At 69.7% G+C, this 57465-nt stretch carries 52 protein-coding genes (2 of these 52 only partly in view); 18 read left to right on the forward strand and 34 right to left on the reverse strand.

The genetic code is table 11. From position 1 onward, the window contains the following. Positions 1-2299, reverse strand: the 5' portion of a protein-coding gene (gene ppc / locus NAM01S_RS32850; protein WP_067793108.1) for a phosphoenolpyruvate carboxylase. 476 nt of this gene lie to the left of the window's left edge; only the first 2299 of its 2775 coding nucleotides appear in the window; it begins with the start codon at positions 2297-2299; its stop codon lies off the left edge, out of view. A 139-nt stretch (positions 2300-2438) separates the two neighbouring features. Between ppc and NAM01S_RS32855 the strand changes: the two genes are divergently transcribed. Then, positions 2439-2939, forward strand: coding sequence for a nitroreductase/quinone reductase family protein (locus tag NAM01S_RS32855; protein ID WP_169810944.1), 501 nt, complete (start codon positions 2439-2441; stop codon positions 2937-2939). Positions 2940-2979: 40 nt separating this feature from the next. Here NAM01S_RS32855 and NAM01S_RS32860 read toward each other — a convergent pair whose 3' ends face one another. The 9 genes from NAM01S_RS32860 to NAM01S_RS32900 all read right to left on the reverse strand — a co-directional run bounded on the left by NAM01S_RS32860 (position 2980) and on the right by NAM01S_RS32900 (position 10699). Continuing rightward, positions 2980-3537, reverse strand: coding sequence for a sugar O-acetyltransferase (locus NAM01S_RS32860; RefSeq protein WP_067793117.1), 558 nt, complete (start codon positions 3535-3537; stop codon positions 2980-2982). A gap of 32 nt (positions 3538-3569) precedes the next feature. Beyond that, the gene (locus tag NAM01S_RS32865) at positions 3570-4145 is read right to left on the reverse strand and encodes a GTP-binding protein (protein ID WP_084483525.1); all 576 of its coding nucleotides are present in this window, start codon (positions 4143-4145) and stop codon (positions 3570-3572) included. Between the two features lie 28 nt (positions 4146-4173). Then, on the reverse strand, positions 4174-4509 hold the full coding sequence (locus NAM01S_RS32870; RefSeq protein WP_067793118.1) for a DUF742 domain-containing protein: 336 nt from the start codon (positions 4507-4509) through the stop codon (positions 4174-4176). Next, positions 4506-4937, reverse strand: coding sequence for a roadblock/LC7 domain-containing protein (locus tag NAM01S_RS32875; protein WP_084483511.1), 432 nt, complete (start codon positions 4935-4937; stop codon positions 4506-4508). Before NAM01S_RS32875 ends, NAM01S_RS32870 begins: the two co-directional genes overlap by 4 nt. Beyond that, a complete protein-coding gene (locus NAM01S_RS32880; protein ID WP_253799210.1) occupies positions 4934-7456 on the reverse strand; it encodes a sensor histidine kinase in 2523 nt (840 codons plus the stop codon). Before NAM01S_RS32880 ends, NAM01S_RS32875 begins: the two co-directional genes overlap by 4 nt. A 491-nt stretch (positions 7457-7947) precedes the next feature. After that, positions 7948-8976: a hypothetical protein gene (locus NAM01S_RS32885; RefSeq protein WP_067793120.1), complete on the reverse strand. Its 1029-nt coding sequence runs from the start codon at positions 8974-8976 to the stop codon at positions 7948-7950. A 51-nt stretch (positions 8977-9027) separates the two neighbouring features. Continuing rightward, positions 9028-9534: a PspA/IM30 family protein gene (locus NAM01S_RS36015; protein ID WP_174554889.1), complete on the reverse strand. Its 507-nt coding sequence runs from the start codon at positions 9532-9534 to the stop codon at positions 9028-9030. A 40-nt stretch (positions 9535-9574) separates the two neighbouring features. Then, positions 9575-10342 (reverse strand): alpha/beta hydrolase, encoded by a 768-nt coding sequence (locus NAM01S_RS32895; RefSeq protein WP_067793122.1) that lies wholly within the window; start codon positions 10340-10342, stop codon positions 9575-9577. Positions 10343-10408: 66 nt separating this feature from the next. After that, positions 10409-10699: a DUF427 domain-containing protein gene (locus NAM01S_RS32900; protein WP_067793124.1), complete on the reverse strand. Its 291-nt coding sequence runs from the start codon at positions 10697-10699 to the stop codon at positions 10409-10411. Positions 10700-10909: 210 nt separating this feature from the next. Between NAM01S_RS32900 and NAM01S_RS32905 the strand changes: the two genes are divergently transcribed. After that, entirely contained in the window at positions 10910-11677 is a 768-nt protein-coding gene (locus NAM01S_RS32905; RefSeq protein ID WP_067793126.1) for an SDR family oxidoreductase, read from the forward strand. A gap of 141 nt (positions 11678-11818) precedes the next feature. Here the strand turns inward: NAM01S_RS32905 and pheT are convergent, their stop codons facing one another. The 7 genes from pheT to infC form a co-directional block, all read right to left on the reverse strand. Continuing rightward, positions 11819-14323 carry a phenylalanine--tRNA ligase subunit beta gene (gene pheT / locus NAM01S_RS32910; protein ID WP_067793128.1) on the reverse strand — a complete coding sequence of 835 codons (2505 nt, stop codon included), beginning with the start codon at positions 14321-14323 and terminating at the stop codon, positions 11819-11821. Positions 14324-14372: 49 nt separating this feature from the next. Further along, on the reverse strand, positions 14373-15449 hold the full coding sequence (pheS, locus tag NAM01S_RS32915) for a phenylalanine--tRNA ligase subunit alpha (protein ID WP_067793129.1): 1077 nt from the start codon (positions 15447-15449) through the stop codon (positions 14373-14375). Between the two features lie 267 nt (positions 15450-15716). Further along, complete coding sequence (locus NAM01S_RS32920) at positions 15717-16244, reverse strand: hypothetical protein (protein WP_067793131.1); 528 nt, start codon at positions 16242-16244, stop codon at positions 15717-15719. A gap of 26 nt (positions 16245-16270) precedes the next feature. Further along, a complete protein-coding gene (locus tag NAM01S_RS32925; protein WP_067793133.1) occupies positions 16271-17095 on the reverse strand; it encodes a TrmH family RNA methyltransferase in 825 nt (274 codons plus the stop codon). Between the two features lie 14 nt (positions 17096-17109). After that, positions 17110-17490, reverse strand: a complete 381-nt coding sequence (rplT, locus tag NAM01S_RS32930) for a 50S ribosomal protein L20 (protein ID WP_039797323.1) — start codon at positions 17488-17490, stop codon at positions 17110-17112. 98 nt (positions 17491-17588) lie between these two features. Beyond that, entirely contained in the window at positions 17589-17783 is a 195-nt protein-coding gene (rpmI, locus tag NAM01S_RS32935; protein ID WP_040706116.1) for a 50S ribosomal protein L35, read from the reverse strand. Between the two features lie 73 nt (positions 17784-17856). Then, positions 17857-18510 (reverse strand): translation initiation factor IF-3, encoded by a 654-nt coding sequence (gene infC / locus NAM01S_RS32940; protein ID WP_084483526.1) that lies wholly within the window; start codon positions 18508-18510, stop codon positions 17857-17859. A 326-nt stretch (positions 18511-18836) separates the two neighbouring features. On the opposite strand from infC, the gene NAM01S_RS32945 reads away from it, so the two are divergent. From NAM01S_RS32945 to NAM01S_RS32955, 3 genes are all read left to right on the forward strand, one after another. Next, positions 18837-19373, forward strand: a complete 537-nt coding sequence (locus NAM01S_RS32945) for a DinB family protein (RefSeq protein ID WP_169810945.1) — start codon at positions 18837-18839, stop codon at positions 19371-19373. Beyond that, positions 19370-19708 carry a DUF1844 domain-containing protein gene (locus NAM01S_RS32950; protein ID WP_067793136.1) on the forward strand — a complete coding sequence of 113 codons (339 nt, stop codon included), beginning with the start codon at positions 19370-19372 and terminating at the stop codon, positions 19706-19708. The genes NAM01S_RS32945 and NAM01S_RS32950 overlap by 4 nt, the downstream gene beginning before the upstream one ends. Before the next feature lie 70 nt (positions 19709-19778). Next, complete coding sequence (locus NAM01S_RS32955) at positions 19779-20498, forward strand: alpha/beta fold hydrolase (protein ID WP_067793141.1); 720 nt, start codon at positions 19779-19781, stop codon at positions 20496-20498. 649 nt (positions 20499-21147) lie between these two features. Here the strand turns inward: NAM01S_RS32955 and uvrA are convergent. Next, complete coding sequence (uvrA, locus tag NAM01S_RS32960; protein ID WP_067793143.1) at positions 21148-24198, reverse strand: excinuclease ABC subunit UvrA; 3051 nt, start codon at positions 24196-24198, stop codon at positions 21148-21150. 118 nt (positions 24199-24316) lie between these two features. Continuing rightward, positions 24317-26401, reverse strand: a complete 2085-nt coding sequence (locus NAM01S_RS32965) for an amylo-alpha-1,6-glucosidase (RefSeq protein WP_067793145.1) — start codon at positions 26399-26401, stop codon at positions 24317-24319. Positions 26402-26631: 230 nt separating this feature from the next. Here NAM01S_RS32965 and NAM01S_RS32970 point away from each other — a divergent pair, with 230 nt between their 5' ends. Next, complete coding sequence (locus NAM01S_RS32970) at positions 26632-27264, forward strand: response regulator (protein ID WP_067793147.1); 633 nt, start codon at positions 26632-26634, stop codon at positions 27262-27264. 53 nt (positions 27265-27317) lie between these two features. On the opposite strand, the gene NAM01S_RS32975 is transcribed toward NAM01S_RS32970, so the two are convergent. After that, a complete protein-coding gene (locus NAM01S_RS32975) occupies positions 27318-28109 on the reverse strand; it encodes a sigma 54 modulation/S30EA ribosomal C-terminal domain-containing protein (protein ID WP_067793149.1) in 792 nt (263 codons plus the stop codon). A gap of 138 nt (positions 28110-28247) precedes the next feature. Between NAM01S_RS32975 and NAM01S_RS32980 the strand changes: the two genes are divergently transcribed. Further along, entirely contained in the window at positions 28248-29987 is a 1740-nt protein-coding gene (locus NAM01S_RS32980; protein ID WP_067793151.1) for a sensor histidine kinase, read from the forward strand. A 104-nt stretch (positions 29988-30091) separates the two neighbouring features. Here the strand turns inward: NAM01S_RS32980 and NAM01S_RS32985 are convergent, their stop codons facing one another. Beyond that, positions 30092-31240, reverse strand: a complete 1149-nt coding sequence (locus tag NAM01S_RS32985; RefSeq protein ID WP_067793152.1) for a beta-ketoacyl synthase N-terminal-like domain-containing protein — start codon at positions 31238-31240, stop codon at positions 30092-30094. Positions 31241-31502: 262 nt separating this feature from the next. Here NAM01S_RS32985 and NAM01S_RS32990 point away from each other — a divergent pair, with 262 nt between their 5' ends. From NAM01S_RS32990 to NAM01S_RS33000, 3 genes are all read left to right on the forward strand, one after another. Further along, positions 31503-32843, forward strand: a complete 1341-nt coding sequence (locus NAM01S_RS32990) for a diguanylate cyclase domain-containing protein (RefSeq protein ID WP_067793155.1) — start codon at positions 31503-31505, stop codon at positions 32841-32843. A gap of 10 nt (positions 32844-32853) precedes the next feature. Continuing rightward, a complete protein-coding gene (locus NAM01S_RS32995) occupies positions 32854-33201 on the forward strand; it encodes an antibiotic biosynthesis monooxygenase family protein (RefSeq protein ID WP_067793156.1) in 348 nt (115 codons plus the stop codon). A 78-nt stretch (positions 33202-33279) separates the two neighbouring features. Continuing rightward, on the forward strand, positions 33280-35574 hold the full coding sequence (locus NAM01S_RS33000) for a HelD family protein (RefSeq protein ID WP_067793158.1): 2295 nt from the start codon (positions 33280-33282) through the stop codon (positions 35572-35574). Between the two features lie 199 nt (positions 35575-35773). Here NAM01S_RS33000 and NAM01S_RS33005 read toward each other — a convergent pair whose 3' ends face one another. Further along, positions 35774-36226 carry a universal stress protein gene (locus NAM01S_RS33005; protein ID WP_067793162.1) on the reverse strand — a complete coding sequence of 151 codons (453 nt, stop codon included), beginning with the start codon at positions 36224-36226 and terminating at the stop codon, positions 35774-35776. A 504-nt stretch (positions 36227-36730) separates the two neighbouring features. After that, complete coding sequence (locus NAM01S_RS33010; RefSeq protein WP_067793164.1) at positions 36731-37585, reverse strand: helix-turn-helix domain-containing protein; 855 nt, start codon at positions 37583-37585, stop codon at positions 36731-36733. Between the two features lie 70 nt (positions 37586-37655). Here NAM01S_RS33010 and NAM01S_RS33015 point away from each other — a divergent pair, with 70 nt between their 5' ends. Continuing rightward, positions 37656-38126: a VOC family protein gene (locus NAM01S_RS33015; protein ID WP_067793165.1), complete on the forward strand. Its 471-nt coding sequence runs from the start codon at positions 37656-37658 to the stop codon at positions 38124-38126. Between the two features lie 24 nt (positions 38127-38150). Here NAM01S_RS33015 and uvrB read toward each other — a convergent pair whose 3' ends face one another. Continuing rightward, positions 38151-40316 carry an excinuclease ABC subunit UvrB gene (uvrB, locus tag NAM01S_RS33020; RefSeq protein WP_067793171.1) on the reverse strand — a complete coding sequence of 722 codons (2166 nt, stop codon included), beginning with the start codon at positions 40314-40316 and terminating at the stop codon, positions 38151-38153. Between the two features lie 317 nt (positions 40317-40633). On the opposite strand from uvrB, the gene NAM01S_RS33025 reads away from it, so the two are divergent. Next, positions 40634-41158, forward strand: a complete 525-nt coding sequence (locus NAM01S_RS33025; RefSeq protein WP_067793173.1) for a ribonuclease FAU-1 family protein — start codon at positions 40634-40636, stop codon at positions 41156-41158. Between the two features lie 403 nt (positions 41159-41561). On the opposite strand, the gene coaE is transcribed toward NAM01S_RS33025, so the two are convergent. Continuing rightward, entirely contained in the window at positions 41562-42752 is a 1191-nt protein-coding gene (coaE, locus tag NAM01S_RS33030) for a dephospho-CoA kinase (RefSeq protein ID WP_067793175.1), read from the reverse strand. A gap of 305 nt (positions 42753-43057) precedes the next feature. Here coaE and NAM01S_RS35575 point away from each other — a divergent pair, with 305 nt between their 5' ends. After that, a complete protein-coding gene (locus NAM01S_RS35575; protein ID WP_143861601.1) occupies positions 43058-43270 on the forward strand; it encodes a hypothetical protein in 213 nt (70 codons plus the stop codon). A 61-nt stretch (positions 43271-43331) separates the two neighbouring features. On the opposite strand, the gene NAM01S_RS33035 is transcribed toward NAM01S_RS35575, so the two are convergent. From NAM01S_RS33035 to NAM01S_RS33045, 3 genes are all read right to left on the reverse strand, one after another. Next, positions 43332-43775, reverse strand: coding sequence for a MarR family winged helix-turn-helix transcriptional regulator (locus tag NAM01S_RS33035; protein ID WP_067793176.1), 444 nt, complete (start codon positions 43773-43775; stop codon positions 43332-43334). 49 nt (positions 43776-43824) lie between these two features. Then, positions 43825-44820 carry a zinc-binding dehydrogenase gene (locus NAM01S_RS33040; protein WP_067793178.1) on the reverse strand — a complete coding sequence of 332 codons (996 nt, stop codon included), beginning with the start codon at positions 44818-44820 and terminating at the stop codon, positions 43825-43827. Between the two features lie 376 nt (positions 44821-45196). Beyond that, a complete protein-coding gene (locus NAM01S_RS33045) occupies positions 45197-46609 on the reverse strand; it encodes an SPFH domain-containing protein (protein ID WP_067793179.1) in 1413 nt (470 codons plus the stop codon). Between the two features lie 214 nt (positions 46610-46823). Between NAM01S_RS33045 and NAM01S_RS33050 the strand changes: the two genes are divergently transcribed. Beyond that, positions 46824-49079 (forward strand): MMPL family transporter, encoded by a 2256-nt coding sequence (locus tag NAM01S_RS33050; protein ID WP_067793191.1) that lies wholly within the window; start codon positions 46824-46826, stop codon positions 49077-49079. Here NAM01S_RS33050 and NAM01S_RS33055 read toward each other — a convergent pair. Together NAM01S_RS33055 and NAM01S_RS33060 are read right to left on the reverse strand one after the other, a co-directional pair. After that, positions 49048-49680, reverse strand: a complete 633-nt coding sequence (locus tag NAM01S_RS33055; RefSeq protein WP_067793193.1) for a TetR/AcrR family transcriptional regulator — start codon at positions 49678-49680, stop codon at positions 49048-49050. The two genes, NAM01S_RS33050 and NAM01S_RS33055, sit on opposite strands and share 32 nt — an antisense overlap. After that, entirely contained in the window at positions 49677-50375 is a 699-nt protein-coding gene (locus tag NAM01S_RS33060) for a TetR/AcrR family transcriptional regulator (protein WP_067793195.1), read from the reverse strand. The genes NAM01S_RS33055 and NAM01S_RS33060 overlap by 4 nt, the downstream gene beginning before the upstream one ends. An 89-nt stretch (positions 50376-50464) precedes the next feature. On the opposite strand from NAM01S_RS33060, the gene NAM01S_RS33065 reads away from it, so the two are divergent. Further along, positions 50465-51145 (forward strand): NAD(P)-dependent oxidoreductase, encoded by a 681-nt coding sequence (locus NAM01S_RS33065; RefSeq protein WP_067793342.1) that lies wholly within the window; start codon positions 50465-50467, stop codon positions 51143-51145. A 73-nt stretch (positions 51146-51218) separates the two neighbouring features. Here the strand turns inward: NAM01S_RS33065 and rpsA are convergent, their stop codons facing one another. Continuing rightward, entirely contained in the window at positions 51219-52685 is a 1467-nt protein-coding gene (rpsA, locus tag NAM01S_RS33070; RefSeq protein ID WP_067793196.1) for a 30S ribosomal protein S1, read from the reverse strand. A gap of 313 nt (positions 52686-52998) precedes the next feature. Here rpsA and NAM01S_RS33075 point away from each other — a divergent pair, with 313 nt between their 5' ends. Beyond that, positions 52999-53853 (forward strand): class I SAM-dependent methyltransferase, encoded by an 855-nt coding sequence (locus NAM01S_RS33075; protein WP_067793197.1) that lies wholly within the window; start codon positions 52999-53001, stop codon positions 53851-53853. Between the two features lie 35 nt (positions 53854-53888). Then, complete coding sequence (locus NAM01S_RS33080; RefSeq protein ID WP_067793198.1) at positions 53889-54935, forward strand: helix-turn-helix transcriptional regulator; 1047 nt, start codon at positions 53889-53891, stop codon at positions 54933-54935. Positions 54936-54939: 4 nt separating this feature from the next. Here the strand turns inward: NAM01S_RS33080 and NAM01S_RS35905 are convergent, their stop codons facing one another. After that, on the reverse strand, positions 54940-55524 hold the full coding sequence (locus NAM01S_RS35905) for a TetR family transcriptional regulator (protein ID WP_067793200.1): 585 nt from the start codon (positions 55522-55524) through the stop codon (positions 54940-54942). A gap of 43 nt (positions 55525-55567) precedes the next feature. On the opposite strand from NAM01S_RS35905, the gene NAM01S_RS33090 reads away from it, so the two are divergent. Continuing rightward, complete coding sequence (locus NAM01S_RS33090; RefSeq protein ID WP_067793202.1) at positions 55568-56464, forward strand: SDR family NAD(P)-dependent oxidoreductase; 897 nt, start codon at positions 55568-55570, stop codon at positions 56462-56464. Positions 56465-56536: 72 nt separating this feature from the next. On the opposite strand, the gene NAM01S_RS35585 is transcribed toward NAM01S_RS33090, so the two are convergent. Both NAM01S_RS35585 and NAM01S_RS33095 read right to left on the reverse strand, forming a co-directional pair. Further along, the gene (locus NAM01S_RS35585; RefSeq protein ID WP_143861600.1) at positions 56537-56713 is read right to left on the reverse strand and encodes a type II toxin-antitoxin system antitoxin; all 177 of its coding nucleotides are present in this window, start codon (positions 56711-56713) and stop codon (positions 56537-56539) included. A 9-nt stretch (positions 56714-56722) separates the two neighbouring features. Continuing rightward, positions 56723-57465, reverse strand: partial view of an SPFH domain-containing protein gene (locus tag NAM01S_RS33095; protein ID WP_067793204.1) — the 3' portion only. 142 nt of this gene lie beyond the right edge of the window; only the last 743 of its 885 coding nucleotides appear in the window; its start codon lies beyond the right edge, outside the window; its stop codon occupies positions 56723-56725.

The following is a 57465-nucleotide window of genomic DNA, read 5'->3' on the forward strand; positions in this document are numbered from 1 at the left end:
CCTGGCTCCAGGACATCACCCAGGGGATGGCGCGCAGATCGGCCACCGAGCTGGTGGGTTTGCGGGAGGCGGGCCTGCTGCCGATGTTCAGATCGCCGACTTCCGCAACCGGCGTCGATTGGCGGAAGTACTCGACGAATCCGGGCGTCTCGTGCACCAGCCGCGAGTAGGCGGCGCGCGCCCTCGCCGCGAGATCGTCCATGAGCTCGTAGGACGGCTCGGCGTCGGCGCCGAGTCCTTCCATGTCCAACAGCGTCGACTCCAGGGTGCCCGCGATGAGCGATTCCAGATTGCGATGCGCCGCACCGGGTTCGGCGTACTTGGCGGCGATCACCTCGCCCTGCTCGGTGAGCCGCAGCGAACCGTGCACCGCGCCAGCGGGCTGGGCGAGGATGGCGTCGTAGCTGCGGCCACCGCCGCGGCCGACGGTGCCGCCGCGACCGTGGAAGAGCCGCAACCGAATTCCCGCCTTGCGGGCGACGTCCACCAGGTCCAGCTCCGCGCGGTACAGCGCCCAGTTCGCGGCAAGGTACCCGCCGTCCTTGTTGGAATCGGAGTAGCCGAGCATGACCTCCTGCCGCATTCCCTTGGCGGCCACCAGTTCTCGGTACACCGGCACCTCGAGCGCCGCGGCGAGCGTGTCCGCGCCCGCCCGCAGATCCTCGATGGTCTCGAACAGCGGGACGATGTTCGCCGAGCAGTGCGGCGGGCCGTCCGGCTCGCCGGGATCGAGCAGGCCGCCCTCCTTCAGCAGCAGCGCCGCCTCCAGCATGTCGCTGACCGAGGTGCACATGCTGATGATGTAGTTCGGCACGGCCTCCGCGCCGAAGGTGTCGACGACGTCCTTGGCTGCCCGCATGATGGCGACCTCACCGGTGGCCAGATCGCTCAACCTGGCGTACGGACCGAGCAGCGGCCTGCGGGTGCGCAGCTCGGCGGCGAGCAGGTCGACCCGCTCGCGCTCCGGCAAGCTCCGGTAGTCGGCGTGCACGCCCGCCCAGGCGAGCAGTTCGGCGACGACCTGCTCGTGCACCTCCGAGTTCTGCCGCATGTCCAGGCCCTGGAGATGGAAGCCGAAGGTCTCGACGGCGTGGCGCAGCGCGGCGAGCCGGTCGTCGGCGAGCAGGCCGTCGCCGGTGGCCCGCATCGAGGCGTCGATGGCGTCCAAGTCGTCGAGCAGGGCGCGCGGTGTGGGATACGGCGCGGCGTCGGTGTCGGTGATCCCGTCGGCGGGCGGCGCACCGAGCGCGGCGGTCGCGGTGGCCGTCAGGCGGGCCCGAATGGCATGCAGCGCACGGCGATACGGTTCGTCGGCGTGCGCGGTCGGATCCGGATAGCCCGCCTCCGCGAGCGCGGCCACCTCCGGGGTCACCCGCACCAGACGCGCGGACTGCGCCAGCGTCTTCTCCAGCTCGACCAGGTCGCGCAGGTAGCGGCCGAACGCCACCGCCGAGGCCTGGGTGGCCGCGTGCCGCACGACATCCGCGGTGACGTAGGGGTTGCCGTCCCGGTCACCGCCGATCCAGGAGCCGGGCCGCAGGATCGGGCGGGTCAGCAGGTCGGCGCCGGGCCAGCGGGAGCGCAGCGCGGCGCGCACCTCGGCGTTGATCGCGGGGATGACGTCGAGCAGGGTCAGCTCGTAGTAGCGCAGACCGACGGCGATCTCGTCCTGAATCCGCAAGCGCGCCAACCGGATCAGGGCCGTGCGCCACAGCGAGAGCACCTGGCGGCGGATGCGCAGCTCCAGGTCGGCGCGCTCCGGTTCGGTCTCGGCGTAGCGCTGGCGGCGGCGCATCAGCTCGGTGATCTTGGTCTGCCCGTCGAACACGGTGCGGCGGCGGGTCTCGGTGGGGTGCGCGGTGATCACCGGCGAGACCAGCGCGTCGGTGAGCAGGTCGGCGACCTCCGCGCCGTTCAGCGCGGCGGCGTCGAGCTTGCGGTAGGTGGCGGCCAACGAGGAGTCCTGCGGCGGTTCCCCCGCGGCGGTGTGCACCGCGCGGCGGCGGTCGCGCTGAATGTCCTCGGCCAGGTTGGCCAGCAGCACGAAATAGGTGAAGGCGCGGATCAGCGGCAGCGCCACCGCGATGTCGACGCCGCGCAGCATCTCCGCGACGGCGCTGCGCCCGACCTCCTCGCGCCGCACCCGGAACGCCTCGATGCGGACCCGCTCGATCAGGTCGAAGACCTCGGGGCCCTCGTGATCACGGATGGTGTCGCCGAGCACGCCACCCAGAAACCGGATGTCGTCGCGCAGCGGCCGGGTCGCGTCCTGTTCGGTCTCGATCCGCGGTTCGGTCATGAGATCGACCCTACTGCCGGTTCCCACCGAACGACGCGACGGACGTGTCAGGATCACACTCCCCCGCGCCGGTGTCGAGACGCCCCGGAATCGCGCCGGTAACGTGGACGGCACAACGGCTCCGAACCCGAGGATTCCGATGGCCGAACGATCCGACAGCGGTCCCGCCGAGCTCAGCCGAACCGGCCGGTTCGCCCACTTCGGTTCCACCAGGTTGACCGCGATCAGCAAGTGGCAGGGCCGGCTGCACAGTCGGCTGTACGCCCGGTTCGGCGGCACCCGGTTCGGCAAGTGGCTCGGTCGGCCCGTGTTCCAGCTGACCGTGCCGGGCCGCAAGACCGGCCTGCCGCGTTCGGTCGTGCTGATGTATATCCCGGACGGCGACGACCTGCTGGTCAGCGGCTCGTTCGGCGGCCACCCGAAGCCGCCCAACTGGTGGGGCAATCTGGTCGCCGCGGGCGGCGGACAGGCGCAGGTCGGTCACGAGACGTGGCCGGTGACCGCGCGGGTGGTGACCGACGACGACGAATACGCGGCGCGCTGGCGGGTCCTTGTCGCCCACTACCCCGACCTCGCGACGTATCAAGCGCTCAGCTCGCGACGTCTGCCGATCGCGGTGCTCAGCCGCGCCGCGGAGTGATCGGCAACTCCACGCATCGGTCGCCGGGTCCGTGGACCGGCTATAGAGTGCGGATCACTCGCGCCGGGTTGCCCGCGGCGAAGACGGCATCGGGGAGGTCGCGGGTGACGACGCTGCCCGCGCCGACCACCGTGTTCGCGCCGACCGTCACTCCGGGGCAGACGATGACGCCGCCGCCGAACCACACGTTGTCGCCGATGGCGATCGGGGCCGCCGACTCCCAGCGCTGCCGTCGCGCCTCGTGGTCGGTCATCGGATGCAGGGCGGTGAGCAGCTGACAGCGGGGGCCGATGGAGACGTCGTCGCCGATGGTGATGGCCGCGCAGTCGAGCAGGATGGCGTCGTAGTTGAGGAAGCTGTTAGCGCCGATCTCGATGAGATAGCCGTAGTCGCACTGGAACCGGGGCATGATCCAGGACCCCTCCCCCAGCTTGCCCAGCAACTCGCGCAGCACCTGCTCGCGCCGCGCGGTCTCGTCGGGGGCGGTCCTGTTGAACTCGTCGCACAGCGACTGCGCACGCTGCCGCTCCGCGACCAGCTCGGGATCGCTGTCCTTGTACAACTCCCCGCGCAGCATCCGCTGCTTGTGCTCGCCCATTCGCCCCACGCTAGCCGAGCGGCGCGGCCGGGTCAGCCAACCTCCCGCGCCGTCCGGTGCGGCGCCGAAAGACGGTGCAGCAGCACCTGTTCCAGCAGACCGACGAGCACCTGCTTGACCGACTCGCGCCGTCGCGCGTCACATTCCAGGACGGGGATCCACGCGTCGAGTCCCAGCGCCTCGCGCACCTCGTCGAGCTCGAAGCACGCGCCGCGCTCGAAGCGGTTCACCACCACGACGAACGGGGTGTCGTGCTCCTCGAAGTAGTCCAGCACCGGGAAACAGTCCTCGATCCGGTCGGTGTCCACGACGAGGACCGCGCCGAGCGCGCCGTCCACCAGGTCGTCCCAGAGGAAGACGAAACGGTCCTGGCCCGGCGTGCCGAACAGGTAGAGGATGAGCGAACTGTCCAGCGTGATGCGCCCGAAGTCGAGCGCGACGGTGGTCTGCGTCTTGTCCGCGCGGTGGCCGGGATCGTCGACGCCGACCGCCATCTCGGTCATGGCGGCTTCGGTGACCAACGGCTCGATCTCGGAGATGGCGCCGATGAAGGTGGTCTTGCCGACGCCGAAACCGCCGCTGACGACGATCTTCACCGACGAAGGCAGCGCCGGTTCCACGAGCGGAACCGCCGCGTCAGAGTGCCCGTACAAGATCCCTGATCCTCTCGATGGCTGCGGTGGAGAGTTCCTGGGCGTCGCGGACCGTCACGTGGCCCGCGGCCACGAGATCGCTGACGATCACCTTCGCGACGCCAACCGGCACCCGCAGCGCGGTGCCGACCTCGGCGATGGAATGCGGCCGCTGACACAGCCGCACCACGGTGCGCTGCTCGAAGCGCAGCGGGGCCGAGAGCGCGGCGGGCGGCGCCTGCACCAGGGTTTCGATGCGCAAACCGTCCAGCAACGGGGTGGTGCGCCCCGCGGTGAGGACGAACGGACGCACGAAGGCGTCGGCGGCCGAATCCCTCATCTGCGCAACGTCTCTCTGAGTTCCGAGATCAGAGCCGGATCGAGCAGGGTGCCCGCGCGTTCGGCGAGCACCGCCATCTCGTAGCCCACCAGCCCGACGTCGCAGCCGCCCTCGGCGATCACTCCGAGGCAGCTGCCGTCGCCGAGCGCGGAGACCAGCAGGAAGCCGCGCTTCATCTCGATCATGATCAGCTTCAGGCCGTCGAACTCGTAACTGCGCGAGGCGCTTCTCGCCAGACTCGCCAGACCCGACACCATGGCGGCGAGCCGGTCTCCGCCTGCGCGGTCCAAGCCGTCCGACATCGCGATGAGCAGGCCGTCGGAGGAGACGGCGACGGTGTCGCGGACGCCATCGGTGTCGCGAACGAAGTTGGCGAGCAGCCAGTTGAAGGTGTGCGGGTCGGCGGTCTGCGGCAGGTGTGTGGTCACGGGCTCCCCTTCAGGATCGTCGTTGCTACTGCGGTGGTCTCGGCCGGATCGGCGGTGCGCGTGCGTGTTTCGACGCGCGGAGCGGGATCGCTGCCGCGCTGGTGGCCGGTGCGGAAGGCCGCGAGCATGCCGCGCACCTCGTCCGGTGAACGTTCGACGGCGGGGGCGGCGGGTGGGCGCTGGACGGATCGGCGCTGAGCGGCGCTCTCCGCCGCGGGGCGAGTTCGCTTGGTGCGCTTGACCAGTCCGTTGCGCGTGCGTTGCACCGTTGGTTGCTCGTCGCCCGAAGGAGCGCGGAACCAAGGGGATTCGCCCTGGTCGGCAGGTAGTCGAGTGTCACTAACGCCCACGGCTCGGTGCCGGGGACCGATAGTGGCGGAAAGCGCGTGCGCAGAGGGAGATTCGCGCCGAACCACTCCGGTACCGACGCCGGGCCGTCCCTCGGCCATCGAGGAGCCGACGGCCCGCGTCGACCGCTCGGCCATACCATGTCGGGCGCCGTTCACCTCGGAGGAATCCGGTGTCGCGCGACCGTCTCCGACGCCGTTTGCCTCGATGGACGCCGGGTGCGGCGCTGGCGCCAGCGGACCGGTGCGTTCTCCTGCCGCGCCGACCCGTGACAGCGGTTCTCCAGCCGCTTTCCCGCCGCCGCCCGAACCGGCCGGCCCGGACGACGAATTGTCTTGTCCCCCGAGAAGTTCCGTCGGCAGCAACAGCCGCGCCACGATGCCGCACACGGGCGCGACCGTCAGTTCGACGTCGATGCCCAGCCGCTTGGCGAGCCTGCCCACCACGTAGTGACCGAGGTAGCGGGTCGGGGCGACCATGAAATCGCGATCGCCGCGCAGACGAGCGTTGGCCTCGGCCAGCTGGTCCGGTGGCAGGCCGACGCCGTGGTCGACCACCGCGAGCAGGTACCCGCCGGGCAGCTTCCTGCCGTGGATCTCGACTTCCAGATCCGGTGGGGAGAAGGCGAGTCCGTTCTCGATCAATTCGGCGAGCATGTGCGCGAGCTCGCTGACCACCGCGCCCGCGACGGTCACCTCATCGATGCGGCGCAGCACGACCCTGCGGTAGTCGTCGACTTCGGACAGGCCAGCGCGTATCACGTCGGTGAGCGCGATCGGTTCGGCCCAGCGCCGCGGACTGCCCTCGCCGACCAGCACCAGCAGGCTCTCGGCGTTGCGGCGCATGCGGGTGGCGAGATGGTCCAGTTCGAACAGATTCGACAGCGCCTTCGGATCGAGTTCCTCGCGTTCGAACTCGCTGATCAGACCGAGCTGGCGCCGGACGAGATTCTGATTGCGGCGGGCCAGATTCGCCATGGACTCGGTGCTGTTGCGGCGCAGCAGCGCCTGTTCCGAGGACAGGTCGTAGGCGGTGGCCTGCACGCGATCCAAAGCGGTTGCGACAGCCGCGATCTCGACCGCGGCGCCGGGCGGCGTCCGCACCGGCCGCGGTCGATCCGGCTGCGTGTCGCCACCGGCGTGCCACGCGGCGATCACCTCGGGCAGCCGCCGCCCCGCGACGTCGTCGGCCTCGGCGGCCAGCACGGCGAGCGGCCGCACGATGGCGCGCACGCCTGCCACCACCAAGGCGATCTCGACCGCGATCGCGAGCAGCGCGGCGATCAGGAACCCCGCGAGGGTCAGCGCCGCGGTCCGGCGCAGCTCGGCCGCGCGCTGTCGCACCGCGTCGCCGACGGCCTGCTGCACGGCGCGCTGGTCATCGATGACGGCCGTCATCTGCGTCCACCACATGCTCGGATCCACCCGGCGCGGCAGCGGCCCGCCGCTGGAATCGATGGCCACGCGCTCGGATTCGGCCGCGTTGGTCGCGTCGGCTCCGCGCAGTACGGTGTCGAGCAGCTCCCGCTGCGCGGCGGTGGCGTCGCGCGCGAACGCGGCGAGCGCAGCCGTCTTGGCGGCCCGGATGTCGAGGAAGTGCACGTACTCGCCGGGCTCGAAGCCGTCGGCGGCGAACACCCCGTTGAGGAAGCCGCGCTCGCGCGCCGTCTGCTCCTTCGCCTCGCCGAGCGCGTACAGCGCGAGCAGACCGTGCCGCACCTCGGCGTCGCGAGCCTGGTCCAGACCAAGCCGAGGACGGTTCAGCGCGTCGATGGAATCGGTGTAGAACTGGAACGCGGCCGCCCGGCCGATCCGGCCCGCGTCGACTTGGGCGCGGACCGCGGGCAATCCGGCGAGCTGACCGACCGCGACCCGGATCTCATCGGAACCCGATGCGCCACGGGACAATTCGGCGTCGAGCGCGCGTAGCGCCCGGTCGGTCGCCGCGCGCTGGTCGGCGACGGCCTGGTGCAGCCGGATGTCGCCGCCGAGCAGTCCGTTGCTCAGACCGCGCTCCCGCTGCGCCTCGTGCAACAGGTCCTGGACGACCAGCGCCAGCGAGACCGCGTCCACGGTGTTCCCGCTGCGCTGGAACGCCTGAACCTCCCTGGCGAGGGTGATGCCGAGCAGCGTGAGCACCAAAGTCAGCGAGACGAACAGGATTCTGGCCAATCGGCCCCGAATGGTGCGCGGCCGAACTATCCTTCCGACACCGGCGGGTTCCGACGCGGCGGCCGAAACCATTGCCGCGCCGCCTGTTTGCGGCCTCGAACGCACACGTACCACCCCGCTCCTCGCGAACTGCGACCGCGACGGTTCGGGGACGAACGCGCGGAATCAGGAGCAAGCTGTCACAGCACAGCGGGGGGTGTCAACGCGAAAATCCGACAAAACGGACACCGGTCACCATTCTAAACACGCTGGTAATCCAGTATTTTCGCGGTTTCGATCCGCTCACACCCCGCCGCCCGCGACGGTGACCGCGGCACAGGTGAAGTGCACCACATCAGCACCTTCGCAAAGCCATCCCGGTGGCGTCGAATACCGAGCCATCGGCTTCGAATACCCGCGACGGCACCTTCGAAACCGCGCGAGGAATCATCGGAAACCGCACCGACGCTGTCGAAAGCCGCTTCAGTGGCTCACAACACGTCGCCGAGTCCTCAGCCGATCGCGTCGGCGAGGATGCCGAGCACGGCGTCCGAGGTGTAGAACGGCTCGAGCCGCTCGCGAATCAGCTTGGCCAGCACACCGTTTCGCTTCGCGCCCTCGATCACCGCAGGACCGTAGCGCAGGATCTCGGTGGCGATGTCGTCGCCGGAAAGGCCCAGCTCCGGCAGCATGGCCGCGAGCGTGTAGTCGCCGTACTTGGCGTAGAACACCTCGACACACTCCTCGACGAGCAGGCCGAAGTACTCCTTCTCGCGGGTGGTCACGGCGATCTCGTAGCAGAGCAGCACGAGTTCGTTGAGATCCTTCTGGGTCAGGTACTCGCGCAGGCCGCTGACCGGCTCGTCGGCGTGCAGATCCCAGAACTCCATGGCGGCCGAGTGCACGGGTGCGTCGCGCAGCATCTCGCGGATCGCGTTGTTGGTGCGCTTGAGCGCGAACATCGCGCCCTTGCCCGCGAGATCGCCGACGAAGGTGCCGTCGGCGGCCTTCTTGGCGCGGTTGGCGGCCGACTGACCCAGCGACATGAGCGAGGAGACGCCGGGGATCTTCTCGGCGCGTTCCCGGTTGGCCTGCATGAAGTCGTTGATCAGCTTGTCGACGAACTTCGAGGCCACGGTGGCGACCAGCGGGCTCTCGGTGAGCCGGTCCAGGATGCGCTCCTGGGCCTGGTGCATGCCGAAGATCTTCTCCAGCAACGCCTCCACCGGCTCCCGCTCGACCACCTCGCCGAGGGTGTAGTCGTGGTTGGCCGCGATGTTGTCGTAGATCGAGTCCGCGAACACCCCGACCATGTCGGCAAGGACGGGACTGCCGCCGATCAGGTCGACGATTGTCGCGACCGTCTGCTTCGCCTGGTCGATCTCCACGACTTCGCGGAACAGGAGCGTGTCGGCGACGCCGAGCACCGCTTCGACATCGCGGGCGACCACCTCGGCGAAACGGTCGCCGGTCACCTCGGCGAGCAGCCACTCCACCTGGGCATCCAGCAGCCGTTCGGCGATCTCACGCGGCTCGCTCATCGAAATTCCACCCATTCGTTCTCGGTCCGGCACAGGTCGGACCAGCGCGGGTCAGCCCGCGTCGTTGCCGCGCAGCGATTTCCGTATCTGGTCCAGACGTTCCCGCGCGGCCTTCTCGCGCGCGGCGAATCGTTCGTCGGCGCTGCGGCCCGCCGGGGTCTGCCGGTCGAGCTCACCCATCCCCTGCGCAGTGCCGAAGCGCTGCTCGACCTTATCGCGAACCGACTCGAAAGTAGGCACCCCGGATGGCGAATATCCGCCGGTCTCGGGCGGTGCGGTGATACCGGTCGGTTGAACCGGTACCGCCGGTACCGGGAAACCGCCTCCGACCTGCCCGGATGCCGACGCGTCCGCGACGCTGTCATAAACCGAAGCGCCGGACGTGGCGGGACTCACATCGGACCCGGTGCTCGTATCACCCGCCCCGATCAGCTCGTCAAGGGCCGCGCGGACGGCCCAGAACGTCGAGCGCCCCTCCACCGCGGCGCGCAACGTCGCCGCCAGTTCCGCGTCCGGCAGGGCGGCGAGTCGGGCGAGGATTTCTCTCGTATCGCTCATAACGCCAGGCTACGCACCGGAACAGACCGCTCGCCCCGTGCTATTCGGCGAGCACCTCCATCGCCCAGGCCCGCAGGGTGGCGGGCCATTCGGCGCCGAGCAGCGCGATGAGGTCGTTGTGCCCGCCGCCCGGCACCACCACGAGCCGTTTCGGTTCCGGCGCCGCGGCATACAACCGCTCGGCATTGCGCAGCGGTAGCAGTTCGTCTTGGTCGCCGTGCATGATCAGCACCGGCGCGGTGAGTCCGGCGATCCTCCGCAGGTTCGGGTAGGCGTCGGGGATCAGCGGGCGCGGCAGGAACGGGTAGATCGACCCGGCCGCGTCACGGATGCCGGTGAAGGTCGACATCAGCACCAACCCGGCGGGCGGATGCGCCACGGCCAGCTCGAGCAGCACACCGCCGCCCAGCGACTTGCCCAGGTACAGCACCCGATTCGGGTCCACCTCCGGCCGGGCGAGCAGCGCGGCGCGCGCCGCACGCGCGTCGAGGTAGGTGCCGTGCTCGCTGGGTCGTCCGGTGCTGCGGCCGTAGCCGCGGTAGTCGAAGGCGAGCACGTCGAAGCCCGCGGCGACCAGCAGCGCGAAGATCGCGACCCGGTCGCCGATATTGCCCGCGTTGCCGTGCGCGAAGAGGACGTGCCCGATCGAGCGCGGCGCGGGCAACCACCAGGCGTGCAGCGTCTCACCGTCGTCGGTCCGCGGGGACAGGTCGATGTAGTCCAGGCCGACCGCGGCGGGCGTCTGCCAGACCTGCCGCTCCGGCAGGTAGGTCAGCGCGTTGAGGATCCGAGCCGCGGGATGTCGCATGCAGACGTTCTTACCCCGCCCGGCCCGGGTGAGTCTGCCCGACCCGCCCCGACTCGGCGGCCGGGTTCAGTCGACGACCACGTCGACGCCGCGCCAGAACGCCACCCGGTCGCGCACCATCTCGGCGTCCGGCTTGGGTGTCGGGTAGTACCAGGCGGCGTCGGGGTTGCGCTCGCCGTCGACGGTCACCGTGTAGTAGGACGCGGTGCCCTTCCACGGGCAGATCGTGTGGTGTTCGCTGGGCTCGAAGTACTCGCGGCGCACGGCGTCCGCGGGAAAGTAGTGATTGCCCTCCACCACCACGGTGTCGTCGCTCTCGGCGAGCACCGTCTCGCGCCATACCGCTCGTACGGTCATCGGACCTCCCGGTCGTCGGAGGAAAGCTGCCAACCGCCACGCTACTCCCGAACACCCCGCCGCCTGCCGCCGCGAGCGCCGATCCCGGAGCGACCGTTTCGCAACGCCCGTGTCGTGTTGCCCGTGTCACACGGCTGCTCCGTCACAAGGGCACGATCTCCGGCGTCTTGTGTTCGTTCAGCACACAGCACCCACGAGTGAGGACGAACCATGAACGAGCCCAACGGAAATCGAACGATCGCCTTGGTCACCGGGGCCAACAAGGGGATCGGCCGTGCGGCCGCCGAGGCACTCGCGGCGCAGGGCGCGATAGTCCTGATCGGTGCGAGAGACCGGCGACGCGGCGAAGAGGCCGCCGCGGCGCTGCGCGTGGCAGGTGGCAGTGTGCACGCGATCGCCTTGGACGTCACCGACTCGAGCACCGTCCAGGCCGCCGCGACGTACGTCGAGGAACGCTTCGGGCAGCTCGACGTGCTGATCAACAACGCGGGAATCACCGGCTCCGGGCAGGTGTCCCCGGAAGACGCCCACGACCAACTCCCCAGCACGGTCGATCTGGACATGGTCCGGTCGGTGTTCGAGACCAACGTCTTCGGGGTGATCGCGGTGACCAATGCCATGCTGCCGCTGTTGCGGCGCTCGCGAGCACCGCGCGTCGTCAACGTCAGCAGTCACGCCGCGTCCCTGGCCCTCACGAGCGATCCGGACGGCCCCTTCGCGTCTCTCCTGCCGTCGGCGGCGTACACGCCGTCCAAGGCGGCGCTCAACGCGCTGACCGTGCAATACGCCAACGAGTTGCGCAAGGACGGCATCCTCGTCAACGCTGTCGCCCCTGGTTACGTCGACACCGATAGCAACAACCACACCGGGTTCCTGACGCCCGCGGAGGGCGCGGCGGTCTTGGTGCGCCTGGCTACGCTCGGCGCCGACGGGCCGACCGGTGGCTTCTTCGGTGCGGACGGCCCGGTGCCCTGGTGACGACCGGCCCTGGTCACACAACGGCGTCCTTACCCGATCCGGGCAGGACGCCGTTGCGCGTCTGTCGTCGATCCACCTGATGAGCGCAGGCGGGCGAAGTCCGCCTCGGCCCGCGTGGCCGGAGCGAATGCGGCGGTACGGCTAACCGCGCAGGACCGCGCCCACCGCCTCGGCGGCCGAGGCGACCGCGGCGTCGCGGGCGGCGCTCGCCTCGTCCTCGGTCAGCGTGCGATCGGCGGCGCGGAAACGCAGGGCGTAGGTGAGGGACTTGCGACCCTCGCCCGCCTGCGCGCCCTCGTACACGTCGAACAGGGCGATGTCCTCGAGCAACTCGCCGCCGCCGGTGCGCAGCGCGGCCTCGACCGAGCCGGCGGGCACCGACTTCTCGACGCTCACCGACACGTCCTGCAGCACCGCCGGGAACGGCGACACCACCGGAACCGGACGGGACTCGCGCAGCGGCAGCGCGTCCAGGTTCAGCTCGAGCGCGCAGGTGCGCGGCGGCAGGCCGGAACGTTCCAGCACGGCCGGGTGCAGTTCACCGGCGTGGCCGACGACCTGGCCGTCCACCACCAGCTCGGCGCAGCGGCCGGGATGCCAGGGCAGGTGCGCGCCCGCGCGACGCTCGATGGTCACGCCCGCCGCGTCCGCGATGGCATCGGCCAAGGCGAACGCGTCGGCGGCCTCGGCTTGCCGTCCTGGACCCCACGGCCCGCGCGGCTCGCGGCGGCCGGTCAGCACGGCGCCGACGTGCACCGGCTGGGCGGGCAGCGAGTCGATCAGCTCGGCGATCTGCTCGTCGGTCGGACGACGGTCCACCGCGAGCGCCTCGACGGCCCTGGTGTTCGGACCGGGCAGCACCACCTGGGCGATGCCGTAGATCGTCAGGTCGCGGGCGCCGCGGGAGATGTTGCGGGCGGCCACCTCGAACAGACCGGGCAGCAACGTGGTGGCCAGTTCGGCGCGCTCCACGTCGAGCGGGTTGAGCACCCGGGTGGTGGTGCGGCGCGGATCGTCGGCGTCCAAGCCCCAGGTGTCGAACACGCCGGCGGGCAGGAACATCGGCGGCGGCACCTCGACGCCACCGGCGAAGGCCAGCGCCCGGCTGACCGCGCGGCGACGGCGCTGCGCGGCGGTGAGTCCGCGCCCGGCCGGGGCGGTCGGCAGCACCGAGGGGATCTGCTCAAGCCCCTCGAGCCGGAGTACCTCCTCCACCAGGTCGGCGGGCTGGGCCAGGTCGGGCCGCCAGCTCGGCGGAGTGACCACGAGCTGACCGTGTCCGGTCTCCTCGTTCACCGCCACCTCGACGGTGCAGCCGATCTGGGCGAGTCGGCGCGCGGACGTGCCGGTCGGGTACGTGACACCCGCGACGCGGTCGGCCAGGTCGATGTCGATGCGGATCGGCTCCGCGGGCGGCGTCGGCACCCGCACGTCGGTGAGCACGGGCTCGATGGTGCCGCCCGCGATCTCGGCGAGCAGGGTGGCGGCCCGGTCCAGCGCGACGACGTTGATCTCGGGATCGACCACGCGCTCGTAGCGCTTGCCCGCCTCGGACACCAGTTTGTGCCTGCGCGCGGTGCGGTAGACGAGCAGCGGGTTCCAGGTGGCCGCCTCGAGCACCACGTCGGTGGTCTGCGAACCGACCTCGGTGCTCGCGCCGCCCATCACGCCCGCCAGCGAGACCACACCGGAATCGTCGGCGATCACCACGTCCTCGGCGTCGAGCACCCGCTCCACCTCGTCGAGGGTGCGCAGCGACTCGCCCTTGTGCGCGGTGCGGACCACCAGGCCGCCGGTGAGCTTGTCGGCGTCGAAGGCGTGCAGCGGCTGGCCGAGCTCGAGCATGACGTAGTTGGTCACGTCGACCGCAGGGGAGATCGGGCGCACGCCCGACAGCAGCAGCCGCCGCTGCAGCCACCACGGGCTGACCGCGTTCGGGTCGATGCCGGTGACCCGGCGCACCGCGAAGCGGGTGCACTTGGAGGAGGGCTCCAGCTTCACCGACCAGGCGTCGGCCTCGTCGTCGGGCAGCGTCCGCACCGCCGGGTCGGCGTACTCGAGATCGAAGCCGCAGGCCAGCTCGCGCGCCAAGCCGCGCACCGAGAAGCAGTAGCCGCGGTCGGGCGTGATGTTCAGCTCGATGACGGTGTCGTTCAGGCCTAGCAGCTCGTTGGCGTCCGTGCCCGGCTCGGCGGTGCCCGGCTCCAGCACCAGGATGCCGGAGTGGTCCTTGCCGATGCCGAGCTCGGCGACCGAGCAGATCATGCCGTTGGAGACGTGGCCGTAGGTCTTGCGCGAGGAGATCTTGAAGCCGCCGGGCAGCTCGCCGCCGGGCAGCACCACGACGACGAGATCGCCGACGGCGAAATTCCGTGCGCCGCAGACGATTTCCTGCAGCTCGGGGTTGCCGACGTCGACCTTGCAGAAGCGGATCGGCTTCTTGAACTCGGTCAGCTCGGTGATCTCGGCGACGCGGCCGACCACCAGCGGCTTGTCGATGTCACCGGTCACCCGCTGGAGCTTGTCGACCTCTTCGACTTCCAGACCCACGCGGACGAACCCGGCATCCAGTTCCTCCGGCGTCACCGACCACTCGGGCGTGGTGCGCTGGATGATCTCGGTCAGCCAGGACTGCGCTACTCGCACTTGAGGTTTCGCTCTCTCGATCGAAGGGAGTTCGGGAATCGGGCCGGTGCTACGACCGGATGCCGAAGGGCAGGGTGAACCGCACGTCGCCCTCGACGATGTCGCGCATGTCCGGGATGCCGTTGCGGAACTGCAGGGTGCGCTCCAGGCCCATGCCGAACGCGAACCCGCTGTACACCTCGGGATCGATGCCGCTGGCGATCAGCACCTTCGGGTTCACCATGCCGCAGCCGCCCCACTCGACCCAGCCCGCGCCGCCCTTCTTGTCCGGGAACCAGACGTCCACCTCGGCGGACGGCTCGGTGAACGGGAAGTAGTTCGGGCGCATGCGGGTGCGCGTCTCCGGGCCGAAGAGGGCACGGGCGAACGCGTCCAGTGTGCCGCGCAGGTGCGCCATGGTCAGGCCCTTGTCCACCGCGAGGCCTTCGACCTGGGAGAACACCGGCGTGTGGGTGGCGTCCAGCTCGTCGGTGCGGAAGGTGCGGCCCGGGCACACCACGTAGATCGGCAGGTCGCGCTCGAGCATCGAACGCACCTGCACCGGGGAGGTGTGGGTGCGCAGCACCTGGCGCGAACCCTCCGGCGCGATGTGGAAGGTGTCCTGCATGGTGCGAGCCGGGTGGTCGGGCAGGAAGTTGAGCGCGTCGAAGTTGAAGTGCTCGGTCTCCACCTCGGGACCCTCGGCGACCTCCCAGCCCATCGCGACGAACACGTCGGCGATCTGCTCGGAGATGACGGTGATCGGGTGGCGCGCGCCGTCCGGGAGACGGCGGGCGGGCAGCGTGACGTCGATGGTCTCGGCAACCAGCACGGCCGCGTCGCGCTCGGCGAGCAGCACCGCGCGGCGCGACTCGAACGCCTCGGAAACCCGCGCCCGCGCCACGTTCACCCGCTTGCCCGCGTCGGCCTTCTCCGACTTGGGCAGCCCGCCGAGCGCGCGCTGCGCAAGGGCGAGCGGCGCTTTGCCGCCGAGATGCTCGGTCTTGGCCACCGCGAGAGCGTCCAGATCGGCGGCCGCCGCGAACGCCTTCTCGGCCTCGGCCGCCGCCGCGGCCAGCGCCTCCTCGGTCAGCGCGGTGACTTGCCCCTCGGCGTTCTGCTCGACTCCCGTGTTGTCGTCGGCCACGATCGTTCGTCTCTCCCCTGGGGATCGGTTCGCGGGTCCGGCTTATTGCCTACCCACATTGCTGCTGGTGGAATCCTATTGGATCGGCTGTGTCCGAATCACGCGGATTACCCGCTACCGGCGCGGCGAGTGTGCTAGAGCCACCGATCGGGTCCATGGAACCGGGCATCCGCGCAGGTATGCGCCTCGCCCGGCGCGAGCGGTCGCGTCGGCGGCGTGATCGCCCGTCGGCTCGCCAGAACCCGCTCGGACCTTCCATCCGGCCGGTCACCAGAGCGGTTCGTACACCGCCTCGCCGTCCAGATCGGGGGCGACGGGCAGGAAGTCCGGGACCGTCCGCGCGGCGCTGGCCCGCATCTTGGCGACCGCCTCCTCCACGCCGGGCGCGGCGATGCCGAGCCGGTCGAGCAGTTCCGCGCGCACCTCGAGGAACTCGGGCCGATCTACGGCGAACTCCTCCTCCAGCTCGGCCACCGGACGGCCCGCGCCGAGATCGCGCCAGTACGGGTAGGTCGCGATCAACGTGACCGCCTCCACCAGATCGGCGGCGAGCAGGACCGCGCCGCCCTCGGAATCGGCGTACAGCACCGGGCGCTCCGTCCCCGGCGCGCCGCACAGGAAGAACGTGCCGCCCGCACCGTCACCGGCGATCGGCGTGAGCGGCGTTCCGTTCGGCAGCCGCAGGTCCTCGACGGGCTCGCGGCGCGTGACGTCGAAGTCACTCGGCCAGGCCAGCAGCCCGGCCAGTTCGGGATCGCCCTCGATCCGGCGCAGCAGTTCGTCCCCGGCGCTCATGATCGAACCCTAGAACGCCCCCGCCCCTACCGGTAGCGGACTCGCGAATTCGCGTACAGGCAGATGGCGGCGGCGGTCGCGAGGTTGAGGCTCTCGGCGCGGCCGCGGATAGGGATGCGGATGCGGTGGTCGGCGCGGGCGGCGACGGCGGGGTCGAGGCCGTGCGCCTCGTTGCCGAACAGCCAGGCGACGCGGCCGGTGAACAGGTCGTCGGCGTCGTCGAGATCGATCTCGCCGTCGGCGGCGGTGGCCAGAATCGTGATCCCGGCGGCGGCCAGCGCGTCAAGCGTTTCGGCGACGTCGCGGTGCCGGGCGATCGGGACGTGGAACAGACTGCCCGCGCTGGCGCGCACGCACTTGCCGTTGTGCGGGTCGACGGTGTCGCCTGCCAGCACGACCGCGTCGGCGCCGACCGAATCCACCACCCGGATGAGCGTGCCCGCGTTGCCAGGCTCGGCGATCTCGACCGGCACCGCGAGCATGCGCGGCTCGCCGGTGAGCACCTCGTCGAGCCCGACGTCGACCAGCTCGCACACGGCGACCAGGCCGGGCGCGGTCACGGTCTGCCCCAGATGCTCGGCCGCGCGCTCGCTCACCAGCGTGGCCCGCACTCCGTCGGCGACCGCGCCCGCGATCAGCGCGTGGTCGCGTTCCGCGGCCGACGGCGAATAGAACAGCTCACGCACCCGGCCGGTCGCCAGTGCCGCGGTGACCGAGTTCGCGCCCTCGGCGAGGAAAAGCCCGGTCTTGCGACGCTGCGGCGCGCGGTGCAGCTTGACAGCGGAAACGACCCGCGGGTTGCGCTCGGAGAGCGCGTCCGCGGGTCGTTCCGAAAGGTGTCCCTTGGTCAACAGGGTCGGCCGGATCAGGCGGCCGGGGCGTTGACGTCCTGCGGGAGGGCGGCCTTGGCGACAGCGACCAGACCGGCGAAGGCCTCGGCGTCGGAGACGGCGAGCTCGGCCAGGATCTTGCGGTCCACCTCGACACCGGCGGCCTTCAGGCCCTGGATGAACCGGTTGTAGGTGATGTCGTTGATGCGCGCCGCTGCGTTGATGCGGGCGATCCACAGCTTGCGGAAGTCACCCTTGCGCGCCCGGCGGTCCCGGTAGGCGTAGGTGAGCGAGTGCAGCTGCTGTTCCTTGGCCTTGCGGTAAAGCCGCGAGCGCTGGCCCCGGTAGCCCTTGGAGGCCTCGAGGATGGAACGGCGCTTCTTCTGAGCGTTGACGGCCCTCTTGACGCGTGCCACTGGTCAGTCCTTGATCGAATAGGGGGCGCGTGCGGCGCCCGGGAGGTTGGTCAGGGGTGGCGTCCGGAATCTCCGGTCGCGGTGCTGCCTGAAGGGGATCAGATACCCAGCAGCTTCTTCACGCGACGGACGTCGGCAGCCGCGACGACCTCCGTGCCGTCCAGACGACGAGTCCGGCGGGTGGGCTTGTGCTCGAACAGGTGGCGACGGTTCGCCTGCTGGCGCAGCAGCTTGCCTTTACCGGACACCTTGAATCGCTTCGAGGCGCCGCTGTGGCTCTTCATCTTCGGCATGGATTCCTCTATCTGGTCGTCCCGGCGGTCGTCGCCGACCGCCGGTGTCTGTTCGTATAACTGCGGGCGTGGCCTACTCGGCCTGCTCCGCGGCCGGGGTCTCACCGGCGGGTGCGGCGCTCGCGGCAGGCCGTCCGGCCGATTCCTGCTGCGCCTTCACGCGGGTCTTCGCTCCCTTGTGGGGTGCGAGGACCATGGTCATGTTCCGGCCGTCCTGCTTGGCCGAGGTCTCCACGAAACCCAGGTCCGCGACGTCGGAGGCCAGCCGCTGCAGCAGCCGGAACCCGAGCTCGGGCCGGGACTGCTCGCGACCCCGGAACATGATCGTCACCTTGACCTTGGACCCGGCTTCGAGGAAGCGAACGACATTGCGCTTCTTGGTCTCGTAGTCGTGGTCGTCGATCTTGGGCCGGAGCTTCTGCTCCTTGATCACGGTCTGCTGCTGGTTCTTCCGAGACTCGCGCGCCTTCTGCGCCGTCTCGTACTTGAACTTGCCGTAGTCCATGATCTTGCAAACCGGCGGACGGGCATCCGGAGCCACCTCGACCAGGTCGAGATCGGCCTCGAGGGCGACGCGTAGCGCATCTTCAACACGCACGATCCCAACCTGCTCGCCGCCAGGTCCGATGAGTCGAACCTCGGGAACTCGGATGCGATCGTTGATGCGGGTCTCAGTGCTGATGGGGCCTCCTAGGTCAAGCGGTGTCGTCTGACGACCGCAGGCAATAACTGCAACCCCTTGTTCAACACAAAGGCCCCGGTGCGGTATTTCACCGCGACGGGGCCCGAGTCGACCGATCGCCGATGACAGGCATCGACTCTTGCGCGCGAGAAGGCTCGCCACGCAAGAAACCCACCACGTCGGGCGGGTGACCGGACCGTTTGACCAGTACGATCGCTCGTCGGCAACGGTGGGAGTCGGGCTCCACTTATCAGCCCCGGATCGTGCGGCATCACGCAACACCGTTCGGGGCGGTCGTCAGCGGAAAGTCTAGCATTGCCGTCCGCTATCGCCGAATCGGCTCGAAAACGCGTTGCGCGCCCGGCGGCGCGGTGCCACGCTCCCTCGGTGCCCGCATCCTCTCACGACATCCTGCGCTGGCAGTTCGACCTGACCTGGTCGTTGGCGCGCTACCACTTCGACGCGCTGACACCCGAGGACTTCCACTGGGAACCAGGCCCGCTGATCTGGACCGTGCACCGCGGCGCGGACGGCAACTGGCGACCGGACTGGGCCGAGGTCGAGCCCGACCCGATCCCGGTGCCGACGTCGCCTGGCTCACCTGGCACATCGATTGGTGGTGGAGCACGGCGCTCGCGCACGTCGAGGGCCGGACCCCAACGCCGCGCGAGGAAGTGTTCTGGGCCGGTGACGCGGCGCTGACCAGGCTGGACGACCTGCGCGCCGGGTGGGCGACGGCGCTGGAGGCCGCCGATCCGGACGCGCCCGCCGCGTACCCGTGGCCCGCCGACGCCGGGCTCACCGTGACGCATCTGGCCGCTTGGGTGAACGCCGAACTGATGAAGAACGCCGCGGAGATCGGCCAGCTCCGGCTGCTGCGGGCGGCCTCGCTAGCCTGTGGGGTATGACTGACGAGCTCGACTCCATCCGCGAACTGGCCGACATCCCCGCCGTCGAGGTGATCAGCCGCGCCGCCGTGATGCTGATGAGTTCGGCCGCGGAAAAGCTCGGGCTCGCCGACCCGGACCCGGACCACAGCCCGCACCGCGATCTCGACGAGGCGCGCCGGGTCATCACGGCGCTCGCCGGCCTGGTCACCGCCTCGGTCGAATACCTCGGGCCGCACGCCGGACCGATCCGCGAGGGCCTGCAATCGCTCCAGCGGGCCTTCCGCGAGGCCTCCGCCCACCCGGACGAGCCGGGCAAGGGACCGGGCGAGAAGTACACCGGCCCCGTCTACTGAGCCGGGTTTTCCCGCTCCCGTCCGCCGCGACCGCTCACACGGTCGGCGGTTCATGCGGCATGCTGGCAGTATGTCGACACCGATCTTGCTCGTTCCCGGATTCTGGCTCGGCGCGTGGGCGTGGGACGAGGTGGCCGAGGACCTGCGCGGGCGCGGTTTCGACGTGCGGGCGCTGACGCTGCCCGGACTCGATCCCGACGACGAGGACCGGCTCGCGGCCACCATCGAGGAGCAGGCGGGAGCCATCCTCGCGGCCATCGACCCCGCGGAATCCGCTGTGCTGGTATCGCATTCGGGCGCCGCCGCGCCGGGCTATCTGGCCACCGATGTCGCGCCGGAGCGTTTCCAGCACGCGGTGTACGTCGACTGCGCGCCGGTGCCGGACGGGTTCGTGCTCAACGATTCGCTCGGCGCGGCGCGCGAGTACCCGCTGCCGAGCTGGGAGCAGTTGGCGGAAGAGGGTGACAGCCTCGTCGGGCTGGACAAGGCGCAACTGGCCCGCTTCCGTGAGCGCGCGGTGTCGGAACCGGCGAGTATCGCGGGCGCGCCACTGCGGCTGAGCGATTCGCCCGCGCGCCTCGCGGTGCCGACGACGGTGGTGTGCACCAGCATCACCGCGGAGCTGGTGCGGCAGCTGAGCACGAGCGGCGAGGCGCCGGTGTTCAGCGAGATCGCCCGGTTCGACGCGACGCTGATCGACCTGCCGACCGGGCACTGGCCGATGTGGTCGAAGCCGATGGAACTGGCGCAGATCATCGCCGAGGCCGCGTCGGAGTCGGCGAAGAACTGAGGGCGGCACGGCCGAGACGGGGCTGGCCGACACGACCGGCCCCGCCCGGCGCGCTCACTGCCCCGGGGTGACCGAGATCGACGATCCGGTGGCGATCATATTGGCGAGGGCCTGGAAAAGGCTGGTCAGACCGGCGCTTCCGCTGTCCATGGGATTTCCTTTCGCTGTGCGGCGCGCTCAGGCGCCCGGGTTGTAGTTGATGGACGATCCACTGCTCAGAAACGTGAGGATCTGCGCGACGAGCGCGGCGATGTCGACGCCTTCCATGGGCGTGTTCCTTTCTCTCCCACCGCTTTTCGGGCGCGCGAACGCCACCGAGCGGTGCACTCACCGTTACTGTCCCGGACGCGCCCGGACACGGTGAGCCGATCTTACACACGCCTGTTTCACTTTTTCCCGCGTTTCGGGAGCCCAATGCGCAGGGCACTTCCCCGGATCGATCCGCGCGCCACACACTCCGTCGACTTCCCTCTCGACTCGATGCTGGACGCCCGGGGATGGAGCCTTCGACTGCGGCCGGACAGAACCGCCCGCCGTCGCCCTGCGCACCGAAACGACGAGTGACCGCGTCCTCGGGACACGGCCACTCGATCTGTTGCTGGTCGGCGGAGCTCTGCGAATCGGCTCTCCAATCAGCTCGGCTCTCGCATCAACGCAGCGCAGCGGCCTTCCTGGCCAGCCGCTTCGCCGCCGCTGTCTCCGAGGGCGCCTTCTTGGCCGCCGCCTTCTCGGCCGGAGCCTTCTTCGCAGGCTTGGCCGCCGTCGGCTCCGCCGGAACCGCCTTGGCCGCAGCCTTCTTCGCGATCTTCTTCGCCGGTGCCCGCTTCACCGGAGCCGTCGCGGCGGGCTGGGCGAGCACCTCCTTCAGGAACTGGCCCGTGTAGCTGTTCGGCACGGCCGCGACGTCTTCGGGGACGCCCTCGGCCACCACGGTGCCGCCGCCGGAGCCGCCCTCGGGACCCATGTCGACCACCCAGTCGGAGGTCTTGATGACGTCCAGGTTGTGCTCGATGACGATGACGGTGTTGCCCTTGTCGACAAGACCGTTGATGACGGCGAGCAGCTTGCGGATGTCCTCGAAGTGCAGACCGGTGGTCGGCTCGTCGAGGATGTAGACCGTGCGGCCGGTGGAACGCTTCTGCAACTCCGCCGCCAGCTTCACGCGCTGCGCCTCGCCGCCGGACAGCGTCGGCGCGCTCTGGCCGAGCCGCACGTAGCCGAGGCCGACGTCGACCAGGGTCTTGAGGTAGCGGTGGATCGAGGTGACCGGCTCGAAGAACTCGGCGGCCTCCTCGATGGACATGTCGAGCACCTCGGCGATGGTCTTGCCCTTGTAGTGCACCTCGAGGGTTTCCCGGTTGTAGCGCGCGCCGTGGCAGACCTCGCACGGCACGTACACGTCCGGCAGGAAGTTCATCTCGATCTTCAGCGTGCCGTCGCCCGAGCACGCCTCGCAGCGGCCGCCCTTGACGTTGAACGAGAACCGGCCCGGCTGGTAACCGCGCACCTTGGCCTCGGTGGTCGCCGCGAACAGCGTCCTGATCTTGTCGAACACGCCGGTGTAGGTGGCCGGGTTCGACCGCGGTGTCCGGCCGATCGGCGACTGATCGACCTGCACCAGCTTGTCCAGGTGATCCAGGCCGTTGACCCTGGTGTGCCTGCCCGGCACCTGGCGGGCGCCGTTGAGCTTGTTCGCCAGCACGGTGGCCAGGATGTCGTTGACCAGCGTCGACTTGCCCGAGCCCGAGACGCCGGTCACCGCGGTGAGCACGCCGAGCGGGAAGGAGACGTCGATGCCCTTCAGGTTGTGCTCGGTGGCGCCGACCACGGTGAGCTTGCGCTTCTTGTCCACCGGGCGGCGCACCATCGGCACCTCGATGCGCTCGCGGCCCGAAAGGTACGCGCCGGTCAGCGAATTCGGGTCGGTGAGCAGCTCCTGGTACGGGCCGCTGTGCACCACCCGGCCGCCGTGCTCGCCCGCCAGCGGACCGATGTCGACGACCCAGTCCGAGGCGCGGATGGTGTCCTCGTCGTGCTCGACGACGATCAGCGTGTTGCCGAGATTCTTGAGCCGCGTGAGGGTTTCGATGAGTCGCCGGTTGTCGCGCTGGTGCAGGCCGATGGACGGCTCGTCCAGCACGTACAGCACGCCGACCAGGCCGGAGCCGATCTGGGTGGCCAGCCGGATGCGCTGGGCCTCACCGCCGGACAGGGTCGCGGCGGCGCGGGACAGCGTCAGGTACTCCAGGCCGACGTCGAGCAGGAAGCCGAGGCGCGCCTGGACCTCCTTGAGCACCTGCCCGGCGATCGCGGCCTCGCGCTCCCCCAGCGTCAGCGAGTTGAGGAACTTCGAGCAGTCGCCGATCGACAGGTCGCTGACCTCGGCGATGGACTTGCGTTCCGCGCCCCCCGCGATGGTGACGGCGAGGATCTCCGGTCGCAGCCGCGCGCCGTTGCAGACGGGGCACGGGATATCGCGCATGTACCCCTCGTAGTGCTCCTTCATCTGCTCGGAGTCGGTGTTCTCCATGCGCCGCTGGAGGAACGGCATGACGCCCTCGAAGTCGGCGTAGTAGGAGCGCTTGCGTCCGTAGCGGTTGGTGTAGGAGACGTGCACCTGGTCGGCGCTGCCCTCCAGCACGGCTTTGCGCGCCTTGACCGGCAGCTCCCGCCACGGGGTGTCCATGGAGAAGCCGATGGCTTCGGCCAGTCCGGACAGCAGTCGGGTGAAGTACTCCGCGGTCTGCCCGCGCGACCACGGCGCGATGGCGCCCTGGGCGAGGCTGAGCTCGGGATCGGGGACCACCAGGTCCGGATCGACCTCCTTGCGGATGCCGAGGCCGGTGCAGTCGGGGCAGGCGCCGTAGGGCGAGTTGAACGAGAACGATCTCGGCTCGAGATCCTCGATGTCGAGCGGGTGACCGTTGGGGCAGGCGAGGCGCTCGGAGAAGCGGCGCTCCCGGTCGTGGGCGTGCTCGTCGCGGTCGACGAAGTCCAGCACCACGATGCCGTCGGCAAGGCGAAGCGCGGTCTCGATGGAATCGGTCAGGCGCTGCTTGGAGGTCGGCTTGACGGTGAGCCGGTCCACGACGACCTCGACGTCGTGCTTCTCCTGCTTCTTCAGCTTCGGCGGATCGGTCAGCGGATACACCACGCCGTCGACCCGCACTCGGGAGTAGCCCTGGGAATTGAGCTGGTCGAACAGGTCGACGAATTCGCCCTTGCGGGTCCGCACCACCGGCGCGAGCACCTGGAACTTGGTGCCCTCCTCCATGGCAAGCACTTGGTCGACGATCTGCTGCGGGGTCTGCTTGGCGATCAGCTCGCCGCAGACCGGGCAGTGCGGGGTGCCCGCGCGCGCGTAGAGCAGACGCAGGTAGTCGTAGACCTCGGTGATGGTGCCCACGGTGGAGCGCGGGTTGCGGTTGGTCGACTTCTGATCGATGGACACCGCGGGCGAGAGACCCTCGATGAAGTCGACGTCGGGCTTGTCCATCTGCCCGAGGAACTGCCTGGCGTAGGCCGACAGAGATTCCACGTACCGGCGCTGGCCCTCGGCGAAGATGGTGTCGAAGGCGAGGCTTGACTTGCCGGAGCCGGACAGTCCGGTGAACACGATCAGGCTGTCGCGGGGCAGATCGAGGTCGACCCCCTTCAGGTTGTGCTCCCGGGCTCCGCGCACGGTGAGGCGTTCCGCCACCAGGTGTGTCCCTTCTCGATCGTGTGTTGACGTGCAGACATACCCCCGTTGGCCACTCTAGGCCGGGGCACCGACAAGTTTTCGTCCGAGCGACCGCGGGCTGCCCGGACGACGCCCGTCACCCGGCCCGTCGCGTGCCCTCCGACCGCCCGATGACCTGCCATCCGTGCGCGTCCACCGTGACGGTCAACACCTCCGAGCCGACCCGGAGCCCGCTGATCCGCAGCGGCAGGTACCGCTCGGGCACGGCGGGCGCCACCTCCGCCGCGCCCGCGCCCGGCTCCAGCCGGACCAGGCTGCGCAGGAACAGCAGCGGCGCGGCCGCGGCCCAGGCCTGTGGCGAACACGAGGTCGGGTACGGCACCGGCGCGTCGAACTCGGCGCGGTCGAAACCGCAGAACAGCTCGGGCAGCCGGTAGCCGAACCGGACCGAGGCGTCCAGCACCGCGTCGATCACCCTGCTCGCGTGCTCGGTGAGTCCGTAGCGCATCAGCCCGGCCGCGCAGACCGCGTTGTCGTGCGGCCACACCGAACCGTTGTGGTAACTGACGGGGTTGTAGGCGCCCATGTCGCTGGACAGGGTTCGGATGCCCCAGCCGGTGAACATGTCGGGGGCGAGCAACCGGTCCGCGACCAGCGCCGCCTTGTCCTCGTCCACGATACCGGTCCACAGGCAGTGGCCGATGTTCGAGGTCAGCGCGTCGATCGGCCGTTTGTCCCTGTCCAGCCCGACGGCGTACCAGCCGCGCTCGGGCAGCCAGAACTTCGCGTTGAACTCGGCCTTGAGCCGGGCGGCCGCGGCGCGCAGCCGGTCGGCGGTGTCCCGGTCGCCGAGGTCGGCGGCCAGCTCGGCCCGCGCCAGGTACGCGGCGTAGACGTAGCCCTGCACCTCGGCGAGCGCGATGGGCGGTTCGGGCAGCGTGCCGTCGGCGAAGTTGATGCCGTCCCAGGAGTCCTTCCAGCCCTGGTTCTCCAGGCCGTGGTCGGTTTTCCGCTGGTATTCGACGAACCCGTCGCCGTCGGCGTCGCCGTAGCGCTGGATCCACTCGATGGCGCGGTCGGCGTGCGGCAGCAGTTCGTCGCGGGTGGCGGCGTCGAGTCCCCAGCGGTGCAACTCGCCGAGCACCATGACGAAAAGCGGTGTGGCGTCGACAGTTCCGTAGTACACCGTGTCGCCGCCGAGCAGTTTCGTCGCGGCCCTGCCGAAGCGGATCTCGTGCGGGATGCGGCCGGGTTGCTCCTCGGTGGCGGCGTGCTCGCGGACGCCCTGGAGCCCGGCCAGGCTCTGCAAGGTGCCGATGGCCAGCCTGGTGTCCACCGGAAGCACCATCCACGAGGTGAGCAGCGAGTCCCGCCCGAACAGCGCCATGAACCACGGCGCGCCCGCCGCGACCACCGCGCGCTCGGGGCTCGCCGGATCGAAGATGCGCAGTGCGCCGAGATCGGCGACGGCGCGGCGCAGCACGGCGGCCAACGTCGGGTCGCCGGTCCGCACCCGCGGCGAGTTCTCGTACCAGGCGCGCAGCCGCCGGGCCGGCGCGCTGTGCGCGATCGAGCTGCCGCACATGTGCCGCGGCGTGACCTCGGCCGAGCCGAGCAGCGGGTGGTACTGGACGCACGTCGTGAAGGACCCGCGCGCGGGCAGCCGGACCGACCAGCGCAGGCACCGGCCGTCGAACGTCGCGTCCGCGGCCCGCACCGCCATCGCGACACCGAGCGCGGGCGCCGCGATCTCGAGGCTGCCGTTGTCCACCCGGTGTTCGGTCTCGGGGCCCGCGCCGACGCGACCTTCCTTGACCTCGAACAGATCCGCGAAATCGGCGTCGACCTCGAGCGCGATCGCGCAGTCGATGGGTTCGCCGGAGAGGTTGCGCACGGTGAGGTCCTCGCGCATGCCGTCGCCGACGTGCCGTCCGACGATCACCAGCGCGGTGCTGTCGGCGCGGCCCGGCGGCGGCGTGGTGCGCGCGAGCAGCGTGGCGCTGTAGGGATCGGCGTACTGCACGCTCAACGGTTGCGGCGCTTGGTCGTCCACGGTGAGTCGCCAGCGGGAGAGCACCCTGGTGTCGCGGACGAACAGGCCCTGCGCCCGGCGCGGCTCGATGCCGCCGCCGGAATCGCTGAGGCAGAACGTGGATCCCTCGACGAGCGTGACCGCGCCCGCCGTCCCGTGTTGCGCGGGTCCGCTGCCCCACGGGTCCATGACGTCACTCGTCCTTGCGCCGGGGATCGGCCGGAGCGCTCGGGGCGTTCCGCGGTGTCGCTGAATCGGCCATGGTTCGACAACTTCCACGCGTGCGGTCCAGAAATCCAGCATACTCGGAACATCAATACGCCCAGGGCAATTCGACCCGTTCCGTTCGCCAGATGTTCGCTGGGACGGGATTCCGAGGTCGGTCCCGCGGCGGGATCCATGCGTAAGGAGGGGCCGCGGTGATCAAGGTGTTCCTGGTCGACGATCACGAGATCGTCCGGCGCGGGCTGACCGATCTGCTGGAGAGCGACCCAGAACTCGCGGTGATCGGCGAGGCGGGCGATGTCGCGCAGGCCATGGCGGGCATTCGCGTTGCCGAGCCCGATGTCGCGGTGCTCGACGTGCGGCTGCCCGACGGCAACGGCATCGAACTGTGCCGCGACCTGCTCGCCGAAATCGACGGTCTGCGCTGCCTGATCCTCACCTCCTACACCGACGAGCACGCCATGCTGGACGCGATCCTCGCCGGCGCTTCGGGTTACGTGGTCAAGAACATCAAGGGCATGGAGCTCGCCGAGGCCATCAAGGCGGTCGGCGCGGGCCGCTCGCTGCTGGACAACCGGGCGGCGACAGCGCTCAAGGCGCGGCTGCGCGACAGCGTCGAGGCCGACGGACCGCTGGCCGGACTGACCGAACAGGAACGCAAGCTGCTCGCGTTGCTCGGCGAGGGTTTGACGAACCGGCAGATCGCGGCGCGGATGTTCCTCGCCGAGAAGACGGTCAAGAACTACGTCTCGCGGTTGCTCGCCAAGCTGGGTATGGAGCGACGCACGCAAGCCGCGGTGCTCGCCTCCCGCCTGCGCGAGGGGTGAGCAGGTGCGCGATGTCCGAGGAGCGGCACTGCTCCCGCGGACGATGCTGCGATTCAGTCGTTTTCGGCGGGGGCGACGATCGTCAGGTCCCCGTCGTAGCGACGGTAGAGCAGGTGGCCGCGGCGGGTCTCCACGTCGGTGAAGAACAGGAACGGCAGGCCCGCGCCGCACAACCTGGTCGCCGCCTCGGACTCGCTGAGCAGCGGGCTCGGCTCCGAATGCACCGTCAACGGTAGGGAATTCGCGCTCAGCGGCCGGATCCGCTCGAGCGGGGTGATCGTGGTCCACTGGCGGACGAGCCGCACGCCGAACGAATCCGACCAGTGCACGATGGCGTCCTCGCCGGTCTCGGCGTCGGTGAACAGGTACGCGTCGTAGTCCATCGCGTCCATCACCGCGGTCGCCTCGGCGGGCGTTCCGGTGAGCAGCGCGCAGTTCTTGCGGCGGATGATCGGCCGCTGCTCGGTGACCTTGGCCAGCGGCGGCCGCGCCGGATCCGGCCACGCCCGAGACTGATTGGCGACCAGCCTGCTGAGCTGACGGTCCAGCCGCTCCACGGCGAAGGTCACCGCGAACCCGCGCGGCCCGGTGACCTGCACCCGGGTCGGTGTGTCGTGCAGCCGCACGTTGGCCTGCACCACCGTGGGTTCGTCCATATCCGGTGGGGCGGTGACGCGCACGCGCGCAGGCACGTCCAAGTGGTGGCGGCGCAGCACCCGCCCGATGGCGCGCACGGCACGCGTCACGTCGGCGGGCGGCACGGCGCCGCGGGTGGTCACCGCGAGCTCCGGATCCGCGGCGCTGGACCAATGTTCCGAGGAGTACAACGATTGCAACGAATTCATAGGACACCTCTACTCTCAATTCACCCAGTGCCGCTATCCCACCTCTGCAACGTCGCCGCGAACAGGGCCGAAAGTCCCCGATCCGCGAATTACACTGGCTGAAGCGCTGTTCAAGCGCCCTCCCGAACAGGAACCGACATGACCGAACACAGCGGTAACGGCCTGTACTCGGTACGCGACACGCTCTCGCAACTGCGCCTGCGCGAATTGCTCAGCGAGGTGAAGGAGCGCGTCGAGCTGATCATCGACTCGCGCGACCGGATGGACGGTCTCGTCGAGGCGATGCTCACCGTCACCTCCGGCCTGGATCTGGACGACACGCTGCGCGCCATCGTCCGCACCGCGACCAGCCTGGTCGACGCCCGATACGGCGCGCTCGCGGTGCGCGGGCACGACAGGCAGGTCGTGCAATTCATCGACGAGGGCATGGACGAGGCGGTCCGGCAGCGCATCGGCAGGCTGCCCGCCGGACACGGCGTGCTCGGCGTGGTGTTCAATCGCCCGAAACCGCTGCGGCTGGACGACCTCACCGAACATGTGGAGTCCGTGGGCTTCCCACCGGGGCATCCGCCCATGCACACCTTCCTCGGCGTGCCGGTGCGCATCCGCGACGAGGTGTTCGGCAGTCTCTACCTCACCGAAAAGTCGGGCGGACAACCCTTCACCGAGGACGACGACGTGCTGGTGCAGGCGCTGGCCGCCGCGGCGGGCATCGCCGTGGACAACGCGCGCCTCTACGAATCGGCCCGCACCAGGCAGGCCTGGATCGAGGCCACCCGCGACATCGCCACCGAATTTCTCGCGGGCACCGAATCCGAGCGCGTCCTCGCGCACGTGGTGGACCACGCGCGCACGCTGACCGGTTCGGACCGCTGCTTCCTCGCCGGACTCGACGAGCACGGAACACCGGGCGAGATCGGCGAACTCGTGCTGACCCAGTGGTCGGGTCCCGGCACCGGGCACGAGGGGTGGCTCGCGTCGACCGAGGGCACCGCGCTCGGCGAGGCGTTCACCCGGCGCACGCCGCTGCGCTTCGACGACGCGGCCCGCATCGACCTCGGTGTGCCGCTGGCCGATGTGGGGCCCGCGCTGATCCTGCCGCTGTGCACGCCGGACGCCACGCTCGGTGTGCTCGTCGCGGTGCGCCCCACCGGATCCGCGCCCTACGCCGACGAACTCGTCGAACTCACCGCAGCGTTCACCGACCAGGCCGCGCTTGCCATGCAGCTGGCCGACACGCAGCGGCGGATGCGCGAGCTCGACATCCTCGCCGACCGCGACCGCATCGCCCGCGACCTGCACGATCACGTGATCCAGCGGCTGTTCGCGATCGGTCTCACCTTGCAGGCGTCGCTGCCGAAGGCGGTGATTCCCGAAGTGCGCCAGCGGTTGTCGACCTCGATCGACGAGTTGCAGGAGGTCGTCCAGGAGATCCGCACCTCGATCTTCGATCTGCACGGCGGCGACGGGCACAGCGCGGGATTGCAGCAGCGCATCGAGCGCGCGGTACGCCAGCAGACGGCCGAGACCACGCTCGAGGCCACCGTCCAGGTGACCGGTCCGCTCTCCGTGCTGGAGGCCGAACTCGCCGACCACGCGGAGGCGGTGGTGCGCGAGGCGGTGAGCAACGCGGTGCGGCACTCGGGCGCCGACACCATCGCGGTGGAGATCAGCGTGGCCGACGATCTGACGATCGTGGTCACCGACAACGGTTGGGGCGTACCGAATCACGTCATCCGCAGCGGGCTGCGGAATCTGGAGCAGCGGGCCGAGAAGTCCGACGGCAGCTTCACGGTGGGTCCGGTGGGCAAGTCCGGTGACGGGTCGGGTCTGCCGGGGACGCGACTATATTGGTCGGTGCCGCTGCCCGCGGAGTGATGCCGGACAGCGACCAGCCGAGCGTCCGCATCCCAAGGCTTTACGCAAGCACCGACCGGCTCGGTGCAGACCGGTGCGCATCCCGGCCGCCGTGCACCGCGACCTCAGATACCCGGCGGCCCGAGCACCAGCATCGAATTGTGCCCGCCCATACCCAGCGACGACTTCAGCGTGAGACCGCCCTCGAACGGCGTCGGTCCGTCCAGCAGCCGCGGATGCGCCGGGGCAACGATCGGCGGCGCGGGCAACACCCCGCGCTCGTAGGCCATGGCCGCCACGGCCACCTCCACCCCCGCCGCTGCCCCCTGACTGTGCCCGGTGAGCGGTTTGAGCCCGTACACGTGCGGGCGATCCCCGAAGACCCGCGCGACCAGATCACGCTCGGCTAGTTCGCACTGCCGCGTCCCGGTGCCGTGCGCGTTCACGTACGCGATATCCCCCGCCGCCACGCCCGCCTGAGCCAGCGCGCGGTGGGCGCAATCGAGGATCTGCGCGTGCTCCGGCTCGACCGACACCACGTGGTAGCCGTCGTTGGTCATGCCGCCGCCGAGCACCGCCGCGTAGGGCCGCTCGACCTCGCGGGTCAGCACGAACGCCACGGACGCCTCGGCGAAGCCGAAGCCGCGGCTGCCCTCCTGGAACGGGCGGCACGCCTCGAGCGGTTCGGCGTCGGTGATCGCGGCGCCGAGGCGGACGAAATGCTCCACCATGTCCGGTGTCGCGGACATGTCGGTGGCCACGCACAGCACGTCGTCGGCGATGCCGCTGTCGAGCCAGAGTTTCGCCGTGATCAGCGCGACGTTGGCCGAACTGCACGCCGCCGACACGTTCATCGAGGGACCGTGGAAGCCGAACTCCTGCATCAGCACCGAGATCGGGGTGGACGGCAGCAGCCGCAGGTAGTCGCGGGAGCGGCGATGACCCTCGTCGATCTGATAGAAGTCGCGCCAGTTCACCACGTCGCCGAGCACGATCGCGTGCAGCAGGCCCACCGTGCGCCCCGGCCGCCAGCCGCGTTCGCGTGCGTCGGCGATCGACTCGCGGGCGGATTCGTGCATGGCGCGGCCGTAGCGGCTGGTGCTCACCGCCTGGTCGCCGCCGTCGGGAACCAGCGTGACCCAGGCGTGCTCGTCGCGGCCCGGCCCGTAACCGGGTTGCAGCTGTGCCGCGGATTTACCGCTGAGCAGTCCCTGCCACAGCGACTCCCGCCCCCATCCGTATCCGGTCACCGCACCGACGCCGGCGATGGACATATGATCCCGGTACCGAACTCTGTGCTCCGGCTTGGCGCCCGGCATGGCAACGCTCCTTCACCGGATCCCCCGGGCCGGCCAACCCTCGGTCCGCCCTGTTCCCAAGGAACCGGAGTCTGTCATGATCACCGGTAGGAGCCCGATGAAGTGCCCGAACCGTGATCGAAGCAAGTGCGTCGACGCTCTGAACTCGTGCGCGTCGACACCAGAATAATCCCATGTTCCAATGGCCATAGGTCGGTCGACGATCGGGGGTTTGCGAGTGGGTGAGGAGACGACGGGCGGCGTCGTCGATGCCGAACAGCTGGCGCAGCGCTACCGATCGCTGATCGAGCACACGCCGGACGGCATTTGCGTGCACGAGAACGGCGTCATCGTCTACGTCAACCAGGCCACCGTCCGGCTGCTCGCCGCGCGCAGCGCCGACGAGGTCGTCGGCCAGCCGCTCACCCGTTTCGTCCACCCCGACTCGATCCCGGCCATGCGCGAACGCATCGAACTGCTCACCAGCAAGGGCACGGCCTCGGTACCGACCGAGATGCTGTTGCTGCGCACCGACGGCGAGACGGTGCCGGTCGAGACGGTGTCGGTGCTCACGCCCTGGCACGATCACTTCGCCTATCAGGTGGTCATCCACGATCTGACCGCGCAGCGCGCCGCCGAGGACGCCCAGCGCCGCGCCGAACAGCACTTCACCACCGTGGTCTCCCAGCTGGAGGAGGGCGTGGTCGTCATCGATCGCGGCGGACGCATCGAGTCGGCGAACCCCGCGGCGCACCGCATCTTCGGCGGCGACGAGCGCCACGGCGACATCGTCGGGCGCACCATCGACGAACTGCCGATGGTGCTGCTCGACGCCAACGCCCAGCCGCTGCCGCCGAGCAGGCATCCGATGGCGCGCACCCTTGCCACCGGCGAGACCATCACCGGCTACATCTTCGGCGTCGACCGCAGGGACGGGCAGCGGCGCTGGCTCTCGGGCAGCAGCAGGCTGCTCAACCCCGGCGACCCGGACTCCCCCGCGGTCTCCTCTTTCGCCGACATCACCGAATTCCGCGCCAGCCGACGGCAACTGGAATACCAGGCGACGCACGACGCGCTGACCGGCCTCGCCAACCGCTCGCTGATCCTCTCCCAGCTGGCGAACGCGCTCGCCACCAGCGAGGACCTGCCCTACTCGACGGTGCTGTTCATCGACCTCGACGGATTCAAGGCGATCAACGACACCATGGGCCACGCCATCGGCGACACCGTGCTGCAGATCGTCGCGCAGCGGCTGCAACGCGCGCTGCGCGCCGACGACCTGGTCGGGCGGCTCGGCGGCGACGAGTTCCTCGTGCTGCTCTCCGGCCGCGCCCGGCGGGTCGACCTGGACGTGCTCGTGAACCGGTTGCGCTCCACCATGTCCGAGCCGATCATCGCGCGTGGGCACCGCATCGCGGTCGACGCCTCGGTCGGCGTCACCGAGCTCGTTCCCGGCGACCGCCGGACTCCCGAGGCCGTGTTGCACGACGCCGATGTCGCCATGTACCAGGCCAAGCCGCCCGGCCAGCGCGACAGAGGTGTCGCCAAGGGCCGCACCAACAACACGCACGCGTCCTGAAAGTCACCGCATGATCGTCGAACACGCCCTGCTGCCGGTCCGGCCGGAACTGACCGCCGCCTTCGAAGCCGCCTTCGCCGAGGCGCGGCCGATCATCGCGGGCATGCCCGGCTTCCGCTCGCTGTCGCTCGCACGCTGCGTCGAGGCGCCGGGCACCTATCTGCTGCTGGTGGAGTGGGAGCGGCTGAGCGACCACGTCGACGGATTCCGGCGGTCGCCGGAGTACCAGCGGTGGAAGGCGCTGCTGCACCACTTCTACGAACCGTTCCCGGTGGTCCAGCACTTCGAGCCGGTGTGCGCGGAGCCGATTTCGGCGGCCCCACCTGCGGTTACGGCGAGCGCACCGAACTCGCAGTAGACTCGACAACTCTGTTTTCCGACGTGCGCGCGGGATCGGCGCGCGCGTTCGCCCCTTCGCGGTGACAAGGAGTCCAGTTTGCCCGACCGCCTCGCCCACGACCGTGCCGTCACCGACGGTGCGGTCGATCGGCCCCGCGAAATCGACAAGGAACAGGCGTACCTCTCGGTGCTCTACGAGCGGCTCGACGGGATGCGCGAGTACGCCAAGAACCGGCTGCGCACCGTGCTGCTGGAGACCGGGGGCACCCCGCAGGCGCGCAGCGAGCGCGAGTCGTTCACCCAGCTGTACTCCGAGGATCTGGCCAAGTACGACGCCGCCGAGCACGGCCTGTGTTTCGGCCGCATCGACCTGAACGGCGACGAGCCGCGCTACATCGGCCGCCTCGGCATCCTGGACGAGAAGGACGACTACGCCACCCTGCTGCTCGACTGGCGCGCACCGCTGGCCCGCCCGTTCTACCTGGCGACCACCGCGACACCGGACGGCGTGACCCGGCGCCGCCACATCCGCACCCGCAACCGGCGAGTCACCGCGGTCAACGACGAATACCTGGACCTCGCGGCCGCCGAGCAGGCGGGCACGATCGAGTCCGACGGCGGCGTGGGCAGCGAGAGCGCGCTGCTCGCGGCGCTCAACGCGGCCCGGACGGGCCACATGAACGACATCGTCGAGACCATCCAGAGCGAGCAGGACGCGATCATCCGCTCCGAGCACAAGAGCGTGCTCGTGGTGCAGGGCGGCCCGGGCACCGGCAAGACCGCGGTCGCGCTGCACCGTGCGGCCTACCTGCTCTACACCTATCGCCAGCAGCTGGCCAAGAGCGGCGTGCTGATCATCGGACCGAACGCGACCTTCCTCGACTACATCGGCCAGGTGCTGCCCTCGCTCGGTGAGACCGGCGTGCTGCTGTCCACCATCGGCGACCTCTACCCCGGCGTGAAGGCGACCCGCGAGGATTCGCTGCGCGCCGGCCAGATCAAGGGCGCGCTGAGCATTCTCGAGGTGCTCAAGCAGGCGGTCCGCGACCGGCAGGAGGTTCCCGCCGAACCGATCCGGCTGAGCTTCGACGGCTACCCGGTGACGCTGGACAAGAAGATCGCGACCAAGGCGCGCGGCCGGGCCAGGTCCTCGCGCCGCCCGCACAACCTGGCAAGGCCGATCTTCGCGAGTTCGGTGATCGACGCACTGACCGATCAGCTGGCCCAGACCATGGGCGCCGATCTCTCCGGCGGCCCGAGTCTGCTCAGCCGCACCGATCTCGCCGAGATCCGCGACGAGATGAAGTCCGATCCCGGCGTGCAAGCGGCCATCGGGCGGCTCTGGCCGATCCTGTCACCGCAGGAAGTACTGGCCGACCTGCTCGCCGACCCGGCGCGGCTGGACCGCGCGGCGGCGAGCCTGAGCCCCGAGGACCGCGCGGAACTGGTCCGCCCCGACGACGGCGAGTTCAGCGCCGCCGACGCCCCCTTGCTCGACGAACTCGCCGAACTGCTCGGTGTGGACGACACCGAGGAGCGCGAGCGGGCCCGCCGCCGCTGGCGCGCGCAGCTGGCCGAGGCGCAGGACGCGCTGGACATCCTGACCGGCTCGGCGCCGCAGGATCTGGAGGACGAGCTCGACCCCGAGATCCTGATGGCCTACGACCTGATCGACGCGAGCCAGCTGGCCGAGCGCCAGGACGTGCGCGCCAGGCAGACCACCGCCGAACGCGCGGCTGGCGACCGCACCTGGACCTACGGGCACGTCATCGTCGACGAGGCGCAGGAGCTTTCGGAGATGGCGTGGCGCATGGTGATGCGGCGCATCCCGAACCGCTGGGTCACCGTGGTCGGCGACGTGGCGCAGACGGGCGACCCGGCGGGCGCCTCTTCCTGGCAGCGGATGCTGGAACCCTATGTGGCACAACGGTGGAAGCGCACCGAGCTGACGGTGAACTACCGCACCCCCGCAGAGATCATGGCGGTGGCCGCCGATGTGCTCGCGGTGATCGACCCGGACGCCAAAGCGCCGCGTTCGGTCCGCGAGACCGGGAATCCGCCGAGAGCGCACCGGGTCGAGGTGGCCGAATTGTCCAGCGCGGTAGGTCGATTGGTGGCCGCCGAGCAGGGGCCCGGCACCACCGCGGTGATCGCGCCGCACCCGCAAGTCGCGGAGCTGGCCGACCTGGCCGGGGAGTCGGTGCGGGTGCTGACGGTGCACGACGTCAAGGGTCTGGAGTTCGACGCGGTGTTCCTGGTCGAGCCCGCGCGGATTCTCGCGGAATCGCCGCGCGGCATGAACGACCTGTACGTGGCGCTGACCCGCGCCACCCAGCGGCTCACGGTGGTGCACAGCGAGGATCTGCCGGAGGTGCTGGCGGCGCTGGGTTGATCGCGGGTCGTCGTCCGCTTCGCGGGCGGCGACCGCCGGCCCCGCCGTGGTGACCACGCTTCCGAGCGACCGCCGAACGCGGGAAAGCTCCGCATCGCACCGAACGGGCGATACGGAGCTTTCAAAGGGGTCTCAGGCGCGGCATTGGACGAAGTCCGTCCTCAGCCCGCGCAGGGCCGGAGCGAGGGCGGCGGTACGCCTACCGGACGGTGTGCACGATGAGCACGTCCGTGCGAGACTTGCGCGCCACATCCGAGGGCACCGAGCCGAGCAGGCGGCCGGCCAGGGTGTTCAGGCCGCGGTTACCGACGACCAGCAGATCGGCCTGGGTCTCCTTGAGCAGGTTGAGCAGCGATTCCACCGGCTCACCGACGATGGCGCGCTCGACGATCTCCTTGGCGCCCGCAGCCGACGCCTTGTCCCTGGCGGTGCGCAGGATCTCGTTGGTGGGGGCGGAGCCGCGCACCTGGTAGGCCTCGTCCTTGAGCACATCCGCCGCGGCGGCGACGTCACGGTCGTCGGTCGGGTAGTAGGCGCAGGCCACGATCAGGGTGGAACCGGCATCGCCGGCCAGTGCCGCGGCCTTCTCGACGGCCTTGTACGACGACTCCGATCCATCGGTACCGACGACAATGGTCCGGTAGGCGGTCATGCCCGCACCTCGCTAACGCTCGGCGCGGTCATGGCCGCCTGTGGCGCTGTGTCTTTGGTTCGCTCGCTTCGCTCGCTCACGGTCTCTTCCTCCAACTGTGCGGGTCGGGTGCCTGCGTCCAGCGTCCCGGCAAGTCGGGCACCGGCGCGGCGACTGCGCTCGACCATAGCCGCTCTCCGGGCGGAAACAGCAGAAATCGCAACACATCACACTCGCCCATGTCGGGCTTTTCGCCCCGGCGTTCGGTCATCGAATGCGGTGGGGCCTTGGCGACCTGCGTGGACTCAAATTCTCGTGGGTAATCCTGTGATAAATCACAACCGCGATGAACGTTCTTGCGGGCCTGGGATATTCATCACAAGATACCGCCGCGCGGCGTGCGTCACACCGCCGCGCGGCCGTCGCCTACCTCGCTGAGCCCTTGACCAGTTGCGTTGCGGGCGCGCCGCGGCGGCTCGCCCGCGCGGCGGACCCTTCCGAATAGCCGCGCTTTATCCGCGGGATTCACCGCCCGGAGCGGTTCGCACCGACCAAATCGGACGCCGAATGCCGCGCGTACTCCAGCGGCGCCATTCCGATCTCCGCGGTGAACTCACGGGAGAAATGCGCCTGATCGAAATAGCCGAGTTCGACAGCGAGCGCGGCCAAATCCTCGACCCAGCCCTTGGCGAGCAGATCCGCGCCGTCCTGCAGCCGGTAGCGGCGAAGCACCCATTTCGGGCCCGCGCCGACGTAGCGGCGGAACATGCGCTGCAGGGTGCGCACCGGCACGCCGAAGCGCTCGGTGATCTGGTCCACCCTGGTGAGCCCGCGGTCGTGCTCCATGGCGTGCACGATCCGCGTCACCAGCTGGAAGGTGGGGTCCTGTCCGACGGCGCGCGGCGCGAGGAACTCCTCGACGAGCACGCGGCGGTCTTCGTCGGATGCGGCGGCCAGCACCCGTTCGGCGAGTCCCTCGGCGTCGGGGAACACCTCGGTGATCGGGACCGAACGATCGCGGAGCGAACCGACGTCCAAGCCCGTGAAGGCGCCGAACCCGCCCGCGCGGAACCGCGCGCCGAAGGTCAGCCCGCGGTCTGTCAGCTCGCGCGTGTACTTGGTGGTGCACACTCCGGTCACGAAGCCGCCGACGCGGTGCGCGGAGTGCTCGAAGGTGATGTTCACGCACGGGAACGACAGCACCTCCGCGACATACGGCGGGCGATCGCGCAGATCCCAGTGCACAACCCAGTACCAGTCCACGAACTCGCGGACCCCCGGCCCCGGCTCGAGCCGGGTCAGGCTGCGATGCCGAGACTGCTCCCGCGGGTGCAGAATTCCCTTCTCGCTGTCCAGCGGAGTCCGTTCGTCAGCGACCATCGCGCGCCCTCCCCTGAGGTTGTCGCTTTCTTACAAGATCGGGCGCGCCCGCCCTGCCAGAGTCGAAGGCATGACGACATCGGTGAATCCCATCCCCTCCGGCTACCACTCCATCACCTGCTTCCTCGCGGTCGCCGACGCGAACAAGGCCATCGAGTTCTACTCCGCCGTCTTCGGCGCGAAGGTGGTCAGCCGCAGCGATCTGCCCGACGGACAGCCGGCGCACGCCGAACTCGAGATCGGCGATTCGACGCTGCAGCTCGGTATGCCGATACCCGCCAACGGCGTTCAGGCACCCAACGGCGAATGGGTGCACACCTCGATCGTGCACTACTGCCCCGACGTGGACGCCGTCATCCAGCGCGCGATCGAGCACGGCGCGCGCAGCGCCGAGGAGCCGCAGACCTTCGTCAGCGGCGACCGCTTCGGCGTCGTGATCGACCCGTTCGGTCACCGCTGGGCGGTGATGACTCGCGTCGAGGACATCTCGCGCGAGGAGGCCCAGCGCCGGGTCGACGAGTGGATGGCGTCGCAGAGCTGACGCGACGGCGGACGCCATCGCGACTCAGCTCAGTCCGGCGGCGTCCATGCCGCGCAGTTCCTTCTTCAGGTCGGCGATCTCGTCGCGCAGCCTGCCCGCGAGCTCGAACTGCAGCTCGCGGGCGGCGTTCATCATCTGCGCGGTGAGCTCGGTGACCAGGTCGGCCAGTTCTGCACGCGGCATCGACTTGATGTCGCGGCCCTCGATGACGCCCGCGCTGACCGCGCGCCCTGGTTCGCCCTGGGCGCGCCTGCCGCGGCTGGCGTTGCGACCCGAGCCGCCGACCTCGACCTCGTCGGCCTCCCGGTACACCTGGTCCAGGATGTCGGCGATCTTCTTGCGCAACGGCTTCGGGTCGATGCCCATCTGCTCGTTGTAGGCGATCTGCTTGGCCCTGCGCCGCTCGGTCTCCTCGATCGCGTGGCGCATGGAGTCGGTGACCTTGTCGGCGTACATGTGCACCTCACCGGAGACGTTGCGGGCCGCGCGGCCGATGGTCTGGATGAGGCTGGTGCTGCTGCGCAGGAAGCCCTCCTTGTCGGCGTCCAGGATGGCGACCAGCGAGACCTCCGGCAGGTCGAGACCCTCGCGCAGCAGGTTGATGCCGACGAGCACGTCGTATTCGCCGAGGCGCAGCTGGCGCAGCAACTCGACGCGGCGCAGCGTGTCGATCTCCGAGTGCAGGTAGCGCACCCGGACGCCGAGCCCGAGCAGGTAGTCGGTGAGATCCTCGGCCATCTTCTTGGTGAGCGTGGTGACAAGCACTCGCTCGTCCCGCTCGGTGCGCTGCCGGATCTCGTGCAGCAGGTCGTCGATCTGCCCCTTGGTCGGCTTCACCACCACCTTAGGGTCGACCAGGCCGGTCGGGCGGATGACCTGCTCGACCACCTCGCCGCCCGCCTGCCCCAGCTCGTACGGGCCAGGTGTCGCGGACAGGTACACCGTCTGCCCGATGCGATCGGCGAACTCCTCCCAGGTGAGCGGGCGGTTGTCGACCGCGGACGGCAGCCGGAAGCCGTACTCGACCAGATTCCGCTTGCGCGACATGTCGCCCTCGTACATGCCGCCGATCTGCGGCACGGTGACGTGCGACTCGTCGATGACGAGCAAAAAGTCCTCGGGGAAGTAGTCGAGCAGCGTCGCGGGCGCCGAGCCGGCCGCTCGGCCGTCGATGTGGCGCGAGTAGTTCTCGATGCCGGAGCAGAACCCGACCTGCCGGATCATCTCCAGGTCGTACTGGGTGCGCATGCGCAAGCGCTGCGCCTCCAGCAGCTTGCCCTGGCGCTCGAACTCGGCGAGCCGCTCCTCGAGCTCCTGCTCGATGTCGCGGGTCGCGCGCTCCATGCGCTCCGGGCCCGCCACGTAGTGGGTCGCCGGGAAGATGCGCAGCGTGTCCACCTTGCGCACCACGTCGCCGGTCAGCGGGTGCAGGTAATACAGCGCCTCGATCTCGTCGCCGAAGAACTCGATGCGCACCGCGAGTTCCTCATAGGACGGGATGATCTCGACGGTGTCGCCACGGACCCGGAACGAGCCGCGGGTGAAGGACAGGTCGTTGCGGGTGTACTGCACGTCGACGAGCAGCCGGAGCAGCGCGTCCCGGTCGACCTCGGTGCCGACCTCGAGCTGCACCGAGCGGTCCAGATACGACTGCGGCGTGCCGAGGCCGTAGATGCACGACACCGAGGCGACCACCACCACATCGCGCCGGGACAGCAGGCTCGAGGTCGCCGAGTGGCGCAGCCGCTCCACGTCGTCGTTGATCGAGCTGTCCTTCTCGATGTAGGTGTCGGTCTGGGCGATGTACGCCTCGGGTTGGTAGTAGTCGTAGTACGAGACGAAGTACTCGACCGCGTTGTGCGGGAGCATCTCGCGCAACTCGTTGGCCAGCTGGGCGGCGAGCGTCTTGTTCGGCGCCATCACCAGGGTCGGGCGCTGCAACTTCTCGATGAGCCACGCCGTGGTGGCCGACTTGCCGGTGCCGGTGGCGCCGAGCAGGACCACGTCGCGCTCGCCCGCCTTGATCCTGCGCTCCAGCTCCGCGATGGCCGCGGGCTGATCGCCCGCCGGCTGGTGCTCGCTGACCACCTGGAACTGCCCCTCGGCGCGCTCGATGGCGCCGACGGGACGGAACTCCGAACGCGCGAGCGGGGTCTCGCCTTCGGCGGGAATCTCGGTAGCGAAAGCCATGACAACCAGCGTAGGCGCAGGCACCGACAGATTTCGCGGCCCGGTGACCCGGCGCACGCGCGGGGCCTTCGAGTGGGGCCGAACTCCCCTCCTGCTCGGCCCCACTCCCGGCGGAGCGGAAACCGAACGGAACACTCGTGCCTGGGCCGCGGTCCAGGATATCGACCACAGTTATCGGTTGGCAAATCCTGTAATTTCAATTTTCAATTACCCGCCGCCACCTGCTCCGACCGCGACCGCGTGCCGAACCCCGAGCATCGGCCACGCGCACGAGCGCAGGACTCGACGGAACGTCCGCGACGGTAGATTCTGACTGCATGACACAGGCACCAGCAGTGAACGTGCACCGACCCAAGGTCGAGTACTTCGATGTCGCGAGCCTGACCAACACGGACCCCAAGGGGTTCGTGCGGCCGGTCGAGCGCTATCGCGTCGAACCGTGGGGCCTGTACATGGCACGCACCGCCGACCATCCGCAGTTCCACTACATGGAGTCCTGGCTGCTGCCCGAACTGGGCCTGCGCGCAACGGTTTTCCACTACAACCCGGCGCATCGGCGCGATCAGGACTACTACCTGGACCTCGGCGAGTTCACCAGGATCGAACCGAAGAAGTGGCGGTCGGTCGACCACTACCTCGACATCGTGGTGCGCTCCGAGCGCGAGACGATCCTGCTCGACGTGGACGAACTGCTCGCCGCGCACGCCGCTGGCCTGATCGGCGCGGCCGAGGCGGAGGCCGCCATCCAGCACGCGACCGCCGCGATCGACGGCATCGCCGCGCACGGGCATTCCCTCGACGACTGGCTCGCCACCCGCGACATCGAGCTGACCTGGCTCTGACCGCCGCCGATCCCACCGGAAAAACCGCCACCGACCCCACCGGAGAAACGCCGAGTGCCCGGCGGAGCGATTCCCGCCGGGCACTCGCCCGCACCGCGCCCAACGACCTCCATCGGCTGAGCCGCACCGGTTTGCGACGGGCTTGCTCACCCGCACCCGAAGCCCCGCGCCCACGAGGAACGACCCCGTGAAGGAGAAATACCGGAAATTCTGGGACGGCCGTTCGGTCGGCTGTCGTGATTCGGCCGGAAGAATGGCGGTGCCGGTTACCCGGCGGTATCGATATCAGCGTGCGCACCGATATGACGACCGCCACTCCCCAGGACGCCCGTGAGCACAGCATCCGGCTTTCCGGAGAATTTCCGGTGAAGTCGTCCGAAATGGGAGATTCGCGCGATAACGGTCAGCCGAGCAGCCGCCGATAGGCCGCGTCGAACCACGGTTCCTTCACCGCGTAATACGCCTCCGAGGCGGCGTCGCCGACGAGCCCGGACGCCTTGGCCGCCGCCTCGCGCTTCACCGCGAGGTACTCCTCGCGCGCCGCCGCGTCCGCGCGCAGCCAGTCGCGGAAGGCAAGCGCGAACCGCTGCCCCGGCGACCCGTCCACCCGGATGTGCACGTTGGCGAGGCGGCCAGGGTCGGCGTTGCCGTGCAGCCGCTTGACCCACCGTGCGGTGTCGGTCCCCTCCGGGTCACCCTCGGTCGGCTTCGGATTGTCGTGCGTGACATGCGCTTTCACCGGGAAACCTGCCGCACCGAGCGCGTCGCGCAGCCCCTCGGCCGCCGCCAGATCTGCCACCGTGACCTGCAGATCCAGCACGTCTTTCGCGGGCAGACCCGGCACCGCCGTGGAACCGATGTGATCGATGCGGGAGGCCACCGCGCCGCAGGCCACCCACAGTCGCGCGATCAGCCGCTGCGCCTGCGCGGCCCATTCCGGATCGTGCGGGACCAGCCGCAGCTCCCCTCTCGCCGCGGGCGTCCCGGTGCGCAGGTTGCGCTCGAACGGCACCAGCCGCTCCTCCCACAGCCGGTGCACCGCGGCGTCGACCTCGCCCGCAGGGCCGCTGTTGTCCAGCAGGACGTCGGCCACCGCACGCCGCTGTTCGTCCGTCGCCTGCGCCGAAATTCGGGCCCGCGCATCGGCTTCCGTAACGCCGCGGAATTCCGCGAGACGACGAATTCGAGTTTCCGCGTCGACGTCGACGATCAACACCAGATTCATCAACGGCGCCAAACCATTTTCCACCAACAGCGGAATATCTTGGACGACAATGGCGTCCGCCGGGGCCGCCGAAATCAATTCCGCGGTGCGCTTTCCGACCAGCGGATGAGTAATGGAATTCAGGGTTGCCCTTGCCGCGTCGTCGGCGAACGCGACGGCCGCGAGCGCCGGGCGATCCAGGCTGCCGTCCGCTGTGAGGATGCCGGGACCGAACGCCTCGACCAAGGCCGCGAGTCCCTCGCTGCCCGGCGCGACGACCTCCCTGGCGATCAGGTCGGAATCGACGATGACCCCGCCACACTCGGCGAGGATCCGCGCCACCGTCGACTTGCCAGCTCCCATGCCTCCGGTGAGGCCGATCCGCAACATTCGTTCAGTTTCGCATCCGCCGCGCCCGACCGGCCGACCGCCCGGCGGGGCGCAACGGGGGCACACCGCGCGAACAAGCGGATTACCCACCCACCCCGGCAATTTCACTCACGGCGGCGCCAATTGCCCGTTCCGTGACGCGGCCGAGACCGATTCGCAACATTTACGTCGGAACCGCCGCGCGGCCCGACAACTTTCCGACACGCCGAGGCAATTACTTCCGCAAAATACTGTGTTCCACACTTTCGTTCCGCTAATCTTCGCCGTGGCGATCCAGGCCAGTACCAGCAAGCAAAGGAAAACCATTGGGCACCAGAATCAACCAGACGGGTCGCCACCGCCTGGGCATGGCGGGCGGGGTGCACTGCCTCGAGATCCCCGCCGTCGCGGCCGCGCTCGCCGAGCACCGCCGCTCTTGGTTCACCGCACTGATCAGTCCGGCCCGGCACAGCTTCGCGGCCATGCGAAAACGCTCCACCGTGGCCACGGCCTACTGGGTACCGGCGACCGCCAACTGAACTCGTTCCACGACAGTGGCCCAGCCGCTCGGCTGGGCCATTCGCGTGCGCCGAGCCTGGCTCAGAGCTTGGCGCCCTCCACAACGGCGGTGAACTCGCGCACCTCGGCGCGGAAGCGGGCGAGACCCTCCCGGTCGAGGCCGGTGGCGTCGGCGATCTTCCTCGGGACCTCCCTGGCCCGTTCGCGCAGCGCCGCACCGGCCTCGGTCGGTCGAACCAGCACCGAGCGTTCGTCCTCCGCGGAGCGCACCCTGCTGATCAGCCCCGTGGTCTCCAGCCGTTTCAACAACGGCGACAGGGTGCCCGAGTCGAGGTCGAGCGCCTCGCCCAGCTCTTTCACCGTCACGGTTTCGCGCTCCCACAGCACCAGCATCACCAGGTACTGCGGATAGGTCAGCCCGAGGTCGTCCAGCATCGGCCGGTAGAGCCGCGTGAGCGCCCGCGAGGCGGCGTACAGCGCGAAGCACACCTGGTTGTCGAGCTGGAGTTCGCTCGTCTGTGTCATGGTCACCACCTCTTTGTCGAAGGTAGTAGCCGATTCAGTGGCCTGCAATTCACCCGGCGCGATCCGGCGTTGGCGAAAGTGCGATCTTCGCATTGCGACCTGGGCGTTCGCTGGCGGCAGCCGCCTCGGCCGCGTGCTCGAGCGAGTGCACCGCCGCGATGCTCAGCCGCAGTTCGCCGCTCGCGGCGAGCTCGACCAGCTCGCGCAGCACCCTGGTGCGCTCGGCGGCGCCGATCTCCTGCGCCCGCTGGGCGCCCCAGAAGCCTTTCACCACAGCCTGTTTGAAGATGAGGGTGCCTGGCGAGATCGTCCACGGCTTGCCGGACAGCGCGCCGAAGGAGATCAGCTCACCGTTCGGCGCGAGCAACTCGAGCAGGTCAGCGCCCGCAGGACCGCCCACCTGATCCACGGCGCGCACGATCGGCGCTCCTTCGGTGGCCGCGGCGGCTCGGTCGAGCCAGCCGTCGGTCTCGGTGTCGACGACCGGTTCGTAGCCGAGTTCGCGCAGAGCGCGCACCGACGCCTCGCCGCGCACCAGATTCAGCACGCGCACGCCGCGGCGTCGCGCCAGCAGATTCAGCAGCCGCCCCACCGCGCCGTTCGCGGCGTTGACCACCACCCAGTCGCCCTGCCGCACGCGCAGATCGTCCAGCAGCACCGCGGCGCTGAACGGCATCGCGAGCAACTGGGCGGCCGTCTCGTCGTCGATCGAGTCGGGCACCGGCAGCGCCTGCGCCGCCTTGGCGACGAAGTACTCGGCCCACACCTCGGTCGCGCCGGAGACCGCCACTCGCTGACCCACAGACCGGTCGGTCACGCCCTCGCCGACCGCGTCGATCCGTCCGACGCCTTCGGTGCCGGGGATCGCGGGCAGCGGCGGCCGGTAGCCGTAGACGCCGCGGATGATCGCGAGATCGTGGTTGTGGATCGGCGCGAGATCGAGCGCGATCCGCACCTCGCCGGGACCGGGCTCGGGCAGCGGCCGGTCCGCCGTGGCCAGCACATCCTTCGGCTCCCCGAATTCTTCGATGACAACGGCTCGCACGTCGGCCTCCTTCGCTCGTTGGTTTCGCGATACCGGACCCAGAGTAGCCCGCAATTCAATTGTGCCCAATCAAATGGAGCGTGTGTCGCGTCACCCCCGGGGCCGGATAGCACGGCGGCCCGGTCCTCGCCCGCGTCACCCGGAGCCGTCTGCACTTCACACACACGAGCTGGGCGTTCCGTGTCGCGGCACCCGCAGGCGAAACAGAACTCGGTCTACGCGCGTGCCACCCGGAATCGTCGGCCCGCGGCAGGTGCCGCGCAAGTGTGTCGAAGTAGCGCTCGGTCGACCAGGATCGGCACTCGCGGGCGGGAAATTCCGTACTCCCCCGGCCCTAGGCGGCGGACGAGACCGAGTGGAATGACGGCAACGCAGGTCAGTCCGCTGGCGAATTCCCCGACGCCCGGCGCGCCGACCACGCGTCGATCACGCCGTTCAGCTGGGCGACCACCGTCGCGAGCCCCGACAGATCACCGCCGATCTGGTACGAGCGCAGTTCGGCGGGCGCGGGCAGTTTGGCGACGATCTCGGGCAGGTTGGCGACCAGGGTGGCCTGGATGTTGGCGTCGTTCTGCGCGTTGGCGGTGGCGACGCGTTCCCGCTCGCGCTGCACGACGAGCAGCTCGCCCTCGTGTTCGGCGCGCTGCCGCGCCGCCGTCAGCGCCAGCTCGCCGTCCACTTCCACGCGGCGCAGCTCTTGGCGCAGGCGCAGGTTCTCGAGCAGCTCGGCGTGCTGTTCGCGTTCCAGCCGCACGGCGTGCAGTGCGGTCTGCTGCGCGAGTTCGGCGACCGCGCGCTTGTCGTCGTGTTCGCGGGTGGTGCGCCGCATCCGCTCCGCGGTCTCGCGGTCGAAGCGCGCCGCCTCGTTGCGGTCGCGCAGCTGCGCGAGTTCGCGCTCGTTCTCGATGCGCCGTTCCTCGCTCGACCGCTGCGCGGCCGCCTCCCTGGCCGAGATCGCTTCCTGCGCGGTGAGTTCCGCCAGCCGCGCGACCTGATTCTGTTCGGTGCGGTAGGGCTTCTGCAGGTTCTCCCACAGCGTCGAGGAACTGACCACCGCCTCCTTGATCTGCACGGTGACGATCCGCAGTCCGAGGCCGCGATCACCGCCGCCGGTCTGCGCCTCGCCGCTGCCTTCGGCGACCGCGCGCAACCGGGCGGTGAGCTCCTCGATGATGGGCTGCTTGTCGCTGAGCACGTCGCGCACGCCCATCGTGGACACCTTGTCCTTGATGGCGGCCTCGGCCTGCTCCCGCAGCTGAATGTTGACCAGTCGCATGGGATCTTCGGCGTCGGAGAAGTCGAGCTTGCGGTACGCGGTGCCGAAATCCTCGATGATCCATTGCACGTAGCCCTGCACCAGCACGCCCTGCAGCTCCCGGCAGATGCAGTAGGCGTTGATCAGGATGGTCTGCATCGCGCCCGGCACCACGAGATAGGAGTCGGTGGCCGGGTTGTACCGGAACGACACACCGAGCCCGATGTGCAGCGGTTCCGCGCGCCCGCGCCTGGTGTGCACCACGAAGGCGTTGGGCGGCACCAGCACCGTGCGCCACCGCCAGAAGCCGGTGACCCGCACCTCGACCGGTCCCGCGCCCTGCCCATGAACGCTCTGGCCGACCCGGTCGGCCCGCTTCGCCAGCGCGCTGCGCGGCTGTAGCGGAGCGCCGGGCGCCTGCGGCGCGGGCGCCCCCACGGCCGGAGGCTTGCGCGTGCGCAGATCGTCCTCCAGCGCCGCCTGCTGCGCGACGACCTGATCGAGATAGGTGTTCTTACCCGGATTACTCCCCATGGCCGCGCACACTACCGGCGAATCCCCCCGCCCCCAACACTTTTCGTTCTACGCACGGCGCGGATCTCGAGGTCTCGAAGCCAGACTTGCTCCAGGGAGCCGGTAGGTGACGTGAGGTCCGCCACACCTGGTAGTCACTTGCAGAAAACGGGAAACCCGCCCTAGGCTGACCGAGAAACCTGATAGTGACTATCAGGTACTGACAGGAGGGGCCATGTCGCTACCGACCCTGACCAAGGAGCCCGGCCAACGACCCGTCCCGCCGCCGCGACTGCGCGCGCTCGGACGCTGGGGCGCGGCCATGGCCCGGTACCGCCGGATCGTCCTCGGCGTCTGGCTGCTGCTCGCGGTGCTCGGCGGCGCCGCCTATCCGCTGCTGCACGATCGGCTCGGCGCGCCCGACTACACCGTGCCGGGTTCGGCCTCCAGCGAGGTGGACAGCCTTGCGGCGCAACACTTCCCGCAGTTCGGCGCGGAACAGGACCTGCTCGTCTTCCACTCGGCGCGGTTCACCGCCGACGCCCCCGAGTTCCGCGCCGCGATCGACCGCGCGCTCGTCGCCGCGCGCGAGACCGCGGGCGTCACCGGTGCGCTCGGACCGTTCCAGGGCAACGCCGCCGCGCAGATCTCCCCCGACCGGCACACCGCGTTCGGCATCGTCGGCTTGGCGGGCGACATGTCCGAGCGGGTCGCGGTCGCCACCCGGTTGCAGGCGGCCGTCACCGCGATCTCCGACGCCGACGTCCGCGTCGCGGTCACCGGCTACGGCCCGGCCCAAGCCGATCTGATGGACATCGAGACCGCCGATATGCAGCGCGCCGAGACCATCGGTCTGCCCGTGGCGGCCGCGGTGCTCGTCCTCGCGCTCGGCGCGTTGGCGGCCGCGACGCTGCCGATCACGGTGAGCGCAGCGGGCATCGCGGCGGCCGTGGGCGCGCTGTTCGGCCTGACCACCTTCCTGACCTTCGACTCGCTGGTGCTCTCCGTCGCGACCATGATCGCCACCGGCACCGCGATCGACTACGCCATGTTCATCGTCAGCCGGTTCAACGAGGAACTGACCAGACGCGGGGTGCGCGACCGCTCGGCGCGCGCGGAGATCGACCGCGCGGTCGCCGTCGCGCTGGACACCACCGGCCGGACGGTGCTCGCCTCCGGACTCATCGTGCTGATCTCGCTGTGCTCGCTTGCCGTGGTCGGCCTGCCGATGCTCGACGGGGTCGCGATCGGCGTGGTGACCGCCGTGCTGGCTACGTTGTCCGCGGCCGTCACGCTGCTGCCCGCGCTGCTTGCGACGCTCGGACCGGCCGTGAACCGGGGCGCGCTGCCCGCGCGATTGCGTCCCGCGGAGACCCGCTCGACGGTGGCGTCGAGCGCTTGGGCGCGCTGGGCGCACACCGTCATGCGCAGACCGGTAATGTTCGGCCTGCTCGGCGTCGCCGTGCTGGCCGTGGCCGCCGCGCCGATCACCGGCATCCGGTACGGCATCGACATGGGTCTCGATTCGCTCGGCGACCGGCCGAGCGGCCAGGCGACCCAACTGGTACGGGACAACTTCGGCCCCGGCCTGCTCGCTCCGCTCGCGGTACTCGCGACCGGGCCCGACGACGGGCCGCTGCCGAGCGCGGCGCAAACGCGGGTGCACGAGTTCGCCGACGAGCTGTCCGACGATCCGCGCGTGGCCACGGTGTTTCCCCAGCAGTCGGCGGGACGGATCATGATCACGGTGGTGCCGCGGGAGTCCTTCGACTCCACCAGTGTCGCCGAACTCACCGACGACATCCGTTCCCGCGCCGGCGAATTCGAGGGCGCGCGGTTGCGCGTCGGCGGCACGCCCGCGACCTTCGCCGAAGTGTCCGAACGGATCACCGCCCGCTTCCCGTGGGTGATCGCCCTGGTGCTGTCGGTCTCGCTGGCTTTCCTGATCCTGGCGTTCCGCAGTATCGTGCTCGCGGTCAAGGCCATTCTGCTGAATCTGCTCGCCACCGGCGCGGCGCTGGGGATCACCGTGGGTGTGTTCCAGTACGGCGTCGGCGAATCCGTGCTCGGCTTCCAGAGCACCGGCTTCCTCCAGGTGTATCTGCCGATGCTGGTGTTCGCGGTGCTCTTCGGTCTCTCGATGGACTACGAGGTCTTCCTGATCCGCCGCATGAAGGAGGCGTGGGACCGCGGCAACGACAACGCCGCCGCGGTCGCCGAGGGATTGCAGCGCACGGCACGCCCGATCACCGCCGCCGCGGCCATCATGGTCGCCGTGTTCGCCAGCTTCGTGACCGCGGAAGTATTGGAGCTCAAGCAGATCGGGCTCGCGCTGGCGGTCGCCATCACCATCGACGCGCTCGTCGTGCGACTGATCCTGGTGCCCGCGTTCATGCGGCTGTTCGGCCGGTGGAACTGGTGGCTGCCGCGGTGGCCCGCCAAGGCCGAAAACGCTACCGTCAGCGGACGATCAGCTCCAGCGCGTCGATGATGGATCCCACCGCCTCGGTGTAGACCTCGCTCAGCGGCTCGGCGAAATCCCTTCCTGCCCAATGGTCCAGCGCCGCGACACCGCCCCAGATGGCGGTGGAGGCGGCCATCCGGACCTTCAGGTCGTTGGGGTCGCGCCCGCAGCGTTCGGCGAACAGCTGACCGAACTGTTTCTCCAGTTCGCGCATCTGCCTGGTCTGGCCGTCCCGCACCTCGGGAAAGGCGCGCACGTAGCGCAGCCTGCGCGCGATGCGGTGTTCGGAGTCCGGGGTGATCAGTGCCGCGATCATCACCGGCACCAGCGGCCGCGCCACCGCGAGAAGCGCTGCGGGATCGAGGGTTTCGCCGTCGCCCGCGGTGCGCAGCACCTCGAGCAGGTGCGGATCCGCCTCGTCGTAGAGGACAAGCATCTCCTTGGTGCCGAAGTAGCGGTAGATGGAGCTGGGTGAAACGCCCGCTTCGGCCGCCACCCGCTCGACGGTCACCTCGCGATATCCGTACTCGTCGAACAGATCCAGCGCGACCCGCTGAATCCGGCTCATCGCCTCGACCTTCCTGCGTTCCCAGAGGGTGGCGGGGAACCTCCGGTGTGTCGCCGTCACAGGCCCACCGCCCGCACCAGATCGAGCATCTCGATGTGGAAAAGCTTTGCCGGGTCCTGCGATTGGGGCCGCAGGTGGCCGTACACCTCTAGCGCGATCGGGCCGTGCATGCGGCCCCACATCCGCAGCGCCAGCGCCAGCGCGGCCGGGGGTAGGTCGGGAAAGTCGGCGCGCACGTGCTCGACCAAGTCCGGGTCGAAGTCCGACCACGTCGAATCGCCGAGGGATTGCGTCGCGGCGGCGCGCGGCCAAGCGGCGGCGGCCAGGCCGACGAGTCCGTCGCAGGCACGCAGCTCCGCCGTGCGCGCCGGGCCCTCCGGCGGCGGCTGGTAACCGCGCACGGGATCGCCGTAGATCAACCGGAACCCTTCGGGATTCGCGACGGCCCATTCCCGGACGGCCTCGCCCCAAGCGATGATGCGCCCGCCGGGGTCGTCCTCGGGGACGGCGTCCCGCGCGGCCTCCAGCCGGTCGATCAGTCCGGTGTAGACGTCGGAGATGAGGGTGGTGATCAGCTCGTCGCGGGTGGCGAAGTAGCCGTACAGCGCGCCCGCGGTCATGCCCATCTCGCGCGCGATGGCGCGGAGCGAGATCGCGTCCGGACCGCCCTCGGCGAGCAGTCGCCGCGCGATGGCCTTGATCTCCTCCGTCGCCTCCGCACGCAAACGTTCCCTGCGACTCTGCACCTCGACCACGGTTGACACTCTACAGCGTGCGACTACTATCACCCGTGTCGTTACTGAACGGCGTGTAGTAAACGAACAGCGTTTAGAGGATGGCTATCGTGAAGATCGGAATTTTCGGCGCGAGCGGCGTGATCGGTGCCCGCGTGGTCGAGGAGGCGCGCCGACGCGGCCACGAGGTGACCGCTTTCGCGCGCGACTCCGCGCGCTTCCCCGCCGACCAGGGCGAGGTGCGCTGGCGGGTGGCGGACTGGCTGGACACCGACAGCATCGACGCGGCCATCGCGGGCCTGGACGTGGTAATCAGCGCGGTGAACGCCGGGCACGGCATCGCCGACACCATCGCCAACGCGAGCGCCTTCGTCACCGGCGCGCACGCGATGGTCGGCGCGCTGGAGCGGCACCCGGACATCCGGCTCATCGCCGTCGGCGGCGGGGGCAGCCTGGAGGTCGCGCCGGGACGCCAACTCGTCGACACCGGAACCGAATTCACGCGCATTCTCACCGAGGACCTCGGCGTACCCGCCGAATACCGCGACGTGGTGCTGGCGCTGCGGGACGCGCTGAACGTCTACCGCGTCTCCAACCGCAACTGGACCTACCTGAGCCCGTCGTCGGGTTTGGTCCAGCCCGGTGCCCGCACCGGCCGCTACCGCGTCGGCGGCGATCAACTTCTGATCGCCGACGCCGACATCTCCGCCGAGGACTTGGCCGTCGCCCTTCTCGACGAAGCCGAGAACCCCCGCTTCCCGCAGCGCCGCTTCACCGTCGCCGCCGCCTGACCGCGGGCCACCCCGAACAGGGCGAAGGCCCCGGTCCGTGTGGACCGGGGCCTTCGCGTGTGCTCTACCCGAATCAGGCGTTGCCGGAGAGCTTCTCCCGCAGTGCCGCCAGCTGGGCGTCGCTGGCCAGCGACCCGCCGGCGGGCTCGGCCTGGCTGGAGGAGGACTGCGCACCGCTCTCGGAGGAGTAGTTCGACGCGCCGCCACCGTTCGCGGCCTCGGCCGCGGCGTCGGCCGCCATCTTCTCCATCTGCGCGGTGTGCATCTTGTGGCGACGCTCCGCCTCGGCGTAGCGGCCTTCCCACTCCTCGCGCTGCTTGTCGAAGCCCTCGAGCCATTCGTTGGTCTCGGGGTCGAAGCCCTCGGGGAAGATGTAGTTGCCCTGCTCGTCGTAGCTGTCGGCCATGCCGTACTTCGACGGGTCGAACTCGGCGTGGTAGTCCTCGTTCGCCTGCTTCAGCGACAGCGAGATCCGGCGACGCTCCAGGTCGATGTCGATGACCTTGACCATCGCGTCGTCGCCGACCGCGACGACCTGGTCCGGCACCTCGACGTGGCGCTCGGCCAGCTCGGAGATGTGCACCAGGCCCTCGATGCCCTCTTCGACGCGCACGAACGCACCGAACGGAACCAGCTTGGTGACCTTGCCCGGCACGATCTGGCCGATCGCGTGGGTGCGGGCGAACTGACGCCACGGGTCTTCCTGGGTCGCCTTGAGCGACAGCGAGACACGCTCGCGGTCCAGGTCGACGTCGAGAACCTCGACGGTGACCTCGTTGCCGACCTCGACGACCTCGGACGGGTGGTCGATGTGCTTCCAGGACAGCTCGGAGACGTGCACCAGACCGTCCACACCGCCGAGATCGACGAAGGCGCCGAAGTTGACGATCGAGGAGACCACACCCTTGCGGACCTGGCCCTTCTGCAGCTGGTGCAGGAACTCGGAACGCACCTCGGACTGGGTCTGCTCCAGCCAAGCGCGGCGGGACAGGACCACGTTGTTGCGGTTCTTGTCCAGCTCGATGATCTTGGCCTCGATCTCCTTGCCGACGTACGGCTGGAGGTCGCGGACGCGACGCATCTCGACGAGCGAGGCGGGCAGGAAGCCGCGCAGGCCGATGTCGAGGATCAGGCCGCCCTTGACGACCTCGATGACGGTGCCCTTGACGGCCTCGTCCTTCTCCTTGAGCTCCTCGATGGTGCCCCACGCACGCTCGTACTGCGCCCGCTTCTTCGACAGGATCAGGCGGCCTTCCTTGTCCTCCTTGGTGAGAACGAGGGCCTCGACCTCATCGCCCACGGAAACGACCTCGTTCGGGTCGACATCGTGCTTGATGGAGAGTTCACGGGAGGGGATGACGCCTTCGGTCTTGTAACCGATGTCGAGCAGAACCTCGTCGCGATCGACCTTGACGATGGTTCCTTCGACGATGTCGCCGTCGTTGAAGTACTTGATCGTGGCGTCGATGGCGGCGAGGAAGTCCTCGGCGGAGCCGATGTCGTTGACGGCTACCTGCGGCGAGGTGACGGTGGTGGGCATGTGTCGGTTTGCTCCGGACGGATTGTGGTCGGTTGCGGACATTGGAACTTTCGGTACGCTGCGAAATCACCGCGACGATGCGACGACGGACACAGAGGAACGTACCGCACTCATCCACTTGTGAAACTCAGCACGGGCGCTCTGTTATTTCAGTACGCTGATACGTCGGTAGATCGTTACTTCGGTACACCGGTACGTCGGTACAGCAGACACTCGCGCGTTCAGCGTACGCGACCTTGGTCCGCACGGGCAAACCGGTCCGCACGCCACGCCGGAGCGGTTCCGGCGCGCCGCGATCGTTAAGCTCACGCGCGTGTCGGAAGATCGCCATGCCCAAGCGAACGCGCTGCTCGGAACCACCGGAACCGCACGGACCCGGCTGAGTTCGGCCGACAGTCAACGCGCGAGCAGGCGCTGGTGGGACGCCGACGCCGACCAGTATCACCAGACACACGCCGATTTCCTCGGCGTGGACTCCCCCGGCGGCGAGTTCGTGTGGTGCCCCGAGGGGCTGCACGAGGGCGATATGCACTTCCTCGGCGAGGACCTGGCAGGCAAGCGCGTCCTCGAGATCGGCTGCGGCTCCGCGCCGTGCGCGCGCTGGCTGGCCGGGCAGGGCGCACTGCCGGTCGGTCTCGATCTGTCGATGGGCATGCTGGAGCGCGGGCTTGCCGCGATGGCGCACGGCGGTCCCCGGGTTCCGCTGGTGCAGGCGGGAGCCGAGGCGCTGCCGTTCGCGGACGAATCCTTCGATCTGGCCTGTTCGGCGTTCGGCGCGGTGCCGTTCGTCGCCGATTCCGCGCTGCTGATGCGTGAGGTGGCCAGGGTGCTGCGGCCAGGCGGGCGCTGGGTGTTCTCGGTGAACCACCCGATGCGCTGGATCTTCCCCGACGATCCAGGCCCGGCCGGTCTCACCGCGTCCATTCCCTATTTCGATCGCACCCCTTATGTAGAGGTCGACGCCGACGGCGCGGCGACCTACGTCGAGCACCACCGCACCATCGGTGATCGGGTCCGCGAGATCGTCGCCGCGGGATTGACGCTGCTCGACATCGTCGAACCCGACTGGCCGGAATGGCTGGACCGGGAGTGGGGCCAGTGGAGCCCGCTGCGCGGCGAACTCTTCCCCGGCACGGCCATCTTCGTCTCGGAGAAGCCCGGACCCTGACACAGAGCCAGGGGATCTCGACCTAGACTTGGCCGGTGCCCAGTGCGCGAGATCTTCTCGATCGCGTCGAGCGCCACTGCCGAGCCGACCAGACGGCGAAGCGGCTGCGCGAAGTGGTGCTCGCCGATCTCCGCGCGGCCGTCTCCTTCGACGGGTACGTCTTCATGCTCACCGATCCGGCCACCAGGGTCGGGACGTCGCCGCTGGCCGACCTGCTCGGTCTGCCCTGGTCACGGCTGCCGGAGCTGATCCGTCTGCGGTACATGACCGAGTTCACCCGCTGGAGCGATCTGCTCGACAGGAGTACCGCGGCGACGTCCTTGCGCACCGCCACCGGCGGCGACCCCGCGCGCTCGCGGGTGTGGCGCGAGGTGCTGCGCGATCTCGGCGTCTTCGACACCGCGACGGTGGTGTTCGGCGACCGCTACGGATGCTGGGGATTCCTCGAGCTGCTGCGCAAGACCCCGCGTGCGTTCGGCCCGACCCAGCTCACCACCCTGGCCGCGCTGGCGGCGCCGATCACGCGCGGGCTGCGCGCCGCGCTCGGCCGCACCTTCGTCGCGGAGGCGGGCGGACCCGTCCCCGCCGAACCCGCGGTCGTCACGCTCGGGCCCGACCTGCGGATGCGTGGCCAGACCCCGGCCGCCGCCGCGGGGCTGCTCCGGCTGAATCCACCGCAGGAGGCCATGCCGCCGATCCCGAACTCGGTCTACAACGTGGGCGCCGCGCTGCTGGCCGCCGAGCTCGGCACACCCGTCGGTCCGCCGACATCGCGCGTCCATCTGGGCGGCGCCCGCTGGCTGACGGTGCGCGCGGACCGGCTCGGGGATCAGGACATCGCGGTCTCGATGGCGCCGAGCACCACCGCAGAGCGCCTGGATCTGTTCGCGCGGGCACACGCGCTCACCCCGCGCGAGAACGAGGTGCTCACCCTGCTCGCCACCGGCCGCGAAACCCGCCGCCCGGCAAGCGATTCGGGACTGCGCGAGCAGGCGATGAACGATCACGTGAAGGCGATTCTGGCCAAGTGCGGCGTGCACACCCGGCAGGGACTGCTGTCGCGAGCCCTCGGAATCACCTGAGCCGTCAGCTGGTGGCGCCGAGTTCGGCGACCAATGCGGTGCGTGCTGCGGCGACGTGGTCGGCCAGATTCCCTCCGCTGCGCAACCAGATCTCGAAGCCTGCGAAGAAGCAGGACATGCCGACCTTGGCCCAGAGCAGCGGGCGGACGTCGGCGGCGGGGTCGACGCCCATCTGCTGGGCAAGGTGGGCGGTGAGCATGGCTTCGATGGCACCACGCTTGGCGAGGTCGCGGGCTTGCAGCGCGGGGTTGGCGGCGATCAGGGCGTGACGGGTGCGCAACTCGTCGAGCCGGTCGGCGAAGTGCGCCACCATCGGTCCGATGACGGCGCCCAGCGTCGTCTCCGGATCCTCGCCCGCCGGGCGCTCGGCGAGCAGCCGGGCGAGTTCGGCGCGGTGCTCGTCGTCCTCGGCGAAGAGCAGCTCGTCCTTGCCGCTGTAGTACCGATGCAGGGTCCGGGTGCCCACCTCGGCCGCGGCGGCGATGTCGGCGATGGTCACCGCCTCGAACCCGCGCTCGGCGAACAACCGCAACGCCGCGTCGGCGATCGCGCGCCGGGTGCGTTCCTTCTTCCGATCACGCAACGACATGGAAGCATTGTCACGCATGGCAGAAAGTGGCACACTATGCCATATGACAACAAGTGACAGGACCGTGGTGATCACCGGCGGCACAAGCGGACTCGGCCGCGAATGCGCCAGGGTGCTGGCCGCCGATCCGCACTGGACCGTGGTGGTGACCGGCCGGGACGCGGCGCGCGCCGCACGGGAAGCGGCCGAACTCGGCGCCGAGGGCATGCCCCTGGATCTGGGCTCACTGGCGTCGGTGCGCGATTTCGCGGCCGAACTGCGCGAGGCCGGGCTGCCGCCGCTGCGCGGCGTGGTCTGCAACGCCGGGCTGCAATTCACCCGCCGCGCCTACACCGCCGACGGTGTCGAGGCCACCTTCGGCGTCAACCATCTCGGCCACCTCGCGCTGGTGAACGCGCTGCGCGAGGATCTTGTCGCGCCCGCGCGGATCGTCTTCGTCACCTCGGGCACACACGATCCGCGCCGCGTCACCGGTATGCCGCATCCGCTGACCGCCACGGCGCGCGAACTCGCCCACCCGCCCGCCGCGACGGAGGCCGCGCACCGCGACGGCCGCCGCCGCTACAGCACCTCGAAGCTGGCCAACTTGCAGACCGCCTACGAGCTGGCGCGCAGGCTCGGCGATCAGGGCATCACGGTGAACGCCTTCGACCCCGGCCTGATGCCGGGCACCGGATTGGCCAGAGACGCAAGCCGGTTCACGCGAACACTGTGGGAGACGGCGGCCAAGGCCCTCGTGCTGTTGCCCGGTGTCAACACACCCGCCCGCTCCGGCGCCGATCTCGCCAGGTTGATCACCGACCCGGCGCTGGCCGCCACCACCGGCCGCCATTTCGTCGGGCGCGCCGACCGTCCGTCCTCCGCGGCCTCCTACGATCGCGAGGCGCAGCGGGCGCTCTACGACGACAGCGTTGCCCTGATCGCGGAGCTCGCTCGCTGATCGTCCCGCGAAACACGAAGCAGCGCCTCCCGACGGGGAAGGCGCTGCGTCCGTTCGGTTTCCGGCGTCCAACTAGTCGTCCGTGGAGTTCCCCTTGGACTTCGGTTTGCGGCCCGCCTGTTCGAGCGCAAGGCGCAGGGCGTATTCGATCTGTGCGTTGATGCTGCGCAGGTCGTCGGCCGCCCACTTGGCCAGGGCTTCGTGGACGGCCGGGTCGAGGCGCAGCAACAGTTTCTTGCGTTCGACCATGGGCCCGGCTCAGCTGTAGAGCGATCCGGCGTTGACCACGGGCTGGGTCGCGCGATCGCCGCACAGCACCACCAGCAGGTTGGACACCATCGCGGCCCGGCGTTCCTCGTCGAGCTCGACGACGCCCTGCTCGGTCAGGCGGTCGAGCGCCAGGCCCACCATGCCGACCGCGCCCTCCACGATGTGCGTGCGCGCGGCGACCACCTGCGCGGCCTGCTGGCGAACCAGCATGGCCTGGGCGATCTCCGGCGCGTAGGCGAGGTGGGTGATCCTGGCCTCCAGCACCTCGATGCCCGCCATCTCGGTGCGGTCGCGCAGTTCGACGGTCAGTTCCTCGGCCACCTCGGCGCCGTCGCGCAAGCTGGTGCGTCCGGCGTCGTGCGCGTCGTACGGATGGGTGGTGGCCAGATGCCGGACGGCGGCCTCGGACTGGGTCTCCACGTACTCCTCGTAGTCGTCGACGGCGAACGCGGCCTTGAAGCTGTCCACCACCCGGTAGACGACCACCGCGGCGATCTCCACCGGGTTGCCGTCGGCGTCGTTGACCTTCAGCTTCTGCGTCTCGAAGTTACGGACCCGCAGCGAGATGCTCTTGCGGTCGGTCAGCGGCACCACCGAGAAGAAGCCGGGCTCGCTCACCGAGCCGATGTAGCGGCCGAAGAACTGCACCACCTTCGCCTCGTTCGGGTTGACGATCACCAACCCGGTGGCCAGCAGCGCGAGCACCACCACGACGACGGTGGCCGCGATCG

The sequence above is a fragment of the Nocardia amikacinitolerans NBRC 108937 genome (genome assembly GCF_001612615.1).
GTDB lineage: Bacteria > Actinomycetota > Actinomycetes > Mycobacteriales > Mycobacteriaceae > Nocardia > Nocardia amikacinitolerans.

Coding starts and splice junctions, on each gene's coding strand:
- NAM01S_RS33045 (WP_067793179.1), bottom strand. CDS start 46,609: ATGGGGAGTAATCCGGGTAAGAACACCTATCTCGATCAGGTCGTCGCG.
- NAM01S_RS33005 (WP_067793162.1), bottom strand. CDS start 36,226: ATGACCGCCTACCGGACCATTGTCGTCGGTACCGATGGATCGGAGTCG.
- rpsA (WP_067793196.1), bottom strand. CDS start 52,685: ATGCCCACCACCGTCACCTCGCCGCAGGTAGCCGTCAACGACATCGGC.
- NAM01S_RS32985 (WP_067793152.1), bottom strand. CDS start 31,240: ATGTCCATCGCCGGCGTCGGTGCGGTGACCGGATACGGATGGGGGCGG.
- NAM01S_RS33050 (WP_067793191.1), top strand. CDS start 46,824: ATGTCGCTACCGACCCTGACCAAGGAGCCCGGCCAACGACCCGTCCCG.
- NAM01S_RS35585 (WP_143861600.1), bottom strand. CDS start 56,713: ATGGTCGAACGCAAGAAACTGTTGCTGCGCCTCGACCCGGCCGTCCAC.
- NAM01S_RS32950 (WP_067793136.1), top strand. CDS start 19,370: ATGACTGACGAGCTCGACTCCATCCGCGAACTGGCCGACATCCCCGCC.
- NAM01S_RS33025 (WP_067793173.1), top strand. CDS start 40,634: ATGACACAGGCACCAGCAGTGAACGTGCACCGACCCAAGGTCGAGTAC.
- NAM01S_RS32870 (WP_067793118.1), bottom strand. CDS start 4,509: ATGAGGGATTCGGCCGCCGACGCCTTCGTGCGTCCGTTCGTCCTCACC.
- NAM01S_RS32855 (WP_169810944.1), top strand. CDS start 2,439: ATGGCCGAACGATCCGACAGCGGTCCCGCCGAGCTCAGCCGAACCGGC.
- NAM01S_RS32965 (WP_067793145.1), bottom strand. CDS start 26,401: ATGGACCCGTGGGGCAGCGGACCCGCGCAACACGGGACGGCGGGCGCG.
- NAM01S_RS32860 (WP_067793117.1), bottom strand. CDS start 3,537: ATGGGCGAGCACAAGCAGCGGATGCTGCGCGGGGAGTTGTACAAGGAC.
- NAM01S_RS32920 (WP_067793131.1), bottom strand. CDS start 16,244: ATGAGCGCCGGGGACGAACTGCTGCGCCGGATCGAGGGCGATCCCGAA.
- rpmI (WP_040706116.1), bottom strand. CDS start 17,783: ATGCCGAAGATGAAGAGCCACAGCGGCGCCTCGAAGCGATTCAAGGTG.
- NAM01S_RS32975 (WP_067793149.1), bottom strand. CDS start 28,109: ATGAATTCGTTGCAATCGTTGTACTCCTCGGAACATTGGTCCAGCGCC.
- NAM01S_RS32980 (WP_067793151.1), top strand. CDS start 28,248: ATGACCGAACACAGCGGTAACGGCCTGTACTCGGTACGCGACACGCTC.
- NAM01S_RS32900 (WP_067793124.1), bottom strand. CDS start 10,699: ATGACCGTACGAGCGGTATGGCGCGAGACGGTGCTCGCCGAGAGCGAC.
- NAM01S_RS32895 (WP_067793122.1), bottom strand. CDS start 10,342: ATGCGACATCCCGCGGCTCGGATCCTCAACGCGCTGACCTACCTGCCG.
- uvrB (WP_067793171.1), bottom strand. CDS start 40,316: ATGGCTTTCGCTACCGAGATTCCCGCCGAAGGCGAGACCCCGCTCGCG.
- NAM01S_RS33015 (WP_067793165.1), top strand. CDS start 37,656: ATGACGACATCGGTGAATCCCATCCCCTCCGGCTACCACTCCATCACC.
- coaE (WP_067793175.1), bottom strand. CDS start 42,752: ATGTTGCGGATCGGCCTCACCGGAGGCATGGGAGCTGGCAAGTCGACG.
- NAM01S_RS33035 (WP_067793176.1), bottom strand. CDS start 43,775: ATGACACAGACGAGCGAACTCCAGCTCGACAACCAGGTGTGCTTCGCG.
- NAM01S_RS32955 (WP_067793141.1), top strand. CDS start 19,779: ATGTCGACACCGATCTTGCTCGTTCCCGGATTCTGGCTCGGCGCGTGG.
- NAM01S_RS32995 (WP_067793156.1), top strand. CDS start 32,854: ATGATCGTCGAACACGCCCTGCTGCCGGTCCGGCCGGAACTGACCGCC.
- NAM01S_RS32905 (WP_067793126.1), top strand. CDS start 10,910: ATGAACGAGCCCAACGGAAATCGAACGATCGCCTTGGTCACCGGGGCC.
- NAM01S_RS35905 (WP_067793200.1), bottom strand. CDS start 55,524: ATGTCGTTGCGTGATCGGAAGAAGGAACGCACCCGGCGCGCGATCGCC.
- NAM01S_RS33090 (WP_067793202.1), top strand. CDS start 55,568: ATGACAACAAGTGACAGGACCGTGGTGATCACCGGCGGCACAAGCGGA.
- NAM01S_RS36015 (WP_174554889.1), bottom strand. CDS start 9,534: ATGAGCGATACGAGAGAAATCCTCGCCCGACTCGCCGCCCTGCCGGAC.
- NAM01S_RS33010 (WP_067793164.1), bottom strand. CDS start 37,585: ATGGTCGCTGACGAACGGACTCCGCTGGACAGCGAGAAGGGAATTCTG.
- NAM01S_RS32885 (WP_067793120.1), bottom strand. CDS start 8,976: ATGAGCGAGCCGCGTGAGATCGCCGAACGGCTGCTGGATGCCCAGGTG.